We start from the raw sequence: 57,671 nt of genomic DNA, 5'->3' as shown, positions 1-57,671 counted from the left end.
CTGCAGCGGTGTCGCCAGCGCCGCTTCCACCACGTCGATCAGGGGAAACAGGTCCAGCTCCGCCTGTTCCGTCAAGGGCACGGTGACCGTCGCCGTGCTGCGCTGGCTGTGCGGCGTGGCCAGGCTCGCGTGTTCCCGCAGCCATTCACGCGCAGCCGTGCCGTCGATGCCGCCCGCGCCGAACTGCGCCGCGAAGGCGTCGGCGAGCAATTGCCGCGCCAGCGCCGCCGAGCACGGGCAGGTCGACGAGTAGCCGACCTCCACCGTCAAGGATAGGGCAAAGCCCTGCGGCGAAACACTGGCCTGCAGGTGCACGGGATACGATTTCCAGCCGGACAATCCCGCCGTCAGCAGCGCCGGCTGGCGCCGCAGCAGGGGGAACGCCAGCGCCAGGCGCGCCTGCGTGCTGCCGCAATCGACATGGCTGTCCACCATACGCCGCAGCACGGCGGCCAGCGCGCCCGCATCGAGCGGCTGCGCGGCGGCGAACGCATCGAGCAGCAGATACAGGCGCGACATGTGGATACCCTTCACCTGCGGGTCGGGCAAGTCGACCTGCACGTCGGCCCAGGCATGCACTTGCTGCGCCTGCCCGCCCTCTTCCAGCCACAGGGGCAAGGCGATGCCCTGCATGCCGACCCACTCGAGCGGCAAGGGGTGGCCCAGATGGGGGCCGGCCGCCACGTCGGGCAGGGGCGAGGAAATCGGATCGCGCTTCATGCTGAACACTCCATATGCAAACAAGTTGCATATCATGGAGAAAAACGGCCGCATTTGCAAGTGCCTTGCAATAATGGGGCGTATTGACGGATCAGCTGGCCTTGCGAAACGTCAAATTGATGCGCTGCGCGCCCAGCAGCGCGTGTTCGCCTTCCTTCAGGGGCGCCACGCCGTGGAAGCGCAGGCGGTCGGCGCCGCCCCACACCACCACGTCGCCGTGCAGCAAGGCGATGCGCGCCGCCTTGTCGGCCCGCCCGGCGCCGCCGAACAGGAAGGTGGCGGGCAGCCCCAGCGAGACGGAAACGATGGGCGCGGTGAAATCGCATTCATCGCGGTCCTGGTGCAGGGCCATGCGCGCACCGGGGGTATAACGGTTGACGAGGCAGGCGTCGGGCGTGAAGTCGGGATAGCCGGCCGCCAGCGCCGCCTGCCGCGCCAGGCGCAGGAACACGGGCGGCATGGGTGGCCAGGGAAGGCCGCTGGCCGGATCGTGCCGCGCGTAGCGGTAGCCGCGCCCATCCGTGACCCAGCCCAGGGGACCGCAATTGCTCATGGCGACCGACATGCGCAAGCCGCCCGGCGTGGCCATGTGGCGCAGGGGCGCCGCCAGCACGACGGCGTCCAGCGCCGGCAGCAGTTCGTGCAGATACGGCAGCGCAAAACCGCGCAGCAGGACCGACGCGCGCGAGCCTGGCACCAGCGGCACCGGGCCGGCCGGGATCTGGTCTTCATCGGCAAACAGGGACAGGTTCATGCCGCTTATTTTAGCCGCGCCACGGAAAAAGCGCGCGCGGCCGGCCCATGGTGCGCTACAGTAGCGCTTCCAGCCACTACCGCCCTCCTCCACGATGGATCATTACGCCGATTTGCTGCAAACCCTGGCGCAACAGGAAGAATCCCTGCAATTCGAACGCTTCGACAACGACGCCGCGCTGGCCGTGGGCCTGTGGATCGTCGAGGAAGTGCGCAAGCGGGGCAAGGCCGTCACCGTGAACATCACGCGCAACGGTCAGATCCTGTTCCACCACGCCATGACGGGCGCCACGGCGGACCAGGCGGACTGGATACGCCGCAAGAACAACACGGTGCAGCGCTTTTGCCGCAGCTCCTATTACATGGGAATCTCGTACAAGAGCCGCGGCAGCACCTTCGAAGACGTGAAATACCTCGATGACATCGAGTACGCGGGCCATGGCGGCGCGTTCCCCCTGCTGATACGCGGCGTGGGACTGGTCGGCACGGTGACCGTTTCCGGCCTGGCGCAGGCGGACGACCACGCGCTGGTGGTGGCCGCGCTGCAGGCGCAGCTGGAACGCTAGGTTTCCAGCGCCCGGCGCAGGGCGGCGCGCGCCAGCAAACGCGTGGAATCGAGCGTCGGCAGCGGCGAATTGGCGTCGCTGATGATCAGCGGGATCTCCGTGCAGCCGAGGATGACGGCGTCGCAGCCCTGCTCGCGCAGGCCGGCGATGATGGCTTGGAAGCGCGCCACGCTGTCCCCCTTGACCACGCCCGGCACCAGCTCTTCCATGATGATGCGGTTGATCTCGCTGCGTTCGTCCTCGCCGGGCCGCACGCAGGCGATGCCGCGCGCGGCCAGCCTGTCCGGATACACGGCGCTGTCGACCAGCCAGCGCGTGCCCGTCAGGCCGACGCGTTGGTAAGCGCGGGCCGCCGCCTCGCTGGCCACGACGTCCGCGATATGCAGCCATGGCAGCGGCGAACGGGGCGCCATCAGCTCGAATGCCTGGTGGATGGTGTTGTCGGGGCAGATCAGGAAATCGGCGCCGGCGGCGGCCAGCTTGCGCGCCGACGCCAGCATCAGTTCGGCCACGCCTGCCAGGTCGCCCCCGTTCAGGCAATCCACGTAACGCGCCAGCGACGGCGTGTGCATCGATACTTCCGGGTGTTCATATGGCCCCAGCGCATGCGCGCCCTCTTCGCAGATCGTGCGGTAGCACAGGGCCGCGCCTTCGGCCGAGCAGCCGACGATGCCGATATGTTGTGTCATGCGATCTTCCTTTTCAATTAAATACGCTGGCCGCCATCGATGGGGATTTCCGCGCCCGTGATGTACGAGGCGCGCTCGCTGCACAGGAACTCCACCAGGTCCGCCACTTCGGCCGTCGTGCCCAGGCGGCGCAGGGGGATTTGCGTGTCGACGATGTGCGAAGTGCCCGGCGACAGGATGGCCGTGTCGATCTCGCCCGGCGCGATGGCGTTCACGCGCACGTTCAGCGGCGCCATGTCGTTGGCCATTTCGCGCGTCAGCGACGCCAGCGCCGCCTTCGAACTGGCGTAGGCCGAACCGGCAAACGGATGCACGCGGTAGCCGGCGATCGAGCACAGATTCACCACGGAGCCGTGCGCATTCGACAATTCCTGTGCGAAACCGCGCGTCAGCGCCAGCGGCGCAAAGAAATTCGTGTTGTACATTTCCTGCCACGTCTGCATGTCCGTCGTGAGCGAATTGACGCGCGAGCCGCCCGGCCCCTTCGGCGACACGCCCGCATTGTTGACCAGCGCGTGCAGTTTGGCGTCGCCCAGCATGGGGCGCAGCGTCTCGACCATCTGCCCGATCTGGCTCAGGTCTGACAAATCCATGCATACATGCGTGTTGTGCTCCTGGCTGCGCGGGCAGCCGCCGGGAATCGGGCTGCGCGAGACGGTGATGACCCTCCAGCCCAGGCTGCGGAAGCGCTCGGCCACGGCGTGGCCGATGCCGCGGCTGGCGCCCGTGACGATGGCGGTTTTCTGTTCCATGTTCTGTTCAATCTTGTGCTTGATGTGCGTCATGTTCTTCCTTGTCTTCTTCGGTTGCGCCGGCGTGGATGCGCTCCTGGCGCATCACGTAGGCCAGCATCTGCGTGCCGCCGTCGAGGATGTCCTGCTCGATGGCGCGCCGCGCGGCCCCGCTGTCGCGCTGGCGCAGCGCGCTGATGATGGCGTGGTGGTGGCCCACCCGCATGTCGGGCGAAAAGCTGGCGTAGCCGGCGGCGATCAGGGGTGCCGTCTGCATCCACAGATGGTCGACGAAACGTTTCAATGTCGGCATGCCGGCCGCCTGTGCCAGGCCCAGGTGAAACGCCTGGTTGCATTGCAGCGCCGCGGCCAGGTCGTGCCGCGCGATGGCCTCTTCGTTCGCCTGCAGCAGGCGTTCCAGGTCGGCCAGGGTGGCGGCGTCGATGCGCTGCGCCGCTTCCGCCGCGCCCAGGCCTTCCAGCTCCAGGCGCAGCGCGCGGATTTCCAGGTAGCGCGCCACGCTCAGCACGGGCACGCGGAAGTCGCGCGGCGAGCGCAGCACCAGCGCCTCTTCCTGCACCAGCTGCAGCATGGCGTCGCGCACGGGCGTGACGCTGGTGCCCAGCTGCTGCGCCAGTTCGCGGATGCGCAGCCGGTCATTCGGCTGGAAGCGCCCGGCCGCCAGCGCTTCGCGCAGCATGGCGTACACGGACTTGCCCAGATTGACGTGCAGCAGAGTGTCCAATGAATGGTTCATGCGTGTTTTTGATCGATTAGAAATTATGATGCATCATACATCAATGCGAAAAACAGTGTTTTTCCACGCGTGCGCCGCAGACAGGAAGCGCCGCGAGACCGTACAATCAGCCGCCACCGTATCGAAAGGAATGCTCTTGAACTGGGATTATCCGCACGCCCATACCCTGCCCGTCACGCCCGAACCGGGCGACATCGACGGCTTGCAGCACACGAATAACGCCGTCTACGTGCGCTGGTGCGAGCATATCGCCTGGCACCATTCGGCCACCCTGGGGCTGGACCTGGACGATTACCGGCGCCTGGACCGGGCCATGGCGATACGCCGCGGCGAATACGACTATTTGCTGCCGACGCGGGCCGGCGAAGCGCTGACCCTGGCCACCTGGCTGTGCGCCAGCGATGGCCGTTCCAGCATGGAGCGGCGCTTCCAGCTGGTCCGCGACAGCGACGGCGCCACCGTCGTGCGCGGACGCTGGGACTTGATCTGCATCGAATTGAGCAGCGGCCGCGCGCGCCGCCTGCCGCCCAAGTTCCTGGCCACGTACGAACCGGCCATCATCGCGGCCGGCGCGTAAAAGCGGACGCCTGGCCCGCCGTTTTGCGCGCCGTTCGGCGAAGATGCGGGGCTTTTCTTGCGCCTCCGCAGTGCAACATGCATTTCGCTCCTGATTTGCCCATTCATGCTTTAGAATCAGCGACCTCAGCCCCGTAAAAACAGGATAAAACATATGACGGCAGTCGGGATTACCGAACCACAAGAGCTCAAGCGCGGCCTGAAAAGCCGCCACATCCAGCTCATCGCCCTGGGCGGCGCCATCGGCACCGGCCTGTTTCTGGGCATCGCGCAAACCATCAAGATGGCCGGCCCTTCAGTGCTGCTGGGTTATGGCATCGCCGGCGTCATCGCCTTCCTGATCATGCGCCAGCTGGGCGAGATGGTGGTCGACGAACCTGTCGCCGGCTCCTTCAGCTACTTTGCCGACAAATATTGCGGCCACCTGCCCGGCTTCCTGTCGGGCTGGAATTACTGGGTGCTGTATGTGCTCGTCAGCATGGCCGAACTGACGGCCGTCGGCATCTACGTGCAGTACTGGTGGCCGGGCGTGCCCACCTGGGTGTCGGCGCTCGTCTTCTTTTGCGTGATTAACGCCATCAGCTTGTTGAATGTCAAAGCCTTCGGCGAGATGGAATTCTGGTTTGCCCTCATCAAGGTGGTCGCCATCATCGGCATGATCGTCTTCGGCGCGTACCTGCTGGCCTCCGGCGACGCGGGCCCGCAGGCGTCCGTGGCCAACCTGTGGCAGCACGGCGGCTTCTTCCCGAATGGCTGGCAGGGACTGGTGATGGCCATGGCCGTCATCATGTTCTCGTTCGGCGGCCTGGAACTGGTCGGCATCACGGCGGCCGAGGCGGATGACCCGAGCACGACGATCCCGCGCGCCACCAACCAGGCCATCTACCGCATCCTGATCTTTTACATCGGCGCGCTGGGCATCCTGCTGTCGCTGTACCCGTGGCAAAACGTCGTCACCGGCGGCAGCCCCTTCGTGCTGATCTTCCATGCGCTAGACAGCAACCTGGTGGCCACGGCCCTGAACGTGGTGGTGCTGACGGCCGCCCTGTCCGTCTACAACAGCGGCGTGTACTGCAACACGCGCATGCTGTTCGGCCTGGCCAAGCAAGGCAATGCCCCGCGCGCGCTGCTGCACCTGAACCGCCGCGGCGTGCCGCTGGTCGCCCTGGGCGTGTCGGCCCTGGCGACGGGCGCCTGCGTGGTGGTCAATTACTTCATGCCGGGCGAAGCGTTCGAAGTGCTGATGGGACTCGTGGTGTCGGCGCTGATCATCAACTGGGCCATGATCAGCTGGATCCACCTGCGCTTCCGCGCGCAGAAAAAAATCGAAGGCAAGACGACCCTGTTCCAGAGTCTGGGCTACCCGTTCACCAACTACCTGTGCCTGGCGTTCCTGGCCGGCATCCTGGTGATCATGTACCTGACGCCGGGCCTGCGCATCTCCGTCTACCTGATTCCCGTGTGGCTCGCCGCGCTGGGCATCGGCTACTGGATCAAGCAAAGCAAGGCCAAAGCGTAAGCTGTTTGCGCAGCATCAAACAAAAAGCCCGTCTTCGCAGGAAGACGGGCTTTTTGCATTGAACGCGGTCTCGCCGTCTATTGCTACGCGGCGGCCCCGCCCTCTCCCGGCAACACATCGGCTCGCCACAGGCTGATGCTCTGGCCCGCATACGATTGCAGCAGCACGTCGTCGCTCAAGCTCAGCATCGCCTGCTGGCGCTGCTCCGCCTTTTTCTCTGGCGTCATGCCCAGCTCGCCCGTCCGGTACGGCCCCAGCACGGGCAGCAAGTCGCGCAGCACGGAGAAATTGCCCGGCGTGGTCTTGTCTGATTGCAGCTTGCCCAGGAAATACTTCATGACATGCTCGGACTGGCTGCCTTCCTGCCGCAAGCTCGCCTTTACCATCTTGCCATCCTTGTACGCCACCTGCGCGTCGCTGCTGGCCGTATCCTCGATCTGGTGGTAGGTATAGTTCTGCGATTCCGTACTGGTCGTCAGGCGCAGCGGCACGCCGGGGACGAGCGTCTGGTGGTAGCTGGCGCTGAGCTTCGATTGCTGCTGCTGCCTGATCGAACGCGCGTCCTGGCTGGCGCCGGCCTGCTCCGTCTTCTGCGACACTTCATAGTTGAAGCCATCCTTTTCCGCGCTGCGCATGGGATTGCTGAATTTCACGGCCTGCGACACGGAGGCGCTGAAATCGGCCAGCCCCGTCAGGATGGACTTGTCCTCGGCCGCCAGGCGCCACTTGCCTGTCTCGGGATTGTCCGTGGCCACTTGCGGCGCGGCGGTATTGCTGTGCAAGGCAGTGAAGCTATCCTTGAGCATGGCCATCAAGCCCGCGTCGCCATGGCCGCGCGACGCCGCCTGGTCGAATTGCTTCATATAACTGCCCAGCGCCTTGGCTTGCCGCTCGGGGCTGCCCAGGGTATTGAGCGCGCTGGCATCGACCTTCAGGTCCAGGCTGCCGGCCTCGCCGCTGAAGCTGACCTTGCGCTGCGCGCCATCGGCCTGGAAATCCAGGGTTTGGGTACTTTCCGTTTCGCCACGCACCTTGACTTCCGCATGCAGCTTCACCGACTCGAGCACTTGCTGGTCGAACTGCATCAAGCCTTCCAGCTTGATTTTCGGCGTGCTTTGTCCCATTCCGTCGATGGCTTCCTGAAAACCTTTCGCCAGCTCGCCCAGGGCGCTCGCTTCAGCGTCGCTGAGGTCGCCGCTGGTCGTCATGTTCACGGCCAGGCCGTCGCCCTGGCTGTCGAGCGTCAGCTTGACTTCCACGCCGCTCTTCGTCGTGATGCTGAGGGAAACCCGGTCTTCGCCATTGCCATGCAGGCTGCCGGGCGCGATGCCGGACGCCGCATAGATGTTCGGCGTGGTGCTCGGCGGCGGCTGCCGCATCGCCTGCGAGAAATTGTAGTTTCCCAGCTTGGCTTGTCCCAGCATGGCCGCGCCCAGGCCGCTGAAGCGGCCGCCAAACGCATACGAAGAAAAACTCTTCGTCATCGCCTCGCTCACCTTGTCGCGCGTCGCGCTTTCCCACACCATCGGTGGTTTGACGAGCGCCGCCGGCTTGCCGTCGCTCACGCTTTCCGGGCTGAGAGCAACGATGGACGATGGCGTCGATACGGGCGACGGCGCTGCCGCCTCCGCGCGGTTCGACGTGGCGGCGGAAGCCCGCGACGGGGCGCTGTTCCAGCTGGACAGTGGAGAAATGGAGGTCATGGCGCTGTCACCTTGCAAATGGAGAGAAGATGCATCATAAAAGTTCGATATGGTTAAGTATTTTGCAATTACCTGGCGCCAGGCAAACCTTGCGTCACGTTATCTGGCGTGATGGCAAGTACTGCATGGCAATACTGCATTAACGGCAAGAAACGGAAAAGCATGAGCGTCGGGGAAATGAAACATTTTCATGCCGCCGACCTCGCCTATCCCCAACAAGTTGAATCACAGCCGGGAATGTCCATTAAAATGCCACCATGGAACACAAGATTCTGCGCGCGCCGCTGGCCAGCTTTACCGACTTGTTGCTCGATGCCGTGTGCATGGTCGACGTGGAGGGGCGCTTTGTTTTCGTCAGCGCCGCCTGCGAACGCATCTTCGGCTATACGCAGCAGGAAATGATCGGCAAGCTCATGCTCGACATGGTTGCCCCGGCCGACCGCGCGCGCACCCTGGCGGCCGCGCGCGCCATCATGGATGGCCATGCCCAGACGCACTTCGAGAACCGCTACCTGCGCAAGGATGGCAGCCTGGCGCACATCATGTGGTCCGCCCGCTGGTCCGCCGCCGACCAGCTGCGCGTGGCCGTGGCGCGCGACGTCACCCTGCTGAAACAGGCGCAGGCAAAGCAGGCCGCGCTGTACGCCATCTCCGAAGCCATGCAGGCGACGCAAGACTTGTCCGCCTTGCTGCACCGCATCCAGCACATCATCGGCGAACACTTGCCCACGCGCAGCCTGACCTTGCTGCTGCATGACGAACACTGCGCCCAGCCTCCCATGACTTCGCATGCCGACGACAGCGCGCCGCAGCCCACGTCGTCGCTGGCCAGCCTGCTGTGCGACGAAGTCCTGCGCAGCGGCCGCCCTCTGCTGTTGCAGGCGGGACAACTGGCCGGCCTGCCGGCCGCACTGCAAACGGCAGCCTGCGCCCTGTCCTCGTGCTGGCTGGCCGTGCCGCTGTATTCTTCCCTGGGCAGCATCGGCGCGCTGGCCTTGCAAGGCGGCCAGGATGCGGTCATCGGCACGGAGCAGGACCAGGATTTGCTGCAATTTGTCGCCAAGCAACTTGCCACCGCCATCGAACGCCGGCAGTTGCAGACGCAGATGCAATTCATGGCCATGCACGACGAGCTGACCCGCCTGCCGAACCGCCGCCTGTTCCACGACCGCCTGCACACGGCCTTCGCGCGCGCGCACCGCCAGGAAGGCCGGCTGTCGCTGCTGTTCCTCGACCTCGACAACTTCAAGCGGGTCAACGACGACCACGGCCATGCCTGCGGCGACCTGCTGCTGCAAACGGTGGCGAGCCGCCTGCGCGATTGCATGCGCGAAACCGACACCCTGGCCAGGATGGGCGGCGACGAATTCGTCGTGCTTTTGGAAAGCAATGCCGCGCCGGCCGACGTCAGCCTGATCGAGCAAAAGATCCATGCCGCCCTGGCTGCGCCGCTGCATCTGGGCAACGGACAGCATTTGCAGATCGCCGTCAGCATCGGCGTGGCCCACTATCCGGAAGACGGCGATACCATGCAACTGCTGCTGCGCCATGCGGACCGGGCCATGTACGCGTCGAAAATGCTGGCCGCCGCCTCGCGCTAGCGGACGCCCGCTCCTGGCGGCAGTTGCCCCTATGCTATACTTTCCGGCGATGCTAAGACTCTTCAAAACATGGCTGATCCTGCTGCTGATCGCGGCGGTGCCGCTGCAAGCGGCCGCTGCGGGCGCCACGCGGCTATGCGCGCCGCTCGCTGACGAGCCTGCCGCCGCGATGACTGCGGCTTGCCAGCATCACGCTGCGCGCTCATCCGCCGTCGCGGACAGCGCCGGCACGCCGGAAGACGACAAGACCACAGCCAAGCACCCCGCGTGCGGCGCCTGCGCCAGCTTTTGCCTGGGCGCGCTGATGCCGCCTGGCCTCGCCCTGCCTGCCGCCGCCTGCAGCGGCGCGCAACAAGTCACCATCGCTACGGCCACCTTGCTGACGGGATTCATTCCCGACGGCCCGCGCCGGCCGCCGCGGCCGCTTTCCGCCTAGATTCCAAGCAAGCCACCAAGGTGGCCACGATAGCCCTATTCCGTCTGAAAGCAACACCATGATCAAACATTTCTTATTGCGCGGCGCCTTCGCCGCCATGCTGGGCCTGCCCACGTTCGCCATGGCGGCCCTGCCCGTCATCGAAGTCTACAAGAGCGCCTCGTGCGGCTGCTGTGCCGACTGGATCAAGCACCTGGAAGCGAACGGTTTTACGGTCCGCGCGAAAAATGTCGAAATGCCGGCGCAATACCGCAAACTGGCCGGCATTCCCGACGCGCTCGGCTCCTGCCACACGGGCCTCGTCAACGGCTACGCCATCGAAGGCCATGTACCGGCCAGCGAGATCAAGCAGTTGCTGCGCGACAAACCCAAGGCGAAAGGCCTGGCCGTGCCGGCAATGCCGATGGGCTCGCCAGGCATGGAAGGACCGCGCAAGGATGCGTATGACGTCTTGCTGGTCAAGAACAATGGCAGCACCGAGGTCTACAAGCATTACAAGTAAAAAACCTGCACGGAAATGAAAAACGCCGCCGGAATCGCTTCCGGCGGCGTTTTTTTTATCAGGCAGCAGTCAAGAACTTACTGCCTGTCAAGACTGCATCAGATGCTGTCCAGCACCGCATTCAGGCTGGCGCTAGGACGCATGACGGCTTCCGTCTTCGCCGGATCTGGCAGGTAGTAGCCGCCGATATCCGTTTCCTTGCCTTGTACTGCTTTCAGCTCGGCAACGATCTTTTCTTCGTTGTCGGCCAGGGCCTTGGCCACCGGCGCAAAATGCGCTGCCAGTTCCGCATCGTCCTTCTGCGCAGCCAGGGCTTGCGCCCAGTACATGGCCAGGTAGAAATGGCTGCCGCGGTTGTCCAGCTCGCCGGTACGTGGCGATGGCGACTTGTTGTTGTCCAGCAGCTTGCCGGTGGCTTCATCCAGGGTTTTCGCGAGGATTTTGGCCTTCGCATTGCCCGTCTTGATGCCCATGTCTTCCAGCGACACGGCCAGGGCCAGGAACTCGCCCAGCGAATCCCAGCGCAAATGGTTTTCTTCCACCAGCTGCTTGACGTGTTTCGGTGCCGAACCGCCGGCGCCCGTTTCATACATGCCGCCACCAGCCATCAATGGCACGATCGACAGCATCTTGGCGGACGTGCCCAGTTCCAGGATCGGGAACAGGTCGGTCAGGTAATCGCGCAGGATGTTGCCGGTCACCGAGATGGTGTCCAGGCCGCGGAAGGCGCGTTCCAGGGTGTAACGCATGGCGCGCGTCTGCGACATGATCTGGATGTCCAGGCCCTTGGTGTCGTGCTCCTTCAGGTAAACCTGGACCTTCTTGATGACTTCGTTCTCGTGCGGACGGTAGGAATCGAGCCAGAACACGGCAGGCATGCCCGAGTTGCGCGCGCGCGTGACGGCCAGCTTGACCCAGTCGCGGATCGGTGCGTCCTTGACCTGGCACATGCGCCAGATATCGCCCTCTTCCACCGTTTGCGTCAGCAGCACTTCGCCTGTTTCCAGGTCGGTGATGTTGGCGATGCCGCCTTCCGGCACTTCAAACGTCTTGTCGTGCGAACCGTATTCTTCCGCTTGCTGCGCCATCAGGCCCACGTTCGGCACGGTGCCCATGGTCTTCGGATCGAAGTTGCCATGCCATTTGCAGAAGCCGATCATTTCCTGGTAGATACGCGCGAAAGTCGATTCCGGCATGACGGCCTTGACGTCCTTCGGACGGCCATCGGCGCCCCACATCTTGCCGCCGATACGGATCATGGCTGGCATCGACGCGTCGACGATGATGTCGTTCGGCGAATGGAAGTTGGTGATGCCCTTGGCCGAATCGACCATGGCCAGTTCCGGACGGTTGGCGTGGCAAGCGTGCAGATCCTTGAGGATTTCATCCTTTTGCGACGCTGGCAGGGTTTCGATCTTGTCGTACAGGTTGCTCATGCCATTGTTGACATTCACGCCCAGCTTGTCGAACAGTTCGGCGTGCTTGGCGAACGCGTCCTTGTAGAAGATGCGCACGCAGTGGCCGAAAACGATAGGGTGCGAAACCTTCATCATGGTCGCCTTGACGTGCAGCGAGAACATCACGCCCGTCTTGAAGGCGTCGTCGATTTCCTTCTCGTAGAACTCCAGCAGCGCTTTCTTGCTCATGAACATGCTGTCGATAATTTCGCCCGCTTGCAGGGAAACCTTCGGTTTCAGCACGATGGTCTTGCCCGAGGCCGTGACCAGTTCCATCTTGACGTCGCGCGCCTTTTCCAGCGTCAGCGATTTTTCGCCGTGGTAGAAGTCGCCATGGTGCATGTGCGACACGTGCGTTTGCGACGACTGGCTCCACTCGCCCATCGAATGCGGGTGCTTGCGTGCGTACTCTTTGACGGCTTTCGGTGCGCGGCGGTCGGAATTGCCTTCGCGCAAGACCGGGTTGACCGAGCTGCCGATGCACTTGCCGTAGCGGGCTTTCAGGGCTTTCTCTTCGTCCGTCTTCGCATCTTCCGGGTAATCCGGCAGCTTGTAGCCACGGCCTTGCAATTCGCGCACGCAGGCGATCAGCTGGCCTTGCGAGGCGCTGATGTTCGGCAATTTGATGATGTTGGTGGCCGGATTCTGGGTCAATTTGCCCAGTTCAGCCAGGGTGTTCGGGACTTTTTGCGCGTCCGTCAGGAATTCGGGAAATTCAGCCAGTACACGGGCCGCCACCGAAATATCGCTGGCGACCACGTCCACGCCAGCCGGCGCGGTGAATTTTTTGATAATTGGCAGCAGGGAATACGTCGCGAGCAGCGGCGCCTCGTCAGTCAGCGTGTAGATGATTTTGGATTTTTGTGTTGCCATGTTCATTCCCTTGTATGCGGTGATGCCTGGTGGTTAACTTTCTTCATTCCAAACACAGGACGGTTAGCCTTGCTTTGGACGGCTAGTGTGCCGGCGGTGACGCCGTGCTTGCCCACCACGTATTTTAGACTGTCCTGCCGCTGTTTGTGTATCAGATGGCGACGAATCTTATATAAGACAGCAAATATCCGGATCTGAAGGCCCAGGATGGCCATTTTCCGCGCTGAAATGCCCTCCAGGCATGCGCGCGGCATGTACGCGGCCGTGGCGGCAATGAATATATCAATCATTATAAATCGTAATGATTCTCATTTATAATATCCTGTGTGCAATTCCTCCCTATCAACTTTATACGCTTGCCCCTGATGCCCATTCAACATTCCCGACTCGCCCACCCCCACCTCACCACCCGATTGATCCTCGCCGGCCTGCTCGTCGCCAGCGTGACGCCGCAGGCGATCGCCCAGGCGACGGCCGATGCATCCGCCCCGCTCGCCACCGTGCTGGTCAACGGACAAGCCGAAGCGGACGCCGGCGGACAGATCGCCAAGAGCGCGCGCGCCGGCATGCTGGGCGAAAAAGACTTGCTCGATACGCCGTTCAGCGTCAACAGCTACACCAGCCAGCGCATGCTGGACCAGCAGGCGCTGACCCTGGCCGAGGTGCTGGGCGGCGACCCGTCCACGCGCTTCACGGGCCAGATCGGCGGCGTCACGGATTCCTTCTTCATCCGCGGCTTCCCCCTCAACGAAGGCAATCTGAGCGAAGTGGCGTTCGACGGCGTGTATGGAGTCTCGCCCAACTACCATTTGTTTACGGAGTATCTGCAGAGCGTGGAAGTGCTCAAGGGGCCGGCCGCCTTGCTGTACGGCATGTCGCCGAACGGCGGCGTGGGTGGCGTCGTCAATGCCGTGCCGAAACGTTCCTTGCCGCGCGACCTGACGCGCCTGACCGTCGATTACGGCGCGGGCTCGCAGGCAGGCGCGGCCATCGACGTCAGCCGCCGCTTCGGCGAGGAACGGCGCTTCGGCATCCGCTTCAATGGCTTGCACCGCCAGGGCCACACGCCGCTCGACCACCAGACGTCGCGCGCGGAAGTGGCGGCCATCGCTCTCGATTACCAGGGACAACGCCTGCGCGCCTCGCTCGACGTGATCGAGCAATACCAGTGGATCGACGCGCCCACGCGCCCCTTCCTCGTGGCCGCCCGCCTGCCCGTGCCGGCAGCGCCCGACGGCCGCCGCAACATCGCCCAATCCTGGGGCTGGTGGAAGTCCAACGACCTGGCCACCCTGGGCAAGGTCGAATACGACTTGAACGACAACGTCACCGTGTTTGCCGACGTGGGCGGCACGCGCTCCGACGTGTCGCGCTATTCGGACCAGACGCCAACCATCACCAGCGCGGCCGGCAACATGACGGTCACGCCCATGAACTGGAAATTCCGCGTGCGGCGCGCCAGCGCGGACACGGGCGTGCGCGCGCGCTTTCGCACGGGCGGCGTCGAGCATGCGCTGGTCGTGATGGGCAATGTCTACCAGGACGAATTTGGCAGCGTGAGCAATTCCGGCAAGCTCATCACCTCGAATATCTACCACCCTGTCGCCGTGGCCGACCCCGGCATCGCCGCCCCGGCCCGCGCGCCGAAGCTGTCCGCCTCCACCCTGTCCAGCCTGGCCGTGGCCGACACCCTGGACATGCTGAACCAGCGCGTGCAACTGACCCTGGGCGTGCGCCGCCAGCTGGTCGAAGCGAAAAACTACCATGCGACGACGGGCGCGCTGACCACGCACTACAAGCAGGGCGCCCTGACGCCGCTGGCCGGCATCGTCGTCAAGCCATTGCGCCACGTGTCGCTGTACGCAAACTATATCGAGGGCTTGAGCAAGGGCGATATTGCGCCGAACATCGCCGACAACGCGGGCCAGGTCTTCGCGCCCTACAGGAGCAAGCAGTACGAAGTGGGCACGAAGGCCGATTTCGGCGTGGTGCTGGCGACCCTGGCCGTGTTCCAGGTGACTAAACCCAGCGGCCAGCTGTATGGCAAGGTCTACAGCATGGACAGCGAGCAGCGCAACCGGGGCCTGGAGCTGAACCTGTCGGGCGCCGCCAGCAAGGCCGTGCGCCTGCTGGCCGGCATCACCTTGCTCAACGGCCGCCTGGTGAAGACCAACAACGCCGCCACCATGGGCAAGCGCCCCGTGGGCGTGCCCACGTCCATGGCCAATCTGGGCGGCGAATGGGATGTGCCGTACTGGCCCGGCCTGACGGCCACGGGCGCCGTCAGCTACACCGGCAAGCAGTTTATCGACCAGACGAATCTGCAGTCGGTGCCGTCATGGACCAAGGTGGACCTGGGCTTGCGCTACCGCACGGCCATCGCTGGCAAGGCGACGACCTTGCGCGGCGGGCTGATGAACGCGTTCGACCGCCATTACTGGGCCGGCGTGGCTTCGTATGGCACCATCTCGCAATCGGCGCCCCGCAGCGTGCAACTGTCGGCCGCCGTGGATTTTTGACGGACGCCGGCATCGGGCATCGCCCGGCTGGCGCGTGCACTGCGCGCCAGCCGCAAAGTCAGAAACAATAAAAATAGCAAGAAGCAGACCAAGCCACCGCCGATGGCGCCAGGACCCACCGCTGGTCCTGGCATCATCGGCAAACGGCGACACTCCCGCAGCGGCTCGATACGCCGCACCGCACCGCCTTCCATACCTCCCTGCCACTGCCCGGCGCACTGCCGCCGCCATCCCGCCTGCCTCGCTGCGTCGACAAGGACGCAACACCGAACGACAACTACATTGATATTTATCAAATTGACTGCCCGATGCCTGGGCTACTGTCGGTGCCATCTTTGATTTGAAACAGAAACTCTGCAGCCAAGAATCGACCATTCCAGAAACAACGCCAGTTCTCGCCAGGCTCTTCATTCCCCAGCCGATAACGCTCGCCAAGTGCGGTAACACCCAGCGTCCCACCTCCCTTGCCTACACGTGCAGGGGAAACTTTTGCTAGCGATTTTGCAGCTTTTTGATTAATGAACGTTAAAAAGGAATTTCGTATGAGCACGTATTCTGACATTTGCATCGTAGGCGCCGGCATAGGCGGCTTGATTTGCGCCAACAGCCTGATCGACACCGCCGCCAGCAGGAAGCTGCGCATCCGGGTCTTCGACCTGAATCCCACCGTCGGCGGCCGCATCCAGTCGCGGAAAATAGATGGCGAGGAAATCGCCGAACTCGGCGCCGCCCGCTACTCGCCGCAGCTGCATCCGCATTTCCAGCAGCTGATGCAGGGCAGCGGACTGCCGCATGCCGTCTACCCGTTCACCGAGGTCATCTCCCACGACAGCGTGCTGGAAGAGCTGAAGGCAACGCTGCATGGCCTGAGCCCGATGCTCAAGGAGCATCCGAACGACTCCTTCCTCGAATTCTTCAGCCATTACCTGGGCGCCGCCAAGGCCACCCACATCATCAAGGCGACCGGCTATGACGCCCTGCTGCTGCCGATGGTGTCGGCGGCCATGGCCTACGACATCATCAAGAAACACCCGGAAACGCAGCACTTTACGGAAAACGCCGCCAACCAGTGGCGCTATGCCACCGACGGCTACCATGCGTTGCTGTGCCAGTTGCAGTACCAGGCCCAGGCCGCCGGGGTGGAATTCCGCCTGGAACACCGCTTGCTGTCCGTTGAAAAATCCGGCGCCGACCATGTGCTCGCCTTCAGCCACCAGGGCGACACGCAGATGCACCGCACGCGCCACCTGGTGATGGCCATCCCGCCGTCCGCCATGCCGCGCCTGAACCTGGATTTCCCGAACGCCTGGAGCCCGTTCCAGTACGACTCGCTGCCCCTGTTCAAGGGCTTCCTCACGTTCGACACGGCCTGGTGGGAAGAGCTGGGGCTGACCGACAAGGTGCTGATGGCGGCCAATCCCCTGCGCAAGGTCTACTTCAAGAGCGACAAGTATGTGCTGTTCTACACCGACAGCAAGAGCGCCACCTACTGGCGGGACAGCCTGGAACTCGGTGAAGACGTGTACCTGGAGCGCGTCCGCCGCCACCTGGAAGACGTCCTGCCGCTCGATGGCCAGCCGCTGCCGCCCATCAAGACGCACTTCCACAAGTTCTGGCCGCATGGCGTCGAGTTTTGCGTGGAACCGGAAGCCGAGCACCCGGCCGTCCTGCTGCACCGGGACGGCATCATCTCTTGCTCGGATGCCTATACCGCGCATTGCGGCTGGATGGAAGGCAGCCTGATCAGTGCCCAGCACGCCAGCGGCCTGTTGCTGCAGCGGCTAGATCAACGGGAAGACGTCGCCGCCGCCAACGATACCTTCATCACTTCCTCGACCGAGCGCGCATGAGCCTACTTGACTTCCCCCGTCTGCATTTTCGGGGTTTTGCCCGCGCTAATGTGCCGACGGGGAATCGCAATACGCACGGCAACATCGATATCGCCACGAACACGGTATCGATGGCGGGCGAGCCTGTCGACCTGAGCCGGCCGCCGGCTGAATTCCATGCGCACCTGAAACAGCTTGCCCCCCGCTTCAACGCCAAGGGCAAGCCCGATCCGGACGGCATCTTCAGCCTGGCGGCAGGCCACAATTTTTGCGGGAATAATCATTTTTCGTGGGAAAACGCGAGGATCACGGGCGTCCAGCTGCGCGATGGCGAGGTCGATACGCAAGACCCGCTGGTGGGCGCCAAGCTGGGCCTGTGGGGCCACTACAACGAATACCTGCGCACGACCTTCAACCGCGCCAGGTGGATCGACAACAACCCGGCCCAGCCGGACACCACGCTGATCTACGCCGGCCAGTTCACCTTGAGCGACAAGCTGGCCACACCCAACACACCCACGCTGTTTACCGCCGACATCGCGCAGGCGCACTCGGTGCGCTGGCTCGGCAGCGGCCATATCACGGAACGCAGCGGACATTTCCTGGACGAGGAAATCGGCCGCTCCAGGCTGTTCCAGTTCTCCGTGGCCAAGCAAGACCCGCATTTCCTGTTCAATCCAGACCTGCCGTTGCCGGCCAGCATGCACGCCTTGCAGCAAGCCCTGGCCGACGACGAGGTGCTGGGCCTGACGGTGCAGTATTGCCTGTTCAATATGTCGACGCCGCCAAAACCGGACTCGCCCGTGTTCTACGACCTGGCCGGCAGCATCGGCCTGTGGCGGCGCGACGAGCTGGCCACCTATCCGGCCGGCCGCCTGCTGCAGCCGCGCCAGGCCAGCCTGGGACCGGTGCTGGTGAAACTGCATGCGGACCGCGTCTCGTTCAACATGCCGACCGCCATCCCCTACACCACGCGCGACGCGGACGCCGTATCGGAACAGCATCCCACGCATGCCCTGGGCGGCAAGCAGGCGCTCGGCGACCTGCTGCTGCAGGATGACTCCGGCGCCTTGCTGGCGCGGATTCCCGAGCAGTTGTACCGCGACCACTGGCGCCATCACGGCGTCTTCGACGTGCCGCTGCAACATGCCCCCGCCGCAGGTTCGCTCAGCCTGTGCAGCGCGCAGGCGCAGTGGGACGAGGCCGACTGGGTATCGCAATCGGACAGCAACCAGCTGTACCTGGAAGCGCCGAACCGCAACAAGCACAAGCAATTTCCGCAGGCCATCACCGTGCAAAGCCGCTTCCGCGGCGAGCTGGCGACGCCCCCGTCCCTGGCGCAGGCGGAAGACGGCGCGCTGCTGGCCGTGGAGCAGCAACCGTCGCCGCTCGGGCACGGCTACACGGCGCTGACCCTGACGGGGCGCCAGCCGGGCGCGACCCGCATCGTGCTGGGGACGGGCAAGCACAAACAATACCTCGGCGTGCGGGTACTGCCCGACGACTGGCATCTGGACGACGTACCGGCGGAACAGGTCGACTACGCCTTCCTCTACCGGCATGTGATGAGTTACTACGAGCTCGTGTATCCCTTCATGTCGGACAAGGTCTTCAGCCTGGCGGACCAGTGCAAGTGCGAAACGTATGCGCGCCTGATGTGGCAGATGTGCGATCCGCAGAACCGCGACAAGAGCTACTACATGCCCAGCACGCGCGAACTGTCGCTGCCAAAATCGCGCCTGTTCCTGAAATACCTGACGCAGGTCGAGGCAAAGGCCAAGGCGGCGCTGCCGGCACCGTCCACGCCGCACGCCATCGGCAGCAAGGCGGAACTGATCGACGAGTTGAAAAAGGCCGTCGACCTGGAACTGTCGCTCATGCTGCAATACCTGTATGCCGCGTATTCCATTCCCAATTATGCGCAGGGGGCGGCGCTGGTGCAGGCGGGCCGCTGGCTGCCGGCCGAGCTGGAGCTGGCCTGCGGCGCCGAAGACCGGCGCCGCAACAGCGGCACGCGCGGCATGTTGCTGGAAATCGCCCACGAAGAAATGATTCACTATTTATTAGTCAACAATGTGCTTATGGCGCTTGGCGAACCGTTCCATAGAGGCGCCCCGGTGCTGGGCCAGCAGGCGCGCCAACGTTTCGGCCTGGACACGGAATTTGCATTCGAGCCATTTTCCGAACACGTGCTGGCCCGTTTCGTGCGTTTCGAATGGCCCGACTACATTCCCACGCCGGGCAAATCCATTGCCACCTTCTATATCGCGATCCGCCAGGCCTTGGCCGAGCTGCCTGGCCTGTTCGAGAGCGGCGGAGGCAAGCGCGGCGGCGAACACCATTTGTTCCTGAAAGAACTGACCAACCGCGCCTATCCCGGCTACCAGCTGGAAGTGTCCGACCGCGACAGCGCGCTGTTCGCCATCGACTTCGTCACCGAGCAGGGCGAAGGCGTGGCCGTCGATTCGCCGCATTTCGCCTCGTCGCACTTCCAGCGGCTGCGCACCGTCGCCGGCAAGTTCTCCGCCTGCTGCAAGCCGTTCGAGCCGGCGCTGCCGGCGCTGAAGAATCCGGTGCTGGAAGCGCGGGCGGATTGCACGGTGGTGACGGATCAAACGGCGCGCGCGCTGATGCAGCTGTATCAAGGCTGCTACGAACTGACCTTCCTGCTGATGGCGCACCATTTCGCGCAGCGGCCGCTGGGCAGCCTGCGCCGCTCGCGCCTGATGAACGCCTCCATCGACATCATGACCGGCCTGTTGCGCCCCCTGTCGGCGGCCCTGATGAACATGCCATCGGGCGTGCCCGGCCGCCATGCGGGACCGCCCGTGCCCGAACCGGTCAGCAGCCAGGTCAGCAGCGACTACAGCCTGGGCTGCGACATGCTGGCGCAGAAGTGCCTGGCGCTGGCGCAGTACGGGCGCAGCCTGGAGAGCGATGTCATCGGCATGGCGCCGATAGAAATGTTGGAATTTTTTAATCAGCAACTTACCGATTTATCTCGGGGAAAGATGTCAAGAGAGGCCTGAAATGCATAAAATCATTATCGTCGGCGGAGGCCTGGCAGGTAGCCTCAGCGCCATTTATCTGGCGCAACGGGGGCACGATGTCCACGTCATCGAAAAACGCGGCGATCCGCTGCTGGAAAATGCCGCCAACGCCGACCCCGTCAACTCGCGCGCCATCGGCGTGAGCATGACGGTGCGCGGCATCAAGGCCGTCCTGGGAGCTGGCATCAGCAAACAGGAGCTCGACCAGTGCGGCGAACCCATCGTCGGCATGGCCTTCAGCGTGGGCGGCCGGCACCGGATACGCGAGCTGACCCCGCTCGAAGGCCTGTTTCCCCTGTCGCTGGACCGCACGGCCTTCCAGCGCCTGCTGAACCGGCATGCCGTCAAGCACGAGGTGAAATATTACTTTGAGCATAAATGCCTGGATGTCGACCTGGAAAGAAAGATCGTACTGGTCCAGGGCCCGGACGGCGCCGTACAGCAGCTGTATGGCGACCTGGTGATTGGCGCCGACGGCGCCCACTCGGCCGTGCGGCGCGCCATGCAAAGCGGCATGCGCCGTTTCGAGTTCAAGCAGAGCTATTTCCGCCACGGCTACAAGACGCTGGTGTTGCCGCACGCGGCAGATCTGGGTTTCCGCAAGGATTTGCTGTATTTTTTCGGCATGGATTCCAAGGGCCTGTTTGCCGGCCGCGCCGCCACCATCCCGGACGGCAGCATCAGCTTTGCCCTGTGCCTGCCCTACACCGGCACGCCCAGCCTGGGCACGCTCAACCGCGAAGCCATGGCCGACTTCTTCAACCGCTACTTCGGCAGCCTGCCGCCGGAGCGCCGCAAGGAGATGCTCGACCAGTTCATGGCGCTGCCCAGCAACGACCTCATCAACGTCCGCTCCAGCACCTTCCACTATAAGGCCAATATCCTGCTGATCGGCGATGCGGCGCATGCCACCGCCCCGTTCCTTGGGCAAGGCATGAACATGGCGCTGGAAGACGTCCACGTCTTCGTTTCCCTGCTGGAAAAGCACGGCAATGCCCTGGGCCCTGCCCTATCCGAGTTCACGCTGCAGCGCAAGGTGCAGGCGGACGCCATGCAGGACATGGCGATCGCCAACTATGAAGCGCTGAGCAATCCGAATCTGATTTTCTTCCTGCAGACGCGCTACACGCGCTACATGCACAAGAAATTCCCCCGTGTTTATCCGCCGGACATGGCGGAGAAACTGTACTTCACATCGGTTCCCTACGATGAATTGCAGCAAATCCAGAAGAAACAAAACGTTTGGTACAAACTTGGAAGGGTAAATTAATGAACATTCTCGTCATCGGCGCAGGTCCCGCAGGCCTGCTCTTCGCCAGCCAGATGAAACAGGCCCAGCCCGGCTGGAATATCAGCATTACGGAAAAAAATACCCCGGAGGAAGTGCTGGGCTGGGGCGTGGTGCTGCCGGGACGGCCGCCGCGCCATCCCGCCAATCCACTCTCTTACCTGGAGCAGCCGGAACGGCTCAATCCGCAGTTCCTGGAAGAATTCAAGCTCGTGCATCACGACCAGCCCAACCTGATGAGCACGGGTGTTACCCTGTGCGGCGTCGGACGCCAGGCCCTGGTGCAAGCCCTGCGCGCCAAGTGCGTGGCGGCCGGCATCGCCATCCGCTACGAAACGCCGCCAGACGACAAGGCGCAGCTGGAAGCCGAGTACGACCTGGTGGTAGTCTCGAATGGCGTCAATTACAAATCGCTGGACTTGCCGCCGGCGCTGGCGCCGCACATCGATTTTGGCCGCAACAAATATATCTGGTACGGCACCACCCAGCTGTTCGACCAGATGAACCTGGTATTCCGCAGCAATGAACAAGGCATTTTCATCGGCCATGCCTACAAATACTCGGACACGATGAGCACCTTCATCGTCGAATGCAGCGAAGAAACGTACGCCAAGGCCGGGCTGGAAGCGCTTTCCGAGCGCGATGCCGCCGCGTATATCGCCAGGACGTTCAAAGCCGAACTCGGCGAGCACAGGCTGCAGAGCCAACCGGGCCAGGGCTGGCGCAACTTCATGACCCTCAGCCGTGACCGGGCCTGCGACGGCAAGTTCGTCCTGCTGGGCGATGCGCTGCAATCGGGGCATTTTTCCATCGGCCACGGCACCACCATGGCGGTGGTGGCGGCCTTGCTGCTGGTGAAAATCCTCGACACCGAAGCCAGCACGGCCGCCGCCCTGGACAGTTTCAATGCCCGTGCCGTGCCCCTGATGCAATTGTTCAAGGAGCACGCCAACGGCAGCCGCCTGTGGTTTGAAAGCGTGGGCGAGCGAATCGGACTGAGCAATGCAGAGCTGACCGCCAGCTTCGACGCCCGCCGCAAGGACTTGCCGTCGCTACAAGAAGCGCTGATGGCCAGCCTCGGCTACGCGCTGGGCCGCTAGGGAGCTGCCATGCCGACACACGCCTCCCCGCCGCTGCTGCCGATGCAATGGAGCAGCGCTTATATTTCCTACTGGACGCCGATGCAGGCGGATGACCAGGTCACGTCCGGCTATTGCTGGTTCGACTATGCGCGCAACATCTGCCGCATCGATGGCCTGTTCAACCCCTGGCCGGAAAAGGAACATGGGCACTTGCTGTGGATGTCGGAAATCGGCGACGCCAGGCGTGAACAAAGCCGCAAGCAGAAAGTGGCCTACGCGAGGCAAGCGCAAGCCACCGGCGAGCAGCTGCAGGGCACGGCGCTGGACGATGAGGTGATCCCGTTCCATGAGCTGTTCCTGCCGCAAGCGGTGCTGGCGGACGGCGGCGCCCGTCACGACGGCCGCCACACCGTGCTGGGCCGGGAGGCGGACGCCTGGGTAATGGAGCGGACGGGCAAGCCGTCATCGGTCTTTTACCTGGAGGCCGGCGGCAACCGCCTGCTGCGCATGGTCACGGGCAACGACCCGCAGCACCTTTCGGTACGCGACTTCCCCAACCTGTTTGTCGGCGACATTCCGGACAGCGTCTTTACGTCTTGCAACACCTGACCACGGCGTGGCGCGCGCAAGGGCCGCATGCGGCCGGGGTGCGTGCCACGCCTGGCGAGTGTTTTGGTGACTACTTTCGAAGGATATTGCTATGCCGCTGGTTGTTTACATTCTGGGGTTGACGATCTTTTCGTTGACGACATCCGAATTCATGGTGGCGGGCATGATGCCGTCGCTGGCCCTGGCCATGGACGAACCGGTGACGCGGATCGGCTATCTGATCTCGCTCTACGCCATGGGCATGGTCATCGGTGGACCGCTGAGCACCATCATCCTGCTCAAGCTGCGCGTGCCGAACAAGAAGGGACTGTTGTGGCTGCTGTGCTTTTATGTCCTTGCCCAATCCGTCGCCGCGTCCGCCACCAGCTATGACATCCTGGCCATCGCACGGGTAGTCACGGGCGTGGCCGCCGCCACCTGCTTTGGCCTGTCCCTGGCGATCTGTGCCGACATCGTCGCGCCCAACGCGCGCGGACGCGCCGCCGCCGTCGTGATCGGCGGCCTCATGCTCGCTTCCGTGGTGGGCGTGCCGGTCGCCACGCTCATCGACCAGCACCTGGGATGGCGCGCCAGCTTCTGGCTGGTGGTACTGCTGGCGCTCTTGTGCCTGGCGCTCATCACCGTACTGGTGCCGCGCGCCAAGCCGTCGGAGGTTGTCAGCCTCGGCAATGAACTAGGGGAATTCCGCAACCGCCACCTGTGGGCAGCGTATGCCAGCAGCGGCCTCATCATTGGAGCGATTTTCTCGGCGTTCAGCTACTTCGCAACCATCCTGACGGAAATTACCGGCTTTCCAGCCTCCGCTATCCCCTGGTTGCTGGGCGTCTACGGCGTCGCCAACGTGGTGGGCAATGCCGTGGTCGGCCGTTATGCGGACCGCTACACCACCGTCATCATGGTCTGGGGCATGGTCATCCTGGGCATCAGCCTGGCGCTGTTCGCCGTCTTTGCGCACGACAAGAGCATCAGCGTCGCCTTGCTGGTCGTCACGGGCCTGGTCGGCATGTCGATGAATCCCGCCATCATCGCCCGCGTGATGAAGACCGCCCACCCTGGGCCGCTGGTCAACACGGTGCACACTTCCGTCATCAACATTGGCCTGGGCGCCGGTTCCTGGCTCGGCGGCCTCGGCATCGCCGCCGGCTACGGCCTGCGCTCCCCACTGTGGGTCGGCGTCGCGCTGGCCGTGCTTGGCCTCCTCAGCTTGCTGCCTTACCTCGGGCACAGGTCGCGCGATTCGGTGCTGTCGCATTAGCGACTGGCGGCGGTTGGCATTGCCAACCGCCCGCTGCCGTTATCTGCACGTCGGGCAGTTAGCCGGCAGGCTGTCAGCCGGTTTGCGCAGTTCGTGATCAGGCTTGGCCCGCCCGTTACGCTGTACTACGGTCATGGTATCTGCTGGATGGCGACAGGGTCCTGTCACACGACTATTTGCAAAAAATTATCAACTCTTCCTGCGTCAGGATAGTTGTCGCGTCACCTGATTTACCGTAGCATTGGCAAATTCTTCCTTCCAGCCAATATGGAAAATCCATAAAAGGAAAATGTCCTTCAAGGTCAGCCGACCCTGATTACGCGTAGCATGCTGATACCCTGCGACTGAAATCGCCGACCAGAACACAATTCTTGCGAAAAATAATGCGAAAAACTCATTCCATAATTATTTCTATCATTTTGGCCGGCTTGGCCATGCCTGCATTGTCGGCGGATCAGCCACTATCCCTGCCAGACCGCTTGGCCGCCCTTCGCACGACGATCGCAATCGATCATGGAAAGATGGTTGGTTCCGGCGCGGCAACATTGATAGCCGCGAGTCTGGAGAGCCAATTCGTACTCATCGGCGAGGACCATGGGATTACAGAGATTGCGAATTTTTCGGCGGCGTATTTTGAAGAATTGGCAAATCAAGGATTTACGACGCTGATTATTGAAAATGGACCGGCTGTTGCTGATGCTTTGGCAAAGACGTTGAAGGCCAATACTGGCGTTGCTGGCATAGCCGCATTTAATAAGGCCTATCCGGTCGCTACCGCTTTTTACAAGTGGCAAGATGAGGCGCAATTCCTGGCCCGTTTCGCCAAAGCTGCCGGACCATCGTTCCAATTAGTGGGAATGGATCAGGAACTCATGGGCGCTTCGAAATATTTGCTCGAGCAAATGGCCGGGCAACCGCTTGCTCCTTTGGCGAAATCAAAAATCGAGGCCTTCCGCAAGCTTGAAAACGATGACTATAGCCGGGCGTCGGCGAGCGGAGACCCGCGTGATCTTTTCATGTTGAAAGTCAAAGAAGAGGAGTTATTCGCCTTACAGAAGCTGCTCACAGCCCCCAGGGACATGCCCGCCTTGGCGATGTTAAATTCGCTGATTGAAAGCCGCAGCATTTATAGCAAAAATATAACTCCGGGACAGGGATATGCATCCAATATACAGCGTGCCAAGCTAATGAAGCGGAATGTGGCCAACCATTTGACGCTTGCGCCTGCACAGCGAATGTTGCTGAAAGCCGGTGCGGTTCATGTATTCCGAGGTTATAACCCGCTGAGTGCCGGCAGCCGGGAGATCGGCAATTATTTGGCTGAATATGCGGAAGGCCGCGGGCAAAAATCGCTGCACGTGTTAGTGCTGGCGTCCAAGGGCCAGCAGGCGCAATTTGCTGGAATTGGACGCGCGTCGGCCTCAACAGAAATCGAAAAAACCGATATCAGGTCCGCCATGGCGGGCGTATTGCCCTTCTTCGCCGCGGCGAGCGAGCATAAGGAATGGTCATTGTTCGACGTGCGCCCCTTGCTGGGATCGGCTAAGACCCTGGCGAATGGAAACAGCAGTGTCCAAGGCATGATTCAGGGCTACGATTTTGTACTGGTCATTCCCGATGGGAGCGCAACGTCGGACCTGTGAAAATGTCCCATGGCCTACGCTGCCTTTATATGGTCAATATTCGGTTAGCGGCAACAATGAGGTCACCTTTCTGGCTTACGGTGCACCTTGTCGCGCCGGTTGACCGCGCGCTCCATCAGCGAGCGCGTCAGGAGCTTATGAAACGGCATGATGATAAACAAATACACTCTTCCAAAGAGATTGTTTATTTTAACCAAGGTTGAAACCGTCACTTCCGATCCCTTCAGACCCGGTTGAATGCTTATCCAGATCCGGAAGTCCAGATGCTTGTCGTCACCACCGACGACGACTTCAGTCTCCGTACTTGAAATAATCGGAAACATGCCAATCTTCCCCAGCCCGCGATCACCAAAGCTAATACTTTTCTTTAGTCCGAGCGGTGCGACGATTCCGTTGCGCAAAATTATGAGCAAGGAAAGCATGCGATGCGGCTCAGCGAAAACGGCGCGCCCCGCTTGCTCGGCGTCAACGTAGGTTCGATCCCCCTGACCGGAATAGCCGTCGGAGAAATCAATGTGCGTCAATCCTGACGCCGACATGGCTGCTGCCGGTGCGGAAATGAGGAAGACTTTGTTTGCTTCGTTTGTCATGAATAAAACTCTCTCTGTAAAGTGAGTGATGGTCGGACTGCGGTTGTCTTGATTGGCACGCATTCAAGTTTGCAAACGTGCTCTGGCGGAGGGAATTCTTTCATCGTGGTCGCATAGGCCGGAATGCTCCATAGCGATATCAGATGGTTTGTCCTGTGAAACAGGCAAATGCAGCAATGACAACGGCTGAGGTACGGTGAAAGAAACGTAGATTCATACGGGATCGTCCTCGATTGGCATGCTTCTTGACGGAGCTTGCAAGCGGTTTTCCAATATTGCGCCAACGCCTACCTTCGGGGAGATGGCGTCCCGGATACTCGTCTCAATTAGTCGTTCATAGATTGCGCTTTGGCCGGCAGGAATAAGTTCTCTGAGTGTTTCTTGACGTTTTTCCCGGCCGAACAAGGCCTCAACGACCCAACCGATTAGATACACAGCAGACAAACAGCCACCTGCAGTCGCAACATTCCCTTTGCATACCAGGGGCAAATCGAGCACGTCAATTCCCAGGGATTGCAGTTCCTCTTTGGCATCGGGATGAGTCGTGGCCGGCCCCATTGCCAGCAGACCCAACTTGGCAAGAATGAACGAGCCGGCACAGATCGATCCAATGAGCTGCGTGTTTGGATTCAGCGAAAATGCACGCATGAAATCCGGATTGGCGATAGCGCCTTTCACTCCAACTTTACCGCTGGAAAACAATACAACGTCTGCGTCATTCGCTTCGCTGATGCACCCATGGGTCTTGATAACAAGGCCGTTTGCGGATTGGTGCTCTTTCTGTGTTCCCAATATCTTCACTTGCCAGTCCGTCTTATTCCGCCCGAGGATGTCCCACATCAAGAACAAATCCAAATCGGTGAAATGGTCAAAAATCACGATGACTATTTTTTTCATGTTGCGCTCCGCCGTTTGCGTCGATTCAAAATGAGACCACGGACGAGCAGTCCGCAGTTGGGAATAAGTCCATCAAATCTCTGTTTAAGAAGTACTTCTTTTCCTGATTGGACGGGCTTCAGTGCTGGCCCGCCAGGAATTGCGCCGACGCGGCGTGGCTGCTGCCACGCATGATGAAGACCGCGCATCCCGGAAGCAGAAACGTCGTATTCATTCAACGAATCCAGGGGTTGGTGGTGCGCACACGTGCACCGAGGGTTTTGAGAAGCTGGATCAGACCTAAATAGGCCCGGTCGACATAGGGCAGCTCCTCCGGCAAGGACTGCAGATGCCGAAGTGCCTGGCGATGATGTTCCGCTGATGGACGTGGGTATGGCGGGTGGTGCGTAAAGTCATACACCTCCACGGTAAACGGCAACTTCTGCCAGGCATGCCGCTCGGCCATTGCCGGCAGCAGTTGCTGGCAAAAGTCCTGCTCATTCAGATGCGGCCCAATCAGGCCCAGGTCACGATAGGCCTGCTGCATGGCACGGTGGTCCGCCGGGTCGCGCAACTGGGCCGACCAGAGCGCGCTGAGCGCTTGGCAAAAGTCAGCGTCCAGCGCGCGGGTGCAGCCAAAGTCCAGCAGACCCAGTCGGCCGTCCGGCATGAACAGATAGTTGCCCGGATGCGGGTCGGCTTGCAAGCAGTGCAGCACAAAGGTGCAATGAAAGAAGGTATCAAACAGCAACTGACCCGCCTGATCACGTGCGTTTTGATCGGGTTCGGTCAGCAACCATTCGTTGAGATGCAATCCCGGCAGGCGTTGCATCGTCAGCACGCGGCGTGTGGTGCGGCCCATTACCGGCTGGGGGACCACCAGGCCCGGCAGCGAGAGATGCTGTGCAAACCATTGCATGGTCTGTGCCTCATGCAAATAGTCCAACTCCTCGGCCAGTCTCTGTTCGATGTCATCCATCATGCGCGCGATGATATCGGCTTTGAGCAACATATCCGAGCGTTCCCCCAAGGCTTGCAGCAGGCTGCGTAGCATACGCATGTCGCTGCCAATGGAGTCCGCCATTCCGGGGTATTGGAGCTTGACGGCCACTGCCAGGCCGTCCGCCATGATGGCGGCGTGGACCTGCCCCAGACTGGCGGCAGCAAAGGCGACAGGCTCGAATTGCTGGAACAAGGCTTGCGGATCCTGGCCAAACTCCTGGCGCATCACTTTGATCACCAACGCGCGGTTCAGCGGCGTGACCTGATAGTGGGCGCGAGCCAGTTCCTGGCGCATGCCCTCGGGTAAAAAGCCCAGTTCCATGCTGAGCAGTTGCGAGGCTTTGAGTGCCGTGCCCTTGAGCTGATTCAACGCGGCGAACAGGATGCGCCCGAGTTCCGCCTCATGTGCCATACGGGCCTGATCCATTTTCGCCTCGTCGCACGTGATCGACTTGGCCTTATGGCCCAGGTGGGTCAGCCCGGCCCGCGCCACTGCCATGCCGACAATCGCCCCACGCGAAAGACGCCCGGTACGCGGCAACTGCGAAACTGTGTTCGTCTTGGTCGTGGGCGTCATGAGCGTACCCCTCCCAAGCCGCGACGGGCCAATTGCAGCAGATCCAGCAAGCCATTGCCGTCTTGCATCAGGCGCGCAAGCTGGCTGCGCACCATGAAACCTCCCAGTTCCAGCAGCTTGTCCACCAGGCCGCTGCGCAAGGCTAATACCAGCACGCCCAAGCTCAAATCGACCATTTGCGTGGTGTTGGTAAATTGGTCGGAGGTGTCGCGTAGCCAGTACGCAATGACGCCGTACACATAGTCGGCCAACAGTCCAGCCAGACTGGGCTTGAAGCCGCAAGGCACGATTTCACCGCTCGCCTCGGCCTGCTCCAGCATCTGGACGAAGGTTTGCCGGAGCAAAGGCTTGCCGGGTAGTTGCTCGCCCAACAGCAGCGTGGGAGTGCGCTCCACCATGCCGCGCGCCAGACCCACAAATTCACGGTCGGCCAGCAAACCTTCCAGCAGACTGTTGACTACCAGTTGCAGACGTTCCTGCAGCGAAAATTCGTTCTGTCCCTCCGTCTTGTCGGCCTGCGCCACTGCGTCTGCAATTGCTTGCTCAAAATAGGCGGTTACCAGTTTCTCCTTGGTAGGGAAGTATTTGTAGATGGTGGCATCACCCACGTCGGCGGCACGCGCGATCTGCTTCATCGTGGTGCCCTCAAACCCATGCTGGGTCATCAGGTCTACTGCGGTCTGAATGATCAGCCGATGGTTTTTGGCTTGTTGGGCTTTGGAAGTACGCATGATCGAAATTTGAAGAAGAGTGGAGTGTCGGAGGCAAAACAATCAAGTCTGGCCCCACCATGTAAGAAGTGCGACGGCGAGCAGGCAGACTCAGCCGGAATCCCGTACCCTGGAACCAAAAAATACCAAGGCCGCCCCGGCCAGCATGGCGACGGCGCATGCCTGCACAATGAATCCGGCCAAGCTGCTGCTCACCGAAGGGAATGCCAACTGCAGCAGAACGGCGGTAATACAGAGGCCGAAGACGGTCAGCACATGCCGGCGGGACCCGTGTATGCGTACGTGCCACTCAAGGAGCACGCCGCCACCATTGCTTGGCGCCAGTTTGCCGCACCGGAGTCGATTGAAGATGCGTTTTTCTCCCCAAACGGAGTGAATCATAGCGACCAGGCCGATCGTTGCCACTGCAGCCACAAAATATTCATTCATATTTGCCATCCCCCTGGCATTACCTCATGCCCTGCATTGCGACATCAATATACGATATTTACTATCGATTAAAGCAATGTAATGCACTTCCATTGAGTAGTCAATTAGTATTGCTTAATAAAAAGGAAGATGAATTAAAAGCATGGGTTCATACTGCAATCCATCGAACTTAGCAGCGCCGCGCCTCAGCACGGCTTCTGACCTAGTGATTTGTGCGATTTCGGACGTGGGACTCGAGGCTTCGATTTGATGATGCCAGGGAGGTGCGAGTAGTTGCGGTAGGCAATCAATCGTAGTGAGTCGAGCAGACGCTTGGCGATGTCGGCGTCGAGCAGCAGTGCAAGCAGTAGCGGCTTGAGGATGGAGTGGCGGCTGTGCGGTTGATGCGCCACGCCGGCGGCAGCACAACCTCGCGCAGTGCCGTTCCGGTCGCACCGGTCGGGGCGGCCAGCGAGACTATCCGCTCGTCATCGTCTGAGCGCAGGAAGTCGCACGCACGCAAAGCCGGCGTTACCGCCTTTCTCGAGGCGCACGCAGATGCCGACACCGCGCTCGTTGAGCGCGGCGCCCAACCAGCACAATGGATAGTCTCCGTGACCATGGGGAAAGCCACCCTGCTCCGATATCTGCCGCGACGACGCTGGCATACGATTCGGCATCGGGCAGGCCGGCGCCGGCTTCAATCGTAAGCATAGGAAATCCTTCATTTTTAATAAAAATTTAATTGGTTCAATTTTTCAATAAAATTGTCGCATAATTAATTTAAGTATCTTTTTAACATCAAAATAGGGAAAATGATGAACTTATACACAGCTGTCAAAATTGCACTGCCGAGCATTATTTTGTGCGCCTCCTTCCATGTACAAGCAACAACCTTTTCCAACGAGTTCAACGGTGGCGAACTAGGTTACTTGGGCGCAGTAGGTTCGACTACTTATGGAGAAACCTTTACTTCTCCAGGCGGAGTGCTGAACGATTTCACCCTCTATGCGTCTTCCGGTTATGGCACTTCAAATTATGGCACCGGCTATGTCGGATTCGGGATTTCTGCATGGGACGGAACCAAAGCCGTCGGTCCCGCCTTGTACACGAGTGCTCCAATCCCATACAGTGGCAAAACTAAAGCATTTGAAGCAACCGGACTCAATCTGGCATTGCCACTTAATAAAGAATACGTAGCATACTTAACAGTTGCAGGCATCCAAAATCCAGTTTATTTCGTTAGGATGCAAGGATCCAACAACAATGGCGAATTAACAGGGAACCACGTTTATTCGAATGCCGTGGATCCCCTTAACGCAAGTCAGCCGTGGGGTGTGGACAAGACGTATTACATGAGATTTACGGCAAATTTCACAAATAACACCATTCCTGTTCCTGAGCCAGAAACCTACGCCATGTTACTGGCCGGCTTGGGCATAGTCGGTTTCGCTGGCCGACGCAGGTTTAAATCGGCTTGATGGTGACGGCCAAGACTCAAGTCTTGGCCGCTTTGGCCGACCTCTGGGCCGATGCAGCCGGCGCGGCGATTGCTTGTAACAACGCGGCGCCGGCATCTGTGGCTGCCTGGAAGGTGGCAGCTTCGTCGCTCAGGCGCTTCGCTTCGGCTTCGTTGGCGGCGGCCTGCTTGGCGACGTGGATTCTAGAACGCCGGGGTAAAGCCATCAATGCCGGTCTGTGCGGCGGATAAACTAGCCCGTCATCTGCTTCGTGCGCTCGATGAGATCGAGAATTTGCGGGCTGGCGGTGGAGTTGCGATCACTGCTGACGCGACATGGCACCTGACGGTACCAGCGGATGCAAACCAGGATCACATCGATCGGAAAGCGCATCCCTTTGAAGTCGAGCATAGTGAGTCAGTGTTCGGGCGTTGCAGTCTACCTGATCGACCTCCGACGAGTTGCTAATACGGCAGAACCCAAAATCTTCTCATCCTAAAAAAATAACAATAAGAATCATTGCAATAATTCCACTTAATACAAATCCCCAGTAAAATTTTCTTTCGAAATTAGACATTTCATCAAGACGTTGTCCCAGATCTTTCGTAAAAATATCTTTATATAATTCTTTTTGACTTTTTTTACTATTCATTTTCTTTTCTCGGAAGTTTCTTAAATTTATAACTCACTGGTGTATAGCCAAATCCCGATGTGCCTGCGCAAATTTCTATCGCAGTGGCCTTGCCATAAGAGTGGGTAATTGTCCTCTTAGGCCAAAAGCCACGCGCGTGCAAGTAAAGAATGCAACTTGCGTTGCTCTATCCTTCTAAAATTCCTAAGTAAAGATTGTATCTGCTCCGCCGATGATATATCCAGCCATTGCTGTCATGAGGAATCCCGTTGACGAGTGAAGTTCCACCAGTAGCTTAGACTCTCCTGATCCATGGTTTTTGAAAGATGAAAAACCGATGGATCGTGTCAGGGGCTGGGTAGCCTGCCGGACACTTGATGGGCGATCTTGTAACTGCCTGAGCCGGGCATGACCTTACTATCGCCCTGCCCTGCAGAGATTCCTGCTGCGCCCAAGCAAAAGCAGGCCTTCCCTCGCCATCACTGCCGGCGAAGGATGGCATAGCTGACCGAGGAAACAGCTTAGCGCCTGCTTGATAACGCTGGAAGGACATAGTTGCTTGCGTCAAACTCATGCAGATGATCGGCGAAGATCAGTTCGCAATGGATCGCACGGTGATGATGCCGTTCGCCGACCAATTTTATGCGCTGGCAGGACAGGTCCGTCCAGTTTGAGAGTTCATGTGCCATGCCGGGAAAATTTCACCCACCGATCAACAACGCGACAGAACCATCGTGATGACACCTTTGAAGCCGCTGCGTTACTGGCTACTGCTGCTCCTGTGACGGTGATCAATCCGCGTCATGCGAGGGATTTCGCCAAGGGGCTGGATTTGTTGGACAAAACGGAACAGGTCGGCAGCTGGGCGTTGCCGTGCCAGCGCAGTGGACTCGGCGGCGAGCACCTTGGCCTGCCAGCGGCGCGAGAAACCTCGCCGGGACTGGTTAATGCCGCCGAGCACATTCTGCCCGGTTTCCCGGGCACAGTGATCCAGGGCCTGGCGCAGCATCGTATCGATATTGGTCAGGGAAACCTGATACTCGTTCGCAACCTCCTGGCGTGTTTTTTCTTCGATCCTCAGGGCGACCAGCACGGAACGGTGCCGGTACGGCATGCGCTGCATCGCGCGCTCGACCTCGGCCAGGTCGGAGCGGGCCAGCGCAATCAGGTCCGGGCCGGGCGCTGGATCCGTCAGATGCTCGATTGCCGCGGCATCGTCGTATTGCGCGGACCGCCTGCCACGCAGCTCGTCCATCGCGACATTGCACGCCACCCGGTAGACATAGGCGTTCGGGTTTTGCACGGATACCGGGGTGCTGGCGTCCGCCAGCCGCAGCCAGGCGTCGTGCAGGCAATCGCTGGCCAAGTCCGCGCAACCGAGATTGCGCAGCAACCGGCGGTGCAAGCGGGCATAGTTCGCCGCCAGGAAATCGCGCAGCACGATGCCCGGGGCATGCTCGCCGAACGGTTCTGCTACGAGCGCATCGGCAATATTGGAGGCCTCCAGGCCATCCAGGGTACTCGGGTTCATGACGTCTACCTCGGTGTTCGGCTGCAAGAATGGGGGAGCGGCCCCGCCTGTTCCCTGCATAGGGCAGGAAACAGGCGGGCACGCGCTACATGCCGCTGGACTGGCGCTCCTGCTGCAACTGACGCAGTTGCTCCGGGCTCAGGCGCGCAAGCTGCTTGGCGTCAAAATCCCGCCCCACGCCAAGGAACTGCACGGGACTGGCAGGGTCGTAGGGAACGCCGCGAGCGGACTGCAAGCCGGCCCGCGGTGGTGGCGGCGGTGCTTCCCCCTCCCCCTCCATGGGCTCGTTGCCAAAGCCGAGCAGGCGCACCGTGAAGATCGACGGCAGGTTCTGGCGCGTCGTCGCGCGTTCGCGCTGCAGCACGTCCTGCGCGGCGGCCGTCGCTTGCGACGCTGCAGCACTTGCATTGTTCAATGCGCCAACATTCACCGCCGCGATGGCCGGCATGCCCGTCGACTCACCCTTGACCGCGATGTTGGCCGCATTGACCACTTGCAGGGCCGCCAGGTTCACATTGCCCGACACCCGGATGCCCGCTTCGCCCGCGTCGATGGTGCCCAGGGGCGCGATCAGGTCGATATCGCCGGCCGGCACCTCCGGAATCGGCGCCAGCGTCGCAATCCCCGCGCCCGTGCTGGGCACCGACGACGACAGCCTGACGTTGCCCCACTGGTCATACACGCGCTTGGGCGGCGTGTACACGATGGTGGTCTTGGAACCGCGTCCCGCGTTGATGTCGCCTTCGGCCGACCAACCCATGACGTGGCCGCCGAAGGTGGTCATGATGCGGCTCTGGCCCAGCAGGATGCTGCCCAGCGCATACAGCGCGATGTCGCCCTGGCCCTGGGTGATGACGCCGGGAATGACGCCCGCCACGGTCACGGGCGCCGTCCCCTCAATACCGTAAACCTGCTTGCCGCCCGGGGTGAGCATGGTGATGTCGCCGCCGAACAGGGTATTGACGCCAGCGGCGCCGTACATCGTGATGTCGCCCTGGTAGACGGTCTTGCGGCCCCGCGCATCCTGCGCCGGGAACAGCGCCGCGATGGCATTGCGGCCCCGCAGATAGCTGCCAGCGCGGGGACTGCCGGCATCGTTGTACTCGCGGCCGCCGGCCTTCAGTTCGGCAAAGTACACATTGCGCGCATACACGCGCTGCTGCTCGGGGGCCAGCGCGTCATAGAAGGCCTGCGCGTCGCCCGCCGCTCCCGCATAGGCGTGGCGGTCGCGCAGCCAGTTCACCAGGTGCAGCTGGCTGGTCTGGACATAGTCCTGGCGCAGGTCGCGCCGGGGCTGGTCGGCGGCGGCATCGCGCCTGGCCTGCAACGCGGCCAGGAAGGCGTCCGCGCCGGCCTCGTCGCCCGTGTAGCCATGCTGTTCGCGCAGCCAGCCGGCCAGGGTCAGTTCCCGGTTGTAGAGGTAAGGCACCTTGCCGGGCTGGCTGGCCAGCGCGGCGCCGCTGTCCGCCAGATTGCCCGGGCTCAGGTAGCGCCGGCCAAAGCCCGCGTAGTCCGGTCCTGCGGGCCCCACGCCCGCCTGCATGACGATGCTGGCGCCCGGACGCAGGTCACCTGCAGCGACGGGACCGAGGCTCACGACCGAGGCCCTGTCCTCCATCAGGAGGTTGCGCCCCGCAGAGATTTCCAGCGTGCCGGGACCGGCGACGTTGAAGGAGCTGTAGAGGATGTCGCGCCCGGCGGAAACGACAGACACGTCGTTGGGGGCGTTGTGGACGAACAGATTGCCACGGCTTTCCCCAATGGAACCCACGCTGTCCTTCATGGTGGAGCTGATGACGCCCGGATAGATGGTAGGCAAGCCCAGGGAGGTGCCTGAACTGACGATGTCCCGTCCCGCCCGCATCCACACGGGACCTGCGGACTCATGGCGGACTTGCCCCAGCCGCGAACCGCCGAGCGTCAGGATTTCACCGCTGCGCAAACCAACGATGTCGCCATGCTTGGCGTAAAACCTGGCCGGCTCTGCCTGCGAATCGGGACGTGCCGGATCGGCCGGCGTGCGAAAGGCAAACAAGGAGAATCCGGCACTAATGGAAGACGATGTGGCGTCGCTGCCGAGGTTGTTGACCTCGGCATCCGAAACACCGGTCTTGCCGATAAAGGCTGGCGCGAACGGTGTCGGCATGGAGCCCGGGCTTTCACCCGACTGGTTGACCGCATAGCCACTGGCGTAGATCGAGTCCCCGGCCAGCATCGCCAGCCGTCCCTGGCTCGACGGCGCCAGCAGCAGCGAATACGCTGGATTGTTCGGCGGCGGGGCACTGCCCAATGCGGACGGGCCCAGATAGATACTGCCGTTGGCGGCCACCGCGCCCAGTTTGGACGGGAAGATGAAGCGCCCGTCCGACAGGGAGTAGTTCAACCCTGCAGTGGGAGTGCTGCCGGCACTCGCGCCAAGCGACACGGTCTGCACGCTGGGCGTCAGGCTGCCGCCTGCGGAGAACAGGTCGATGGCGGTGCGCCCCGTCCACAACGAGAACCAGGTGACCCCATCGGTCCCGTCGTTCTTGCCATTGTAATTGAACGCCTGGGTGTTCTCGGTAGAAATACGTCCCGGGTCGCCCGCTCCCGCCAGCACCAGGTCGCCCCGGGTCGACAGGCTGGCAGTGGCATCGCCCAGCATCAGGGTGATCCCGCCGGTGGCCGTGCCCAGGCTTGCGGCATAGGGCGAGTAAGCCCGGCTTTCCCTGGCATCCTGTTCTCCGCGCAAACTGCCATAGTTCAGGGCGATACCGCCCAGGCTGCCTGCCTGCAGGTTCAAGGCGCCGCGCAGGTTGGTCAGCACGCCGTTGAGGCTGAGTTCCTGGTCCTTGTAGTCGGCCGACAGCGTGCGGCTGGTGTTGCTGATGCGACTCGCGCGAGCGTCCAGCCCGGGATTCAAATCGCCGCCCATGTGCACATCCAGGTCGCCGCCGCCCGTCAGCAGCAATTGGCCGTCGACCACTCGCCCGGTACTGCCCACCGCCAGCACCAGGCCTTCGCTGCGCGGCGCTCGCGCCAGAGCGCCGCGGCGCGCCAGCATGCCGCCATCGCTGCCCAGGTCCAGCGTGAGGTTGCCGCCGCCCAGGGTGCCGATACCGGTGAAGCCCACCAGGCGTGGCAGCAGTTCTATCTGTGCCCGGTCCTCGAACAGAAGGTTGCCGCCGGTGCTACCCTTCACATATGTGCCAAAGTTGATCCACCAGCTGGTGGGGATGGGCGCGACACCGGCGGTGTTGCCCGTGCCTTGACGCCACAGCCAGTTCCCCAGCCTGTCACTGGCGAGTTGCGCGCGACCGTCATTGACCATGGCCTGGCCTGTGCGTGGCGCCCAGACGTTGCCCGTCAGGCTGGTGCCCGTGCGCAACAGCAGGTTGCCGCCCCCGTCGGGATACCAGGCGGCATACGGGCTGGCGGCGTCTTCATTGACGAGGGCTTCATTCGCCTTGGCGGCGCTGCCCAGCACCGTGCCATCGGCCGCCGTGGCGCGGGGCCGGTTGAAGTCGGCAGCGGCAGTGCCGGCGCGCGCAGCGCTGGAGGCGCCTGCGGTATAGACGCCGTAGGGCGATTGCATCGACACCTTGCCCGCAGCGATCAGGTCCAGGTCACCGGTGCCCGTGCGCACCACGCTGAAATGCTGGCTCACCGGCGAAACCAGTTTGACCTCGCCGACGATCACCTGCTCCGGTATTGCCAGCGTAGGTTCGCCCAGGGCAATGCAGAAACCTGGCTCGCTGCATGAGGATTCATCGTCGGGAAATACCGGCTGGCCGGGCACCTTATCGAAAAGTTCACCGAGCTCGTCCCACACGTACTTGATGCGCACGCACACGCCCGGCTCTTCGCAGGAACCCGCGTCGATGTCCGCCACCGGCGTACCCGGCTTGACGCCGAACAGTTCTCCGCCAAGCTGGTCCCAGTACCACGCGCCGCCTGGCTGGGCGGGTTTTCCCGGGATGATTTTCTTGTCATGGGTTTCGTAGATGCCATAGTGCGTGTCGGCCAGGGTCAGGTCGCCGGCAAAGGCCGGCTTGATCGAGCGGGTGTCCGCCGCCTGGGTATCGGCGCCCGACACCAGGCGCAACGACCACGACTGCGAACCTTCGGCCAGCATCGGCGCCACGGCCCAGTTCTGCCGCGCCACGGCGCCCGTCGCGGTGCGCAAGGGCACGGACAGTGCACCATCAGGCAACTTGACGTCCGTGCCGAAAGGAATCAGCGCCCCCACATGGAGTGCCAGGTTGCCGGCCAGCAGTACGCCGTCGGCCGCGCTGCCCATCACGGACCCACGGCTGGGCAATGGCACGCCCGCCGGCCAGATCATGGCGCGCAGCGAGGCGGCGCCCGCCAGCAAGGTGCCCGCGTCCAGCCGCGTACCGGCGGCCAGCACGACGGCTTGCTGCAACAAGGTACCGGCGGCATACAGCAGCTTGCCGCTGCTATCGTGCACGGCCGCGCTCAACACGGTGTTGGCCGGTACGCTCCATGGGGCATCGAGGATGCCTGCGGCGGGCAGCAGCGTGCCCTGGGCCAGCAGGGTGGCCTGGATAGGCAGCGGATAGTTGAGGATCTTGCCAGCGGGGAAGGCACTGCCATTTGCCAGCACGACGCCGGGCCCGGGCACGACCACATCGCTGCCGAACCCTTGCAGGCCGGGCGTGAGTACCCAGCCGTTATCGTCAGGGGTGGCCGGCGGCGGGGCAAAACCGTCGTTGATGCTGCCATAGATGTCCAGATTGCCACCGGCGCGCACCACCAGGCTGCCCACCTCGCCCGAACCGTAGAGCGAGGTCTTCGGCGTGTTGGGGTTGACGCTGGCATAGCGCAGGCCCGACAGGTCCAGGTCGCCACTGACGACCAGATCGCCTTCCGTGACGATTTCAATGCCGGGGCGCAGGCGGAAGGCATCGCGGTAGCTGCCGTTGTTCAAGCCAGCCAGCTTGCCTTGCATCAGGCCATCGTTGCCTAGGGCCTTGTTGATGAAGGTAGTGCCGAGCGCGTGTTTTTCATCGAAGTAATGCTGGTCGATGAGCTGATACGGGCGGCCGCTGGCCGACGGCGCGGTGCCGGCGGGCGCGTCGGTGTAACGGGCCACGGCATTGAGCGCGATGGAGCGGGCGCCCAGGATAGCGACACGCCCGGCCGCATCGATAGCCACGTCATCGGCATGCAGCCGTGGCGCGTTCAGCTCCAGGGTACCGCGGGCCAGGCCGTCGTATTGCCCCGGCCGGTTGCCCGGGGCGGCCGCCGTGCCGTGACGCAAGTCGATGCGCGCACCATCGGCCAGTGTCAGCTGGCCGTCGCCACTGTTGAGCTCGACCACCGCACGGTTGGGCGCGTCGATGATCTTGCCATAGCTGTCGACGCGCAATATCGTGCCGTGGGCATCGAGCACGGCGCTGCCGGCGAGAGTCAGGCCCTGCTTGCCGGCCAGGCGTATGCTGCCGACCCGTTCGCCACTGGCGTCGATGGTGCCCGCCACCGTCAGGCTGCCGTTATCCAGCGACACATTGACCTGACTGGCCTTGAGTTCATTGCCGATCAGCAGGTCGCCCTGCTTGAGCTGGAAGCTGCGCGCGCCAAACACTTGCCCCTGGTTCAGGCGCTGGTTCAGCGCGGCGAAATCCCCCACCCGCTGCGCGCGGATGTCCACCCCGCCCGCCTTGTATGGCACCAGGGTGCCGCCCGCATCGTAATAGCCGCTGCCGGCGGCGCGGATTTGTCCTTGCAAGTCGATCTGCCCCGCGTTGGCGTCCACGGCCACGGCCTTGAGCAAGCCGCCCTGGTTGGATAGCGCGGACAGGTCGATCAGCGAGCCGGCAGCCTGGCGGATGTTGCCGTAGCGGCTCTCCAGCGTCACGTCACCACCCCAGCTGTATTTGCTGACGTCGTTGATCTGCACCTTGCGGCCGCTGAGGTCCAGGCGCGAAGCGGCGCCCAGGGTCAATTCCTCATCGGCGCCCAGGGTCAATTTTCCACTCGGCAACACCACCGCCGTGTCGAGGGCCAGGCTGCGTCCGGACAGCAGCAGCTCGGCGCCCAGCGCGTCGATGGCCGCCGCATCGACCGGCGCCGCAGCGCCGGCCGGGGCCGCAATGGTCACCGCGCCACCGGCAGTGATGCGGTTGACGGAACCGGCTTCGCCCGTGAGCAAAGGCGTGCTGATGGCCAGGTTGCCGCCGCTGTAGGCAAAGCCCTTGCCCGCTTCATAGGCGCCCTGGGACTGATGCACGGCCAGACTGCCTTTATGGTTGGCCGTGATGCGTTCGCTGGCGTTGAGCCTGACGTTGGCAAAGCCCAAGGTCATGCGGCCATTGCTAGCAACGCTGTCGGGCTGAGCGTTGCGGCCATAGCCGAATTCGATGCGCCGGGCTTGCAGCTCCAAGGTGCCGCTGCCCGTGCCCGCGCCATTGCCGATCACGGACGGCGGCGCGCCGGTGTCGCCACCCCAGACGAGGTTGCCGGTCTGGATCAGCGCCAAATCGCCCGCGTTGCCGTTACCGTAAATCGCCGGGGTGGTCAACAGCAACTGGTCGAGCAGCGACTTGCCCGAATCGTCCAGCGTGCTCAGTGTCGTGCTGCCATAAAAGTTCAAGGACTGCCCGGCGGTCAGCGCCATGCTTTGCAGGGCCGGCGCGCCGCGGGAAGTGTCGCCGCGCAGCAGCCGGTCCATCACTTGCTGGTTCAGGGTCAGGCCCGACGGCAGCACGCCCCGCGCCGCAGCGTCGGCCAGCGCCTCGGCGCCGCCGACGTTGATACCGCCCACCGCCAGCGCCAGGTGGCGGGTGCCGAAGCGCACGCCGTCGTTCAAGGCAAAGCGGTTGCTGGTGGCAAAGGCAATCGAGCCGTCCGAATACAGCGACGTCTCGCCGCTGCAGGCAGCTGCATTGCACTGGCCGACCAGGATGCTGCCCGGCCCGATAAAACCATTGCCATTGGCCGGGGCCAGCATTTGCAAGCGCCCGTTGGAGACGGCCAGCACACTCCTGATGCCTGGCCGATAGATAAAACCATCATCCGAATCATAGGCCGCCTTGCCGCGGCCCACAGTATTGATCGAGGCGCCTTGCTCAACTGTTATGGCCCCCGCGGACCTGCCCGTCACCAGGAACACTTCCGGCGCCGCCAGGGTTGCGCCCTCGCGCACGGACACGGCATTCGCGATCGTGCCTCCCTTGTCGAATTCCACGAAATTGCCGCCCTGGCCATACATCACCGTCATTTCGCCGCCCACCACCAGACGGGCAGCCCCCAGGGCATTGAGGTCGCTGGCGCGCACGGACACCATCGACGGCGCCGTACTGGCCCGGGCGCCGTCGGCAAGCACCTCCAGGTCGTCGCTGGCGAGTACCGAAACCGTGGCGCCAAAGCCATTGTCGGCCGGTTTGAAACGCCCTTCCCCGCCAAAGGCAAGCCCCAGACCTTGTTGACCGGCAAGCAGCTGCAACTTCAGGGTTTTGGCATCTGCCTCGAGCGCGGCCCGCGGCACGCCCAGCCGAAGCGCGTCGGCGCGCACGAAGTCCGCATAGCGGGTTTCGTTGTACTGGGAATAGCTGCGCAATACCTGTGCCGGGGTGACGATCACCTGGCTGGCCAGGCTGTCGCGTATGCCCGTATGCGCAACGGACAGCACGCCTGAGCTTGACCAGGAGCCGTTGTTCATGGCCGACGCATGCGGCGTGGCGCCGGGAGCGAAAGCGGGCGCCAGGCCGTTGATCTCGACACGGAAGGCACCCGGCAGCAAGGCGTACGTGGAAGGCAGCAAGGTGTAGGTGCCTGCCGCTAGGCCGGGAACCCCGGCGCCGATGCTGATCTGCTGCCCCACCAGCGGCTGGCTCGCCCCCGCTTCGCCGCCGCTGGGCGCTACGCCTGCCTGGGCGCCGGGGACGATGGCGTAGACGGGGTTGGTGGCCAGCCCCGGCAAGACCAGGCGCCCATCCTTGCCCACTTGTACCAGCGGGTGGTAGCGCGCATCGGTGGAACCGCCCCGTCCGGAAACAAACGCCGCGCCGAGCAGTTCGCCGCCACCGGACAGGTCCAGCACCGCGTCTGGCAGCACATTGAGCGAGCGTCCCGTCAGTTGCACGCCAACGGCCAGGCTGCCCGTGGCATAGGTACCGCCGACGCCCAGCAACTCCACCTGCTTGCCGTCATAGCGCCAGGTCACGCCGTCGACCGTGCCGCCATACGGCAGCACCAGCCCGCCAGCGCTGACGGAGGTCAGGCTGCCCGGCAACAGCTTGATCACCTTGGTGGCGTGACGAATGTCCGCACCGACGCCCAGGCTGAGCTTACCCATGGGGGCCCGCAGCACCCCGCCTTGTTCAATCGTCGAGGCACTCAGCAACAAGCTGCCGAACATGGAATACGGTTGCGCCGGGGCCGTACTGCCGACCCTGCCGATGCGCAAGGTACGCGCCGGGTCAAAGTCGCTGTTGGCGCCCATGTTGCCGGCCGTGACCTCGGCAATAGCCCCCGTCGCGGGGTAAATCTGTGCCGCCGTCAGGTCCAGGTCGGCCTGGGTCGTCAAGCTGGTCTGGGTCTTGCTGGAACTGCGCGCCAGGAAGCGCATGTCGCCCTGGCTGACCAGCTCAGTCTGGTCGAAGGCGCGGCGGTCGATGCCATCGGCCAGGGCTTTGGAGCGCGCGGCATGGGCGCCGACGCTGACGCCGTCACGCAGCTCCAGCACGTTGGCCGCCTCCACCCGCAATACGCCGGCCGCGTCCTGCGTGGAAACGCCGCCCTGGACCGTCGGGCGCACGGCGCTGTCGACGCTGTTCTGACTATTGTTGCCAACGCCGGCCAGCCGCACATACGGCGCCGCCAGCAGCACCTGGGACTGCCGGGCCGCGCCATCGGCCAGGGCCATGGCTCCCGAATACAGGCTCAGGCTCTGCCCCAGGCGCAGCGACACGTCGCCGTCAAAGCTGATCAGGCCATTGCTCAGCAGCGACAAGTTGTCGAAGCCGCCCGCCTTGACCTGGCTGGCCGCCAGCCGGCCATGGCCGTAGGCCAGGCTGCCGGCGGCGGATTCGGGGGTACTGCCGTTCGGCAACGACGAACCAGGGTCGGCAGCGCTGACGATCCATTCACGGGCTTGCCGCACGCGGGCCGTGGCCGCATCGATGTAGAGCGGCGCTTCCAGGGCCAGGCTCAGGCTGCCGCCGGCCGCCCCCGCACCGCCGCTGTTGGCCACGAGCGTGCCGTCCAAGTACACGCCATTATTGGACGCGAGGGAAATGCGGCCGCCACGGCTGGCGACCACGCCCGGGCCGCCGGCGCCGGGCAGGTCCTGCACTGCATGGCTGCCCGAGGCGTCCAGGCGCGCGCCTTCGCGCACCACCACGAACAGGTTGGCCGCGTCGGCGATCCCGGTGGCGGCATCGACCGCCCCGCCGATCGCGATATTGCCGCCCGGCCCCACCGTGCCGTAGTGCCGGCCCAGGCTGTCCACTGCGGTGACGGCGCGCGCAGCCACATCGAGCACCGCCTGGTCACCGACCCAGATCGACCGGCCATGGCCCTGGGCTTCCACGCTGTCCGACACGGTGGGCTGCACGCTGACGCCGCCCAGGGCGATGCTGCCGCCCCAGGCGTTCAGGGTGCCGTCCACACTCAACTGGCCTATGCTGCGCACGCTGATGGACTGGCCCGGGTCGACGCTGATCCGGGCGCCCTGGCCGATGCGCGCCTGCGCCGTCGCCATCTGCGCGGCCGTCGACCACAGCGAGGTGCCCGCTTGCAGATTCAGGCTCGCCCCCTTGCGCGGGGTCAACTGGCCCTTGACGGGGTTTTCCTGGTACTGGGGCGGCGTCCAGATGTCCAGCGCACTGCGCGGACCGGCGCCGCCCGGCACCTCCTGCGCGTTTGCAGTGAGACGGTACACGGGCACAGTCACGTCGACCTGCGTGCCATCGGCCACCAGCAAGCCGGTATTGCCGGTGATGTCGTACGCGCCGAAACCCTTGTTGAAGAAGTCGCCGCCGAGCAGCAAGGTCCCCGCCTGCGGGGCGATGGCCTGATCGCTGATCAGCACCTTGCCGGCCTGCACGCTCAGGCGCCCGCCGCCGCTGACGCCGTAGCCGAGCAGCTCGCCGTTCAATACCAGATTGCCCAGGCTGCCGGTGGTGCCGGCGTTGGCGGCCAGCGTCAGGTTGCCGCCCTTGCCGCCGGCAGCCCGGCCTGCGGCATCGAGTGCCGCGCCGGAGGACACGTCCACCCGGCTGCCGGCGGCCAGGATCACGTCGCCGCTGCTGCGCAAGGCCACGCTACCGCCGTTGAGGTAAGGCAAACGGCTGCCATCGCCGGCGTCGGGCAACTGGTTGCTCCACAGCCCGCTGGCATCGAGCGTCACCCCTTGCGCCACCGTCACGCCCGCCGCCGTTCCCGTCGGCGCGGCAAGCAGCGTATCCTGGACCTGCAGATTGTTGCCGATCTGGTTCAGTACATTGCCCAGCCGGATCGTGCCGCCATGGCTCGTCAGGTCTGCATTGACGTCCACCTTCGGCCCATACAGCGTGATTTCGCCCGCATGGCCCACGGCCAGGTCGTCCTGGACCGCGATGCTGTTGCGCGCCGCGATCTTGATACCGCCCAGTCCGAAGCCGTTCAAGCGGTCGGTGTCGAGGAGCAGCGCGCCTTGCCGCTCCTGCGGCAGCACGGTGTCCATGTCCAGGCCGGCGGCGACTTTGCGGACATCCTTGCGCAGGATGACGTCCCGCAGCGTGTCCGCATCTGCCGTCAGCTGGTACTGCAAGGTGGCGCTGTCCTTGACGAAGTACGGCAGATATTTGCCGACCGCCAGCTGCCCGCCCCGCGCCACGGCCAGCTGCGACTGGTCGTATCCGTCGAGCCCGGCCTGCGCCGCCTGCGTCTGGCGGCTTCCCTGGAAGGTATTGCCCGCGATGTCGCCCTCAAGCACCGCGTTCTTCGTCCCGACCACCAGCACGCCCGCATCGCGGCCCACCGTGTAGCCGCTTTCCAGCCGGTTCTGCATGCCGATCAGCGGGTTATAGTAATAGCCGGTCGCCTTCTCGCCCCAGCGTTCGTGCCTGTCCTCGAAGCCCTTGTAGACGCCCGTGTAGCGCTGGTCGCCCGGGGCCTGGCTGACTTCGTACAAGCGCCCATCGGCCCCCTTCAGCCAGGTCTGGCGGATGAAGCCGCTCTGCACATCGATCGTGCCGCCGGACAGGTTGATGTGCGATCCGGCCTGCGTGACCACCTCGTTGCCGCCGAAGTTCACCGTGCCGCCCTGCGCCATCCATTCGCCCACGGTGTGGCCCGCGGTGCCAAGATAGCCGCCCACCTCCAGCAGGCCGCCGGCCGTGTACCAGCGGTCGCTGTCGTAGCCGTTCGTGCCCTTGGGAACGAAGACGAGGCGGCGGCGGTCGATCCACGCGTCGTTGCTGTTGAGGCTTTTGCCGTCCCGGTTGAGCGGGGCATCGCGCTGCTCGTTGCCCTGGATGTTGACTTCGACATTGTTGGACGCCATCGCCACATTCACGCCCACGGCACCGGACACGTCGAGCCTGGCGCGCTCGCGCACCAGGCTGCGGCCCGCTGCGTTGACCACGATCTGGCCGCCCGTGGCGAGCGTGAGCGAGTCGCTCTGGAAGTCGACCGTGCCGCCGCTGGCGATCTCGATGCGGGACTGGTCGCGGCGATCAGTGATGGCCACGATGTTCTCTGGAGTGCTGATTGCAGGTCCTCGCAGGCTGTCGCGCTGGCTGTCCAGGGCCGTCTTGCCGTCGTCCTCGATCACCACGGCGGTGGCGGCACCCTGGCCAAGGGCGACCTTGCCATCCGCGCCGATGGCGTTCAGGTGCACGGTGCCGCGGGTGTTGACGCTGGTGGTGACGAGTACGACACCGTTTTGCTGGACGTCACGCCCAACCATGGTCACGTCGCCTTCGCGAGCCTGGATCAGGCCGGTGTTGCTCACCTTGCCCGACAGGCTGTCGGTACTGAACTGCGGCGTGATCTCGTTGCCGCGTGTGGTCGACGCTTGGTTGCCATCGGTGCCGACACCCTTCTTGATGACGAAACTGTCGCCGGCCACGAGCGCGGTCTGGCCTTTTTGCGTGACGATGTCTCCCCCGTTGTGCACCTCCTTGCCGAGCAGCAAGACATAGCCGCCCCCTTCGGTGGATGTTTTCGGGGCCAGCGTGGCGATCCGCGCACCGGCCTGTATCTCTACCTTGCCCTGGGCATTGGTAAAGCTGGGCTGGCTGGCATTGGCCGTGTAGATGCCGCTGGTCTTGAACTGGCCGTCGTCGATCTGGGCGGCGGCGGCGACGAGGTTGCGCGTATTGACCTGGCTGCTGCCATTGAAAACGATGCCGTTGCGGTTGACAATGAGTACCGTGCCATCGGCCTTGATCTGGCCCTGGATTTGCGAGGGCCGTGCGTTCGGGTCATTGACGCGGTTGAGAACGGCCCACTCCTTTTGCTGCCTGAATTCGACCGTCGTGTTGCGACCGACATTGAACGTCTCCCAGTTCAGAATAGCCTTGTCGGCCGTCTGTTCGATGGAGACGTTGCTGCGGCCGTCGACCTGGGTAAGCACCGGGGCATTGGCGTTGTGCCAGCCTGCGCTCAGCGAATTGGTGTCGATTTTCAAGCCACCCACGGTCATGCCGTCGGGAATCGATGCACCCTTGGCGGCCGCCAGACGGGCGGCGGCCTGGGCAGACTGCTGCGCCGCTATGCCGCGCGCGGCCAGGTTCAGGTTGCTGATGGAGCGCTGCAGTTGCTCGTTGGCCTTCTGCTGCTGTCCAAGCGGGCTCGTCAGGTTGGATGCAGGCAAGCCGTTTGGCAGCCTGCCCGTTTGCGACGCCGTATCCCGGACCGTGCCCTTGTCGGCAAACCATGCCGGACTGAACGCGCGCTGCGCATGGGCCGGCACCGTCACCGCGCCGGCGGCCAGCGTCAGCGCGATGGCCCGCGCCAGCGGTGCCAGCCTGAATACCCGATCCTGTTTGCGTATCGTTTGATTTTCCCTGCCACTGCGCCCGCGTGTGTTCATGTAAGTTTCCGCCTGGTCATTGAGTCGATGCCGTCCGGCTGCCCGTCTCGCGCCGGCCAGCCACATTCATGAAGGCTTTCCCCATCGCAGCCGAGTAGCGCCGGCGACAAGAAGAGCCCCTATGCAAGGGTGACGAACCGCACCACGCAAATACCGCAAACTTTTTTGAAACTATTTTTGTAAGCTCTGCACACAGCCCGAAATACGGCGCACAGCGCCGGGCGGACGCGCGCCAACGTGCCGGGACTTGCCGTGCAACACGATGGAGCGAGCCGTTCAGCTCAAGAGCAGCAATCCCGCCGGCAGCGACCGTGCCTGCAGCTGAAACGATTCCTGCAACTGCCACAGCGCCAGGTCCAGCGAGGCCGTGAAGAAACGCCCGCTGACGGGCTTGTTGCGCACGGCATCGTTCATCAGCACCACGCGGCCGGCGCGGTAACGATTGATTTCGTCGAGCACGTCGGCCAGAGGGGCCTGGTCAAACACCAGCATCCCCTGGCGCCAGGCCGACACTGTTTTCGGGTCGATGCCGGCGATGTCGCCCAGCGAACTGGCGCCATAAACCAATTGCTGGCGCGCATGCAGCTGACGCGCACCGGCCGGATGCTCCACGCGGACGGCGCCTTCGATACAGGTGACGCAAACCTTGCCATCGAGGTGGCGCACTTCGACCCGTCCGGATTCGAGCAGGCTGCGGCCAACGCCAGCCACGACGGCAAAGGCCGGCCCCGCCGCCCTCAGATCGATGGACGCTTCGCCCGTGAGCAGATCCAGGCCGACCAGCCTGCCGCCATCGGTCTGGCGGCGTATGCTGGTGCGCGTATTGAGGATGACGTCGACACCCTGGGACAGCGCCAGCGTGCGCTGTTCGCCAGGGGCAGTGCGCTCGTCTGCTACCCACTCGTCCGGCCCCGGCCACAAGCCCAGGGGCGGATGGATCACGGCCACGCCGGCCACGGCCGCCGCGCCGATGGCAGCGCCGAGAAAAGCCCGCCGTCCGCCGGGCGCAAGCAGGGGGCGGCGCGCACGCGCCGGCACGGCTTCCGGCCTGGCGCGCAGCAACTCGCGGGCCGGGGCCTCAAGCGCATCCCAGCGCCGCTTCACGTCGTTGTACGCGGCCTGGTGCGAGGGACTGGACTTGACCCAGCGCCGGAACCGTTGCGCATCCACTTCGCGCGCGTCTCCCGAGGTGAGCAGGCGCAACCAGTTCCACGCCTGGGCTTCCAGCTCGGCGGACGAAGCGGCGCGGCTGTCCTTGGGCGGCGGCGTCTTCATCGTGTCAGGTCCAGCGACCAAGCCGGGCCGCAAGGCAGGAAACCTGCGGGCTGCTGCGTGCTGCATGCATATGTTTTTTGCTCTCTCATACTTGATGACGAATGGCGCCCCGGAAAACCCGCATTATTTATGCTCCGCCGCCAGATAAGTGTCCAGGCGCTCATGGACGCGCTTCAATTCGTATTCGACCGTCCGCAACGACACGCCCAGCCGCTGGGCCGCCTCTTTTTGCGTCACGCCTTCCGCATGCACGAGCAGCGCGACGGCCCGGCGGCGCTCGGGCATGCGGTCGAGCAGCTGGAACAGGGCATCCAGGTCCGAGCGTATCTCGGCCGTCCGCGCCGGACCGGGGGCCGGGTCCACCAGTTCCTCCAGCAATGCATCGATATTATCGCCTGACAACTGGCGGCTATGCCGGCGCTGCACGTCCACCGCGATATTGACCGCCATCCGGGACAGGTAGGCACCGGGGTTCTGGACGGGCCCAAGGTCTTCGCCGCCCTTGAGGCGCAGCCAGGTGTCGTGCAATGCATCGCCGGCATCTTCCGCATTGCCCAGCTTGCGCGTCAGGCGCTGCTTGATGGTAGCGTAGTGCTTGCCCAGGTAGTTCAGCAGGAAAAGCTGCGTGCCTTCGGACATGGCTAGCCCTCCCCCTGCTGCTGGCCGCACTGAGGCCCCACTCCAGGGGCGCTGGGCGCAACCATCATGGTCAGAGGCTGCCGCGCGATTGCCGCAGGTGGCAGGCGGCCGACGCGCACGCCACGCACCGCGTGCAGCAACGCGGCATCGCGACGGGGATCGCCACTGCTGCCGAGCAGGCGTGCGCCGCCGATGCGGCCATCCGTTTCCAGGTAAAACCGCAGCAAGGACGTGTAGTTGCCCGGCCGGGTACGCGCATCCGAGCACAGCGCCTGCCAGATACGCATCTGAACCAGTCCGGCATAGCCATCCTCGCTGAACAACTCCGCCATGCCATTGCGCGGCAAGGTGGATGCCGGTCCTGCGGATGCCACGGCGGCCTCTTTCAGAATGAAGGTCTGGCCCAGGCCAGAACTGCGCCTGTCAGCAACCAGTCCGGTACCTTCGAGCAGAATGCGCAATGCCGCTTCGGCCGAATAATGGCCGTATACCGCCGTGGAGGTACGGGCATGCGCGATATCACTGGAAAACAATGCAGGCTGTCCGGTGATGTCCGCATATTGGTTCAGCGCCGCATTGAGCGGCTGCGCCGGGATACTGAAAGCAAGGAGAGAAATAGCCGCATCAGAAACGGGATTGACACGTGCAGCACCTGTAGGCGGCAAATCGGGAGGCGCGCCATGGGCGTTCCCTGTTAATCCGATAAACCCACTCAGTACCCAGAAGAGCGCCAGCCCGTTGCAGCTCAAGCCGCCGACGTACATACGCACCCCTGTCGATCCCGCCACCGCGCATTGCCGCGAGCGTCGTCAAGCCAGCAGCGGTGCTGCATGGGGCATGGCAGGATGACGGATCGAGTCGGCAAGGTAGCTGCACCATTCTGAAATGGTGCATAGTGGCATTCAAATGTGACGGTGTTGTTACATCAACACTGAATCGCCATGAGTTGCTATCGGTAGCTTAGACTATTCTGATCCACAGGTCTTGAAAGAGGAAAAAACGGTGGATCGTGGTGGGCCTGGGTGTCCTGCCAGAGTCCTGGTGTGCAATCTCATAGCTGCCTGGTTCAAAGACGAGATCGGATCTGCCCTACCCCTGGCGATCCCTTGGCACGTTGCAAGACAATGCCGCCAATCAATAAGCGAGAAAGATAATCATGTTGGATAAGAAATGGTGGCATAACGCCGTCGTGTATCAGATCTACCCACGGAGTTTTCAAGACAGCAATCACGATGGGGTCGGTGATCTGGCCGGCATCATCGGCAGACTGGACTACCTGCAACATCTGGGAATCAACCTGATCTGGCTGTCACCAGTGTACCGGTCGCCGATGAACGATAACGGCTATGACATCTCCGACTATCAGGATATCGCCGCCGAATTCGGCACATTAGCCGAGATGGAGCAGTTGATCGCAGAGGCGGCCAGGCGCGACATCCGTATTTTGATGGATCTTGTGGTCAACCACACCTCTGACGAGCATGCTTGGTTCGTCGAGGCGAAGAAATCCAAGGATAGCCCCTACCGTGACTACTACATCTGGCGCAATGCAGGCGCCGATGGCTCCCCGCCCGACCAGCAACGTTCGTATTTTGGCGGGAGTACATGGGAGTACGATGCCGCCAGCGGTGAATATTACTTCCATCTGTTCTCGAAACGACAGCCGGACCTGAACTGGGAAAATCCCCAGGTGCAGGCAGAGGTGTATCGCATGATGAACTGGTGGTTGGACAAGGGCATCGGCGGCTTCCGCATGGATGTGATCGATCTCATCGGCAAACAGGTCGACCAGCAGATTATCGCCAACGGCGCACAACTGCACCCGCTGCTGCAGCAAATGCACCAAGCGACCTTGGCCGCACGCGATGTATTGTCGGTGGGCGAGACGTGGAGCGCCACCCCGGAAACCGCCAAGCTGTATTCCGACCCGAAGCGCCAGGAGCTGTCGATGGTCTTCCAGTTTGAGCACATCACAGTGACCCACGATACCAAGGAGGGGAAATGGAAGCCGCGGCCGTTCGATCTGATCGAATTCAAGCAGATCATCGGTAAGTGGCAGACCGAGCTGGCCGATGCCGGCTGGAATTCGCTGTTCTGGAATAACCACGACCTGCCGCGCGCCGTATCCAAATACGGCGACCACGGCCGTTACCGGGTCGAGTCGGCCAAGATGCTGGCCACCGCGCTACATTTTCTCAAGGGCACCCCCTACGTCTATCAAGGCGAGGAAATAGGCATGACCAATGTACGTTTCGATTCTATCGACGACTATCGCGACATCGAATCGCTCAACCTCTACCACGAACGCACGGCCGCCGGCGTGTCACCGGAGACGATGATGGCCGGCATCCACGCCAACGGGCGGGACAATGCACGCACCCCAATGCAGTGGAACAGCACACACAACGCCGGCTTCAGTACTGGCACGCCATGGCTCAAGCTGAATCCCAACTACCCGGAGATCAACGTCGCGGCCGCACTGGAACAACCCGATTCGGTCTTCTTCCACTACCAGAAGCTGATCGAACTGCGCAAGCACTGGGACGTCATGGTTTACGGAAAATACCTGCCGTTACTGGAGCAGCACCCGCAGGTATTCGCCTACCGGCGCAGCTTGGGCAGCCAACATCTGGTTGTCGTCAACAATTTCTCCGGCGAACACGTCGAACTGGATCTGCCGGCAACGCTGCACGGCATTGCCGGGCAAGGCTTGATCAGCAACTATGCCCAGCGTGACAGCTGGACCGACCACCTCAGCCTGCAGCCATACGAATCGTTTGCTATCGCTTATGTGTGTGAGGCAGGGTGCGGATAAAGCGTTGCTGTGCAATCACATCGAGTCGCGCGAACGCCTGGGCAAATGGCGCTGGGTGGTTGAGCGCACACTGGGCTGATTGCACCGTTTCCGCCGATTACGCGTCCGCTACGAGCGCCGTGCCGATATCCGCCAGGCGCTTCTCTCGCTTGCCTGCATACTCATCTGCTGGAGATACATTCAGCGGTTTTGTTAGGCGTCCTTAGTGTACGAACTTGTTGCTTTGAAAGCAAGGAAGAGGATTGTCAGGCGTTCTAAGCCCGCTTGACGTGAAAACGGCCGCAGGAAGCGGCCGTATCGTTGAGGCTGGGCAGTGGATTAGAAATCCCATTGCCCCAAGTTTGCCCCAAGCTCGTATTCAGACAAGATGTGACATCCTAAATCATTGAATACAAAAGAAAATTTTGGTGGGAAGTGCAAGTTTCGAACTTGCGACCCCTGCAGTGTGAATGCCATTGAAAGCGCCATTTTGCAGGGTTCTCACAGGGAGTGTTTCGTCATGACTATCAAGAGAAGTCGCTAAATTGCACCAAATTACACAGGAAATTACACAGGGCTGAAATGCTCAAAAGCAAGGGAGTTACATCGACCTGCAATTCCAGATATGACTATTGGACGAAACAAGGAAGGGTATGCCAGCACTGGCTGGCACCACGACTATACCGACACGAGGATGGGGGCGCGGGATATCCTGCCTTAATTGCCGAAAAATCCAAATGAACAGCCTCCCCCAAGCATGCCCTTCCCTTCCCGATATGCTGCGAGATAAATGTAATATTTCCAACAAACCGCTGGCTGCGGTGTAATCTGTACATATAGGCAGTATGCAAACATCCACAACCTGGGAGGATATATGCCTTGCATTGATCATGAATACAAGAATTGTCCCGCTTATATTGAATTGGCCGACGGTAAGTATTGCACAGTACCGGGATGCCAACGTCAAAAGGCCATCACCCAAACCTCCAAAGCCTTGTTCGAGCACCTGAACAATGATTTGGAGGATGTTGTCATTCCAGGCAAGACAGGCGGTAGACAGGGTACGATCTAAGAGAGCACGGACGTCGACAGTACCATGCTCGTTAAAAGTTACACCGAGACATCAAAATCTAGCGCAGCTACTTGGTTATAACTCTCGGCAACTCCAGCTCGCTGCGTAGCGAGGCGCTCTATTTTCTGAAAACATAGCCCACCGCCGCGTCAGGTCTGCCGAATCCAGACGCACCGTATTACAGCAATTATGTTTGCTTGTGATATCCAGCGCGGCAATTGCCAAACCGGAGCGCACCCTTCCCCACTCGTCTCCTCCACCAGAGAACCGTCCAACCAACTTAGGCACTGATCACGATCAAGGCTCATCACCATGCGCTTTTCGTCATCGGGGTTGTGGAAGCGCTGCATCAGCGGGTGCCCGTCGGCGTTGATAGTCAGCATCGAGAACGACAGCAGCTGATCCTCCGGGCGGTACTCCCATATGCCGGCTATGGCCACCGGGCCACCGTCGGCGCGCTCGATGCGCCAGCGCACAGGCTTGCCGGTCTCGTAATTCGGTTCGAAGAAATTGGCGGCCGGGATGATGTAGAACTGCTTGCACTTCCAGGCGCTGCGAAAGGATGGCTTACTGGCCACCGTCTCGGTGCGGGAGTTGTAGGTCTGGCGGGCCAGCTTCAGATCCGCCTAATGAGGCACCAGGCCGAACATGGCGAGAGCGATTTCCAGTTCACCGGGCGCCTCATGCGAGCCGCGAAGGATGGGCGCCATGTAGCCGGGCCATGTCTCGGGTGACAGGTCAAGCAGCGGGTATCCGGTTCGAAAGCTTTCTTCGATCTGATCTTTACGGCTGGGGGTATAGTCGGCGCACATAACATTACTCTACTACAAGTAGTTCTGACTTCGGCAACACCACAGAAGCCAGTCAAATTTCGCAATGAAGCACACTTTAAGTGGGGCAGCAAAAAAACAAAGGCAATTACTCAAGAGTGTTGACTACTTAACAAGCATAAGCTAGCTTTGCAATGATTGTTCACAACTGCGAAAAATAGTGGCATCCCATAATTCAATTTTAATAACGAAATAATCAATATAGATATAATATCAAAAATTCTTGCACCAATATTAACTGCTGCATTCTTAGCGGTCATAAAACACTACCTTGAAGGAAAATCAAAACTCAACACCTATTTCAATCATTCATCGGCTTTTAATCTCAATGATGCCAACAAAACAACAATACATACACACAACATTGTTTTAATTAACTCAGGTAAAAAACCGCTAAAAACGTACGGGTGTCGCATGCATTCCTCCCATTAAATTTGATTATCCATCCGTATGTAGACTATGAAATCAAAAGAAATGATCAAACTGGGGCGGGTGACATAATTTTTCCAACAATGGTTCCAAAAGAACAGATTTCGATCTCCTACCTCTACTTCCCGCCTATAACTTGGCAACAGGTTCACTCCAACATAAAATCAGATGACGGATTTGCCACAACAATTCAAATCATACCTTCTCCATAGCCCAAGAGAGTTACAATATTAGCGGCATCGTTTCTAATTTTTGTCGGCGCGTCTTTCTTATTATATTTATTAATAAATTTCCTTCTCCAAAATATGTAAATGAGTTTTAATAACGAGCAGCATCAAGCCGTTTTAACTCAGCTCGCCGTTGACGTCGTTCAGCACCTCGGCCGACGGCCGCATGAAGTACAGCGCGGCGCCGCTGGCGAATACCTCGACGTAATAGGTGCGATAAGGAAACTGATGGATGATGCGGTCGGCCAGGCGTCGTTTGCCGCCGATCCAATGGATGATGGGAAAAGCCAAAATGTGAACCTCCTAGTGTTAGAGTCGAACTACCTCCCCGAGGTAGCGCGAGCCTACTTGGTTCACTGGCCTGGCCAACGTGCCGAGGCTGATTGCCGCTGTTGATGCAGCGACAATCAGCGCTCTGCTTTTTCATCTGGCAGAATGCAGACAGCAATTACTGCCTCCAGTTCCACTTCATACTTCCAGCCACGTGGCCAGTCCCGCGCCAACGCCTTTACCTTTTCGCAGTTCGGCGCCGCCGGTGCTAACTTTTCGAACTCGTAACCCGGCCAAAACGGCACCGGCCTTACGCTTGCACCTTACTTAGATGGTTGTTTTGCGCAAGCAACATCGTACTGTGACACACTCATAGGGTTGCGCGAATTTTGTGGCTGCTGTCCAGCATATACCGTTCCAGCCTGGCCATCTGGATTGAAAGCTGACCCAGGTGCAGAAGCTGAATTACCAGGAGTATTGGGAGCAGTGGCACTGCCGCAGCTTTGATTTGGTTGCCCCGAATGCGATGGGGTAGGTAAAGCTGGTGCAGTTGTCGTTGTGTGCGTTGTCGTCGTGTGCATTGTTGTTGCGATCGGGGTTCCTAAATGCGGACCGGCCTTAACGCCGCCATTCCCTGCAGATGCAGCTGTTCCCGTGATAAACAGAACAGTACCGATCACGGCCAGTGTAGAGATATGCCTCATGGTAAGACTCCTCTTCTAACGTCCAATTTCCTTCTATTGAGTGTATACCAAGAGCCGAAGTTATCAACTTAGACAGCATTTACTCTATCCGGCCCCGCCGTGCTGGAGAGATGGACGCTCGACTGCACAAAGACACCTGCGGCACTAAACTTGCATTGATCTGAAGGTCTCAAGACTCAATCGACTAGCTCACTCCCCTAATGTCTACCTGCGCAAACACTCCTAATCAGCGCTACAGCCCTATGCTACTATCCCGCACAAACGCCTGGCACGCGCGTCCCGTCGCGGCCACTTCCTCCGTCTGCAGGATCAAGGCTTAAATATCTCGCGCCACCGCGTCAGGAAGTAGCCCACCGGCGGGATCGGCTGCAGCGCCTCCTTCGGCGCCACCGGCACCGGCCGGGGCGGCAGGTCCAGTACTTGCACAGAAGGCGGGCTTGCGCATGCGCTCAACAACAGCAAGCTTCCGCTCTACCATTGAGCTACGCCCGCGAAACCTGGTGCCGGGTTACAGCGTCCCGGAGTCGGTTTGGCGCGCGGCATCGAGGTGGCGCCCGACTCATTGCCCTGATTGTTTGCTGGTTCTCTACTTCACGGCGCACCTCCTTTTCAGGCCTGCGGCGACATGATCACGCGCATCCGTCCAGTTCAGTTTCGTTCGTCGTTCTCGGCCGGCGTCTGGCGTTCGCCAGCAATCAAGGCCCAGCCCAGTTCACGACTCACCTCTTGCCACGCGGGCAGCGAGTCGGACTCCGGCATACTACGCTCCAAGTAGTCGCGAGTCAGGTGGTGTGGCGGTTGTGTAATTTCGGACATGGCACCTCAAAAGTGGGCGCGCAAAGAAGAAGCCCGCATGAGCGGGCTTCGATGTTTGCTCCCACGCCATAGTGCGCGGTGAACGGCAAATTCAAGGCGTGCAGGTACGGCGCTGGGCCGGGTACTGTCGCGAGTTCCAGTTATCGGCATCAGGTTTGCGGAGGGCTGGAATTATTTTTTACAACACAATCATAACACGCAAAAACACTCACATAAAGAATTTCGCAGAAAAATAGACAAAAATAGATTTTAAGGAAAAATTTACAATAGAATATACCAATGTTAAAAACTTACGACCAACATGACAAAAATACTCGACGCACTCAATAAATCAAAAGAATTTTTGAAAAAAATTTTACCCCATTCATTTGCCATCAAGCTGCTAGCAAGTGCTCTGGTTGCCGTGCTAGGCGGTGGTTTTTTAGGGATTTTGAGTGACTACGCCACTTATTCCTATGCTATTTCAGTAGGAGTACGCGCCCCCCTGGAGGGGACGCCTTACTTGAAAGCCACCGTGGCATTTGGTAGCATTTTTTTACTGATAACTAGCGCCTTAGTTTTTTCATTTATGATTTATCTAACTCAATCCGTCTACCAGCAAGCGCTTTTATCCAGCGACATTAGTGCATTTATTATTAAAATACTAAAGCTAAATCCAGCACAACGTGATAGCTTTTTAATAATGCCAATTACGGAATTGCAAAAATTAAAATTGGAACAAAAATATATAATTTTAGGATCAATCACTGTAATTTCATTTTTAATGGCCTTCGGAATAGCATTAATTCCAGAAAAATTTGAACCACTAAACTTCAACTTCCCCTACAGCTTTAGCATTACACCAACTCCATTTATTTTGGCACTATCCATTTCAGCCTTTGTTATTATTATTAGCGGAATAATAATTATGCCTCTCGTAAGGAAAGCATTATCAATATTATCCGCAACCATCTACTTTTTTTGGTGCGTTACCATACTTTTCAACCCGACATACTATGCACAGTTCGTAAGAATGATAGGATATGGTGGAGGGCTGCCAATCGAAATTCATGCGAAAGATGATAATTTGCAGAAAAAAATAAACGGTAGGAATGTCGGATTAATAATCAAAACAACGGAAACCGTTCTTGTTTTCGACTCCGAAAAAAATACATTTATGGAAATACCAAACTCCGAAATCTCCTATATTTCCTATCAAGCAGGAGGGTTAAACAAATTAAAAACTATATTACCTGCTAATTGATGTTTATTAAGTTTCGCCAAACTAGCCTTACTATGTAATTTTTCTTAACAAGCTAAGCGCTCTATGAGAATGACTACTGACCAGTGTTTTTAGGTCGCTTAGCATATCTTTTATACGCTCACGCTCGAATCCTCCGGCGCAGGAAACCTCAGCCTCACCACTCCCGGCACACACCGTGCAGCCACGCAAGCTTCGGAGTGAAACGCCCGTCCCATTGCAGCTTTTCCAATGAGCCAAGGAGGCATGCGCTACACGCTTGTATGTAGTGGTCAACCCATCCCGGACACTACGTTAAGTTTTTCTTCGGCGACGGCCGGTGCCAGTCCCTGGTTGAACTGATGTGGTCGTATCCAGTTATACCGGTGCATCAGGTAGTGGCTGATG

General features: G+C 61.4%; 40 protein-coding genes and 2 pseudogenes (1 of these 42 running past the window's edge). 18 read left to right on the top strand and 24 right to left on the bottom strand.

The genetic code is table 11. From position 1 onward, the window contains the following. Window positions 1-720, bottom strand: the 5' portion of a protein-coding gene (folE2, locus tag OX459_RS25805; protein ID WP_289907116.1) for a GTP cyclohydrolase FolE2. The gene continues 210 nt to the left of window position 1, outside the view; 720 of the gene's 930 nt are visible here — the first part of the coding sequence; the start codon lies at window positions 718-720; its stop codon lies off the left edge, out of view. 91 nt (window positions 721-811) lie between these two features. Beyond that, entirely contained in the window at window positions 812-1,474 is a 663-nt protein-coding gene (gene alkB, locus OX459_RS25800; RefSeq protein WP_289907114.1) for a DNA oxidative demethylase AlkB, read from the bottom strand. A gap of 94 nt (window positions 1,475-1,568) precedes the next feature. Between alkB and OX459_RS25795 the strand changes: the two genes are divergently transcribed. Continuing rightward, window positions 1,569-2,039 carry a heme-degrading domain-containing protein gene (locus OX459_RS25795; RefSeq protein ID WP_034786432.1) on the top strand — a complete coding sequence of 157 codons (471 nt, stop codon included), beginning with the start codon at window positions 1,569-1,571 and terminating at the stop codon, window positions 2,037-2,039. Here OX459_RS25795 and OX459_RS25790 read toward each other — a convergent pair. From OX459_RS25790 to OX459_RS25780, 3 genes are read right to left on the bottom strand one after another with little or no spacing between them, the layout of a single operon-like run. Next, window positions 2,036-2,728 (bottom strand): amino acid racemase, encoded by a 693-nt coding sequence (locus OX459_RS25790; RefSeq protein ID WP_289907111.1) that lies wholly within the window; start codon window positions 2,726-2,728, stop codon window positions 2,036-2,038. The two genes, OX459_RS25795 and OX459_RS25790, sit on opposite strands and share 4 nt — an antisense overlap. Window positions 2,729-2,745: 17 nt before the next feature. After that, window positions 2,746-3,513 carry an SDR family oxidoreductase gene (locus OX459_RS25785; RefSeq protein WP_289907108.1) on the bottom strand — a complete coding sequence of 256 codons (768 nt, stop codon included), beginning with the start codon at window positions 3,511-3,513 and terminating at the stop codon, window positions 2,746-2,748. Then, window positions 3,488-4,216 (bottom strand): GntR family transcriptional regulator, encoded by a 729-nt coding sequence (locus OX459_RS25780; protein WP_099667729.1) that lies wholly within the window; start codon window positions 4,214-4,216, stop codon window positions 3,488-3,490. The genes OX459_RS25785 and OX459_RS25780 overlap by 26 nt, the downstream gene beginning before the upstream one ends. Before the next feature lie 136 nt (window positions 4,217-4,352). On the opposite strand from OX459_RS25780, the gene OX459_RS25775 reads away from it, so the two are divergent. Then, entirely contained in the window at window positions 4,353-4,793 is a 441-nt protein-coding gene (locus OX459_RS25775) for a thioesterase family protein (protein WP_289907107.1), read from the top strand. A 153-nt stretch (window positions 4,794-4,946) separates the two neighbouring features. Then, on the top strand, window positions 4,947-6,311 hold the full coding sequence (locus OX459_RS25770) for an amino acid permease (protein WP_289907106.1): 1,365 nt from the start codon (window positions 4,947-4,949) through the stop codon (window positions 6,309-6,311). A gap of 83 nt (window positions 6,312-6,394) precedes the next feature. On the opposite strand, the gene OX459_RS25765 is transcribed toward OX459_RS25770, so the two are convergent. After that, window positions 6,395-8,014: a hypothetical protein gene (locus OX459_RS25765; RefSeq protein ID WP_289907105.1), complete on the bottom strand. Its 1,620-nt coding sequence runs from the start codon at window positions 8,012-8,014 to the stop codon at window positions 6,395-6,397. Window positions 8,015-8,271: 257 nt separating this feature from the next. On the opposite strand from OX459_RS25765, the gene OX459_RS25760 reads away from it, so the two are divergent. Genes OX459_RS25760 through OX459_RS25750 form a run of 3 tightly spaced genes read left to right on the top strand, consistent with a single transcriptional unit; the run spans window position 8,272 to window position 10,553 of the window. Continuing rightward, a complete protein-coding gene (locus OX459_RS25760; RefSeq protein WP_289907104.1) occupies window positions 8,272-9,615 on the top strand; it encodes a diguanylate cyclase in 1,344 nt (447 codons plus the stop codon). A gap of 49 nt (window positions 9,616-9,664) precedes the next feature. Further along, the gene (locus OX459_RS25755; RefSeq protein ID WP_289907103.1) at window positions 9,665-10,051 is read left to right on the top strand and encodes a hypothetical protein; all 387 of its coding nucleotides are present in this window, start codon (window positions 9,665-9,667) and stop codon (window positions 10,049-10,051) included. Between the two features lie 58 nt (window positions 10,052-10,109). Next, window positions 10,110-10,553 carry a DUF411 domain-containing protein gene (locus OX459_RS25750; protein ID WP_099667723.1) on the top strand — a complete coding sequence of 148 codons (444 nt, stop codon included), beginning with the start codon at window positions 10,110-10,112 and terminating at the stop codon, window positions 10,551-10,553. Between the two features lie 98 nt (window positions 10,554-10,651). Here the strand turns inward: OX459_RS25750 and OX459_RS25745 are convergent, their stop codons facing one another. Next, complete coding sequence (locus OX459_RS25745) at window positions 10,652-12,883, bottom strand: NADP-dependent isocitrate dehydrogenase (protein WP_289907102.1); 2,232 nt, start codon at window positions 12,881-12,883, stop codon at window positions 10,652-10,654. A 2-nt stretch (window positions 12,884-12,885) separates the two neighbouring features. Further along, window positions 12,886-13,173, bottom strand: a complete 288-nt coding sequence (locus tag OX459_RS25740) for a hypothetical protein (protein ID WP_289907101.1) — start codon at window positions 13,171-13,173, stop codon at window positions 12,886-12,888. 75 nt (window positions 13,174-13,248) lie between these two features. Between OX459_RS25740 and OX459_RS25735 the strand changes: the two genes are divergently transcribed. Then, window positions 13,249-15,402, top strand: coding sequence for a TonB-dependent siderophore receptor (locus OX459_RS25735; protein ID WP_289907100.1), 2,154 nt, complete (start codon window positions 13,249-13,251; stop codon window positions 15,400-15,402). Between the two features lie 292 nt (window positions 15,403-15,694). On the opposite strand, the gene OX459_RS25730 is transcribed toward OX459_RS25735, so the two are convergent. After that, on the bottom strand, window positions 15,695-15,970 hold the full coding sequence (locus tag OX459_RS25730) for a hypothetical protein (protein ID WP_150130958.1): 276 nt from the start codon (window positions 15,968-15,970) through the stop codon (window positions 15,695-15,697). Here OX459_RS25730 and OX459_RS25725 point away from each other — a divergent pair. From OX459_RS25725 to OX459_RS25695, 7 genes are all read left to right on the top strand, one after another. Then, entirely contained in the window at window positions 15,945-17,252 is a 1,308-nt protein-coding gene (locus OX459_RS25725) for an FAD-dependent oxidoreductase (RefSeq protein WP_289907099.1), read from the top strand. The genes OX459_RS25730 and OX459_RS25725 overlap by 26 nt on opposite strands. Then, window positions 17,249-20,260, top strand: a complete 3,012-nt coding sequence (vioB, locus tag OX459_RS25720; RefSeq protein ID WP_289907098.1) for an iminophenyl-pyruvate dimer synthase VioB — start codon at window positions 17,249-17,251, stop codon at window positions 20,258-20,260. The genes OX459_RS25725 and vioB overlap by 4 nt, the downstream gene beginning before the upstream one ends. Window position 20,261: 1 nt before the next feature. Then, window positions 20,262-21,551, top strand: a complete 1,290-nt coding sequence (locus OX459_RS25715; RefSeq protein ID WP_289907097.1) for an NAD(P)/FAD-dependent oxidoreductase — start codon at window positions 20,262-20,264, stop codon at window positions 21,549-21,551. After that, window positions 21,551-22,669 carry a tryptophan hydroxylase gene (locus tag OX459_RS25710; RefSeq protein WP_289907096.1) on the top strand — a complete coding sequence of 373 codons (1,119 nt, stop codon included), beginning with the start codon at window positions 21,551-21,553 and terminating at the stop codon, window positions 22,667-22,669. The genes OX459_RS25715 and OX459_RS25710 overlap by 1 nt, the downstream gene beginning before the upstream one ends. Before the next feature lie 9 nt (window positions 22,670-22,678). Beyond that, a complete protein-coding gene (gene vioE, locus OX459_RS25705) occupies window positions 22,679-23,260 on the top strand; it encodes a violacein biosynthesis enzyme VioE (protein WP_289907094.1) in 582 nt (193 codons plus the stop codon). Window positions 23,261-23,351: 91 nt separating this feature from the next. After that, a complete protein-coding gene (locus OX459_RS25700; RefSeq protein WP_289907092.1) occupies window positions 23,352-24,515 on the top strand; it encodes an MFS transporter in 1,164 nt (387 codons plus the stop codon). 434 nt (window positions 24,516-24,949) lie between these two features. Then, window positions 24,950-26,158, top strand: coding sequence for a hypothetical protein (locus OX459_RS25695; protein WP_289907091.1), 1,209 nt, complete (start codon window positions 24,950-24,952; stop codon window positions 26,156-26,158). A 62-nt stretch (window positions 26,159-26,220) separates the two neighbouring features. On the opposite strand, the gene OX459_RS25690 is transcribed toward OX459_RS25695, so the two are convergent. The 5 genes from OX459_RS25690 to OX459_RS25670 all read right to left on the bottom strand — a co-directional run bounded on the left by OX459_RS25690 (window position 26,221) and on the right by OX459_RS25670 (window position 30,363). Further along, window positions 26,221-26,811 (bottom strand): DUF2867 domain-containing protein, encoded by a 591-nt coding sequence (locus OX459_RS25690; RefSeq protein WP_289907090.1) that lies wholly within the window; start codon window positions 26,809-26,811, stop codon window positions 26,221-26,223. A gap of 150 nt (window positions 26,812-26,961) precedes the next feature. Further along, window positions 26,962-27,645: a DJ-1/PfpI family protein gene (locus OX459_RS25685; protein WP_289907089.1), complete on the bottom strand. Its 684-nt coding sequence runs from the start codon at window positions 27,643-27,645 to the stop codon at window positions 26,962-26,964. Window positions 27,646-27,859: 214 nt separating this feature from the next. Beyond that, window positions 27,860-29,203 (bottom strand): AarF/ABC1/UbiB kinase family protein, encoded by a 1,344-nt coding sequence (locus OX459_RS25680; protein ID WP_289907088.1) that lies wholly within the window; start codon window positions 29,201-29,203, stop codon window positions 27,860-27,862. Next, window positions 29,200-29,934, bottom strand: a complete 735-nt coding sequence (locus OX459_RS25675) for a TetR family transcriptional regulator (RefSeq protein ID WP_289907086.1) — start codon at window positions 29,932-29,934, stop codon at window positions 29,200-29,202. Before OX459_RS25675 ends, OX459_RS25680 begins: the two co-directional genes overlap by 4 nt. Window positions 29,935-30,024: 90 nt before the next feature. Further along, window positions 30,025-30,363, bottom strand: a complete 339-nt coding sequence (locus OX459_RS25670; RefSeq protein ID WP_289907085.1) for a hypothetical protein — start codon at window positions 30,361-30,363, stop codon at window positions 30,025-30,027. A 797-nt stretch (window positions 30,364-31,160) separates the two neighbouring features. Here OX459_RS25670 and OX459_RS25665 point away from each other — a divergent pair. Further along, window positions 31,161-31,823, top strand: a complete 663-nt coding sequence (locus OX459_RS25665; protein ID WP_289907082.1) for a PEP-CTERM sorting domain-containing protein — start codon at window positions 31,161-31,163, stop codon at window positions 31,821-31,823. Between the two features lie 231 nt (window positions 31,824-32,054). Here OX459_RS25665 and OX459_RS25660 read toward each other — a convergent pair whose 3' ends face one another. From OX459_RS25660 to OX459_RS25630, 7 genes are all read right to left on the bottom strand, one after another. Beyond that, window positions 32,055-32,213, bottom strand: a complete 159-nt coding sequence (locus tag OX459_RS25660; protein WP_289907081.1) for a hypothetical protein — start codon at window positions 32,211-32,213, stop codon at window positions 32,055-32,057. 79 nt (window positions 32,214-32,292) lie between these two features. Next, window positions 32,293-32,454, bottom strand: a complete 162-nt coding sequence (locus OX459_RS25655) for a hypothetical protein (protein ID WP_289907079.1) — start codon at window positions 32,452-32,454, stop codon at window positions 32,293-32,295. A gap of 739 nt (window positions 32,455-33,193) precedes the next feature. Next, the gene (locus tag OX459_RS25650; RefSeq protein ID WP_289907078.1) at window positions 33,194-33,964 is read right to left on the bottom strand and encodes a sigma-70 family RNA polymerase sigma factor; all 771 of its coding nucleotides are present in this window, start codon (window positions 33,962-33,964) and stop codon (window positions 33,194-33,196) included. Between the two features lie 85 nt (window positions 33,965-34,049). Further along, window positions 34,050-46,988: a filamentous haemagglutinin family protein gene (locus OX459_RS25645; RefSeq protein ID WP_289907077.1), complete on the bottom strand. Its 12,939-nt coding sequence runs from the start codon at window positions 46,986-46,988 to the stop codon at window positions 34,050-34,052. A gap of 276 nt (window positions 46,989-47,264) precedes the next feature. After that, the gene (locus OX459_RS25640; protein ID WP_289907076.1) at window positions 47,265-48,263 is read right to left on the bottom strand and encodes a FecR domain-containing protein; all 999 of its coding nucleotides are present in this window, start codon (window positions 48,261-48,263) and stop codon (window positions 47,265-47,267) included. A 123-nt stretch (window positions 48,264-48,386) separates the two neighbouring features. Continuing rightward, window positions 48,387-48,902, bottom strand: a complete 516-nt coding sequence (locus OX459_RS25635) for an RNA polymerase sigma factor (RefSeq protein ID WP_289907074.1) — start codon at window positions 48,900-48,902, stop codon at window positions 48,387-48,389. 2 nt (window positions 48,903-48,904) lie between these two features. Further along, window positions 48,905-49,666, bottom strand: coding sequence for a TonB C-terminal domain-containing protein (locus OX459_RS25630; protein WP_289907073.1), 762 nt, complete (start codon window positions 49,664-49,666; stop codon window positions 48,905-48,907). A gap of 392 nt (window positions 49,667-50,058) precedes the next feature. On the opposite strand from OX459_RS25630, the gene OX459_RS25625 reads away from it, so the two are divergent. Continuing rightward, a complete protein-coding gene (locus OX459_RS25625) occupies window positions 50,059-51,717 on the top strand; it encodes an alpha-glucosidase (RefSeq protein ID WP_289907072.1) in 1,659 nt (552 codons plus the stop codon). A 37-nt stretch (window positions 51,718-51,754) separates the two neighbouring features. Next, window positions 51,755-51,913 (top strand): annotated as a pseudogene (locus OX459_RS25620) (transposase); the annotation flags it as partial. A gap of 1,004 nt (window positions 51,914-52,917) precedes the next feature. Here OX459_RS25620 and OX459_RS25615 read toward each other — a convergent pair. From OX459_RS25615 to OX459_RS25605, 3 genes and pseudogenes are all read right to left on the bottom strand, one after another. Then, complete coding sequence (locus tag OX459_RS25615; protein ID WP_289907221.1) at window positions 52,918-53,382, bottom strand: SOS response-associated peptidase family protein; 465 nt, start codon at window positions 53,380-53,382, stop codon at window positions 52,918-52,920. 12 nt (window positions 53,383-53,394) lie between these two features. Further along, entirely contained in the window at window positions 53,395-53,580 is a 186-nt protein-coding gene (locus OX459_RS25610) for a hypothetical protein (protein ID WP_289907070.1), read from the bottom strand. 797 nt (window positions 53,581-54,377) lie between these two features. Then, a pseudogene (locus OX459_RS25605) lies at window positions 54,378-54,545 on the bottom strand (DNA adenine methylase); the annotation flags it as partial. Between the two features lie 1,800 nt (window positions 54,546-56,345). On the opposite strand from OX459_RS25605, the gene OX459_RS25600 reads away from it, so the two are divergent. Next, entirely contained in the window at window positions 56,346-57,287 is a 942-nt protein-coding gene (locus OX459_RS25600; protein ID WP_289907069.1) for a hypothetical protein, read from the top strand. Window positions 57,288-57,671 lie beyond the last annotated feature (384 nt).

Origin of the sequence: Janthinobacterium sp. SUN026, from assembly GCF_030397625.1 — a bacterium.
In the GTDB taxonomy this organism is placed as follows: domain Bacteria; phylum Pseudomonadota; class Gammaproteobacteria; order Burkholderiales; family Burkholderiaceae_D; genus Janthinobacterium; species Janthinobacterium kumbetense.
Note: the sequence above shows the minus strand (reverse complement) of the source record. Positions and strands in the feature narration are given on the sequence as shown.

Coding starts and splice junctions, on each gene's coding strand:
- alkB (WP_289907114.1), bottom strand. CDS start 1,474: ATGAACCTGTCCCTGTTTGCCGATGAAGACCAGATCCCGGCCGGCCCG.
- OX459_RS25795 (WP_034786432.1), top strand. CDS start 1,569: ATGGATCATTACGCCGATTTGCTGCAAACCCTGGCGCAACAGGAAGAA.
- OX459_RS25790 (WP_289907111.1), bottom strand. CDS start 2,728: ATGACACAACATATCGGCATCGTCGGCTGCTCGGCCGAAGGCGCGGCC.
- OX459_RS25785 (WP_289907108.1), bottom strand. CDS start 3,513: ATGACGCACATCAAGCACAAGATTGAACAGAACATGGAACAGAAAACC.
- OX459_RS25780 (WP_099667729.1), bottom strand. CDS start 4,216: ATGAACCATTCATTGGACACTCTGCTGCACGTCAATCTGGGCAAGTCC.
- OX459_RS25770 (WP_289907106.1), top strand. CDS start 4,947: ATGACGGCAGTCGGGATTACCGAACCACAAGAGCTCAAGCGCGGCCTG.
- OX459_RS25765 (WP_289907105.1), bottom strand. CDS start 8,014: ATGACCTCCATTTCTCCACTGTCCAGCTGGAACAGCGCCCCGTCGCGG.
- OX459_RS25760 (WP_289907104.1), top strand. CDS start 8,272: ATGGAACACAAGATTCTGCGCGCGCCGCTGGCCAGCTTTACCGACTTG.
- OX459_RS25755 (WP_289907103.1), top strand. CDS start 9,665: ATGCTAAGACTCTTCAAAACATGGCTGATCCTGCTGCTGATCGCGGCG.
- OX459_RS25750 (WP_099667723.1), top strand. CDS start 10,110: ATGATCAAACATTTCTTATTGCGCGGCGCCTTCGCCGCCATGCTGGGC.
- OX459_RS25745 (WP_289907102.1), bottom strand. CDS start 12,883: ATGGCAACACAAAAATCCAAAATCATCTACACGCTGACTGACGAGGCG.
- OX459_RS25740 (WP_289907101.1), bottom strand. CDS start 13,173: ATGATTGATATATTCATTGCCGCCACGGCCGCGTACATGCCGCGCGCA.
- OX459_RS25735 (WP_289907100.1), top strand. CDS start 13,249: ATGCCCATTCAACATTCCCGACTCGCCCACCCCCACCTCACCACCCGA.
- OX459_RS25725 (WP_289907099.1), top strand. CDS start 15,945: ATGAGCACGTATTCTGACATTTGCATCGTAGGCGCCGGCATAGGCGGC.
- OX459_RS25730 (WP_150130958.1), bottom strand. CDS start 15,970: ATGCAAATGTCAGAATACGTGCTCATACGAAATTCCTTTTTAACGTTC.
- vioB (WP_289907098.1), top strand. CDS start 17,249: ATGAGCCTACTTGACTTCCCCCGTCTGCATTTTCGGGGTTTTGCCCGC.
- OX459_RS25715 (WP_289907097.1), top strand. CDS start 20,262: ATGCATAAAATCATTATCGTCGGCGGAGGCCTGGCAGGTAGCCTCAGC.
- OX459_RS25710 (WP_289907096.1), top strand. CDS start 21,551: ATGAACATTCTCGTCATCGGCGCAGGTCCCGCAGGCCTGCTCTTCGCC.
- vioE (WP_289907094.1), top strand. CDS start 22,679: ATGCCGACACACGCCTCCCCGCCGCTGCTGCCGATGCAATGGAGCAGC.
- OX459_RS25700 (WP_289907092.1), top strand. CDS start 23,352: ATGCCGCTGGTTGTTTACATTCTGGGGTTGACGATCTTTTCGTTGACG.
- OX459_RS25695 (WP_289907091.1), top strand. CDS start 24,950: ATGCCTGCATTGTCGGCGGATCAGCCACTATCCCTGCCAGACCGCTTG.
- OX459_RS25690 (WP_289907090.1), bottom strand. CDS start 26,811: ATGCGTGCCAATCAAGACAACCGCAGTCCGACCATCACTCACTTTACA.
- OX459_RS25685 (WP_289907089.1), bottom strand. CDS start 27,645: ATGAAAAAAATAGTCATCGTGATTTTTGACCATTTCACCGATTTGGAT.
- OX459_RS25680 (WP_289907088.1), bottom strand. CDS start 29,203: ATGACGCCCACGACCAAGACGAACACAGTTTCGCAGTTGCCGCGTACC.
- OX459_RS25675 (WP_289907086.1), bottom strand. CDS start 29,934: ATGCGTACTTCCAAAGCCCAACAAGCCAAAAACCATCGGCTGATCATT.
- OX459_RS25670 (WP_289907085.1), bottom strand. CDS start 30,363: ATGAATGAATATTTTGTGGCTGCAGTGGCAACGATCGGCCTGGTCGCT.
- OX459_RS25665 (WP_289907082.1), top strand. CDS start 31,161: ATGAACTTATACACAGCTGTCAAAATTGCACTGCCGAGCATTATTTTG.
- OX459_RS25660 (WP_289907081.1), bottom strand. CDS start 32,213: ATGCTCGACTTCAAAGGGATGCGCTTTCCGATCGATGTGATCCTGGTT.
- OX459_RS25655 (WP_289907079.1), bottom strand. CDS start 32,454: ATGAATAGTAAAAAAAGTCAAAAAGAATTATATAAAGATATTTTTACG.
- OX459_RS25650 (WP_289907078.1), bottom strand. CDS start 33,964: ATGAACCCGAGTACCCTGGATGGCCTGGAGGCCTCCAATATTGCCGAT.
- OX459_RS25645 (WP_289907077.1), bottom strand. CDS start 46,988: ATGAACACACGCGGGCGCAGTGGCAGGGAAAATCAAACGATACGCAAA.
- OX459_RS25640 (WP_289907076.1), bottom strand. CDS start 48,263: ATGAAGACGCCGCCGCCCAAGGACAGCCGCGCCGCTTCGTCCGCCGAG.
- OX459_RS25635 (WP_289907074.1), bottom strand. CDS start 48,902: ATGTCCGAAGGCACGCAGCTTTTCCTGCTGAACTACCTGGGCAAGCAC.
- OX459_RS25630 (WP_289907073.1), bottom strand. CDS start 49,666: ATGTACGTCGGCGGCTTGAGCTGCAACGGGCTGGCGCTCTTCTGGGTA.
- OX459_RS25625 (WP_289907072.1), top strand. CDS start 50,059: ATGTTGGATAAGAAATGGTGGCATAACGCCGTCGTGTATCAGATCTAC.
- OX459_RS25610 (WP_289907070.1), bottom strand. CDS start 53,580: ATGTGCGCCGACTATACCCCCAGCCGTAAAGATCAGATCGAAGAAAGC.
- OX459_RS25600 (WP_289907069.1), top strand. CDS start 56,346: ATGACAAAAATACTCGACGCACTCAATAAATCAAAAGAATTTTTGAAA.